This window comes from Methylobacterium sp. E-041, from assembly GCF_022829665.1.
GTDB lineage: Bacteria > Pseudomonadota > Alphaproteobacteria > Rhizobiales > Beijerinckiaceae > Methylobacterium.
Window position 1 is genome coordinate 1 of record NZ_JAKSYQ010000237.1, and the last position, 44333, is coordinate 44333.

The window sequence follows — 44333 nt, forward strand, 5'->3', positions numbered from 1 at the left end:
TCGAGAAGTCTGCGTTCGGATCACGGCCCTCGTGCCAACCCGACGCGTTGTAGTGGGTCGTCGGATCGACATGAGCCGCCCAGACGTCGGGGTTTGTCACGTCGTAGTAGAGATCATCGACGAGCGCTGAACCAGCGTGCTCGTGGACGACGCCGTCTGTGAACGTGATGGTGGTGGCCTTCGTTAGATCGTAGGTGGCGCCGTTTGGTGCGGTCATCAAATCGCGACCATTGCTAAAATCGTAACGCGCATCGCTCAGCGCAAACCCAAAATTGTCGGCGCCAAGTGCGTAGTTGGAACCCGAATACCCATTGACATTAAATCCGACAGCATCACCCGTCTTATATAGTTCTGCAGCATAGGCTGTAGTGGTGCCCGTATCGTACGCTGCAGCGGTTCCGCTCTGAGTTATGCCGTCGAAGGTGAATTTGGAGAAGAAAAGATTACGATCTGCCCCCGAAACACCTCCATTGTCATTGACAAACTGAAAGGCAATCTGATGGACGCCACTAAAGTCTCCATCAAATCCAAAGAATTGGACCTCTTGATTCGCGTGCGACGCTGTAACAGCGAGCGTCGGCCCGTACTGATTGCCGTCCAAATATACATTAAAGCGGGAATAATCCTGATAATAGTCTCCCGACACTTGAACTTCAAAATGATTTGCCATCCCACACTCCAGCTTAGCCTGAAAAACCGATTTTTTTGATATCAGACGACGTTGCCTTGGTATAGCGTCGTTAATCTCTTTTTACCATCAAGGATAATTGCTGACGCTGAGTGTGATGAGGCTGTGAGGCCTTGAGCGCCACCTCCTTAAATGTCAGCTTTACGCCGCGACAGCTCTTCGCATTGTCCGCTTCAGGCCCCATCGCTCTGACTCTTCGGTCTCACGCGTAGGCGATCGGCAGCTCGCCGACCTGCGTCGTGTAACGCAGCGTCCGCATCTCGAACTTCGTGCTCCACGTCAGCTTCTCCACAAGGCCAGCCCGGGCGGGGACAACGCTGCCGCGTCCGAAGCGTGCGTTGCAGGCGTCAATCGCCGCCATCGGCGGTCCGGAGCGCTTGCGGTCGATCTAGCCGACGCGAGGGCATGGGCTGTCTTCACGCAGCATGCTGTGGACTAAATGGATACCCAAGGGCTCAGAAATTGAGTCCGTAGTTAGCTCCACTTGATTATATTTTCAAAATTTGCATACTTATAGTCAACAAAAGATAAATATAATTTTTCCTTGATCTAGGTGATGGGAAACGCTGATGGCCGCCTCTCTTCTCGGTGAAACCGTATCTGTCGATGTGAGATACCAAGTATCGGCGGAGGACTCGTCTGGAAATTTCAAGAGTTATGATGATTCGCTATACTCAGGGTCTTTTACGGTTGTCAACGGCTTCGAAGTACAGAACGTGTCGATACGCGACACGATTTATTCGAGCGGATACCCTCAGAACTTAAGCGGAACTATAAGCATTGACGTCTCGTCAAGCGGCTTCATCGTAAATTTCAACGGCACAGCCCAACCCGGCGGCTTGATTTTTACTTTTACAAGCTTGGCAGACCAGTCAGCATCTGCTGTCACGGGAGCATCAGAAACGTCGTCGTCCGGCGTTGTGACTGGTGTAAACCAGACAAATGCACCGACACACACCAGCACCAGTGCAACAGGCGGGTTTTTTCTCTATGGATATCAGCCCGGGACCAATATCAGCCAGACAGTTGCATTGGACCTGAGTGATACACCGCCAGCAGATACTACACCACCTCGTGTGATCAGCTCAACACCGAGTTCCTCGGGCCCAACCAACGCGACAACCCTGACCGAGACGGTGACCTTCTCGGAGGCCGTCACCGGCGTGACCGCCGACGACTTCACCGTCACCACCAGCGGCACCGCCACAGCCAATATCGCCTCGGTGTCAGGTTCAGGAACAACCTACACAGTCACGCTTAATCAGGCGTCAGGCGACGGTGCAGTGCGGCTCGACTTGAAGTCCGCTGGTACCGGGATCACCGATACCGCCGGCAACGCGATCCAAGGTGGAGCAACTGGCTCGACCACGACCCTCGATCACACGGCGCCGACCGCCACAAGTGCTGCGGCGGCGACAGCTGCCAACGTGGCGAGCACAACCTACGCCGTCCACTTTGCAGAGGCCGTCTCAGGCGTCGGTCTGAACGACTTCGTTCTGGCCCCAACGGGCAATGCAGCCGGCGGCATCACCGCCGTCTCAGGATCGGGCCAGGACTACACCGTCACGGTGTCCGGCATCACCGGCACCGGCTCCCTCGCCTTGGCGCTTGCTGGCACGCCCACCGTTAACGATTCGGCTGGCAACGCGCTCACCGCCACGGGCCTGACCAGTTCCACCACTCACGCCGTCGACCGCGACGCTCCAAGCGCGACCATGATTATCCCATCCGCGGGCGGCCCAACCAACGCGACAACCCTAACTGAGACGGTGACCTTCTCGGAGGCCGTCACTGGTGTGACCGCCGACGACTTCACCGTCACCACCAGCGGCACCGCCACAGCTAATATCGCCTCGGTGTCAGGTTCAGGAACAACCTACACAGTCACGCTCAATCAGGCGTCAGGCGACGGTGCAGTGCGGCTCGACTTGAAGTCCGCTGGTACCGGGATCACCGATATCGCCGGCAACGCGATCCAAGGTGGAGCAACTGGCTCAGCCACGACCCTCGATCACACGGCTCCAAACCTCACCCTCGCATTATCGGCGGGTACCGGCTCCGACCCGACGCACGGCAATCGCCCGCTGATCACCGATGCGACCGCGAACGCGCAGGTGCTGAACGCGGCCGAGTTCGCTGACGCCTTCCGGCTCAATGGGACGGGGGTGGATGCGAACTTCACCGGGCAAAGTGGTGCGGTGGTCACCTTCACTGCAGCCGACGGTCATACCGTACCGACGCACAGCGTTCCTCTGACAAGCGATGGCAACGGAGGCTACCGTTATGCCTTCCGTGTCGATGCGCCAGGGTCGACGAATGGCTCCAACGCCGATCTGGCAGCGGCGCTTACGGATGGCACCTACACCGTTCAGGCGGCAACGCAGGACGCGGCCGGCAACGTCACCCTGACAGCCTCGCAGACGCTCATTGTCGACACCACAGCCGATGCCGGCGCGGTTGCCAGCTTGTCCGTCAACGATACGACCGATCACATCGTCAACGCCGGCGAGGCGCACAGCGTCTCTTTCACGGTGGCAGGCCTCGATAGCGACGCCACCGCCCTCGCGACCTTTATCAACGGCGCACAGAGTCGAACCGTGCAGGTTGCTGGCGACGGCAGCTACACCGTCGACCTCTCGGGTTTTCAAGGCACGGTGACGTCCGCACTCGCGATCACCGACGTTCATCAAAACATCGCCAGATCCGCTGGCAACTCCTTTGACGCCGACACGGCAGTTCCGCTTGTCCCGAGCGCACCAACAAATGCGGCGGTCGTGAACGGCTACGTCAACGCTGCCAATGATACCGCGACTCAGGCGCTCGCTGGCACCGCCGAGGCCGGTAGCACGGTGATCGTCTTCGACGGCACTGTGCAGATCGGTACAACGACCGCGGACGCTGGTACGGGAGCGTGGCGCTACACCATCGGTGTCCTCGCTGACAGCAGTACCCACAGCTACACCACGACGGCGACAGACGCGGCTGGCAATACTAGCTCAGCTGGGCCCGCACTTGCGTTCACCGTGGACACAACAGCGCCGACTGCACCGGGCCTGGCGCTCGCGCACGACACTGGGCTCTTGACGACCGATCACCTCACCAACGATGCAAGCCTTGCGATCACCCCGGCCGAAGCTGGGGGCAGCTTCAGCTACAGCGTGGATGGCGGGGCCGCGACCGCGATCTACGATCCGAGCCAGCTCACGCAAGGGGCGCACACCGTTGCGGTGACCCAAACCGATGCCGCCGGCAACGTATCGACGGCTGGAAGCCTGGTCTTCACCCTCGACAGCGTGGCGCCGACCGCGCAAGCAGATGCAGCCTCCGGTACCGGTGTGGCGGCGACCCTGACCGGCAACGTGCTCGCCAACGACACCGACGCGTCGGCTCTACACGTTGTTTCCGTCCAATTCGCCAACGCCCTGTCCCATACGTTGCCGACCTCCGGTACGTCGCAGATCGACAGCACCAACGGCACCCTGACGATCGCGGCGGACGGCAGCTACAGCTACCACCCGACGAGCACCGGTCACACCGTCTTCACCGAGACGGTGGCGGATGCGGCCGGCAACACCAGCCAGATCACGCTGACCTTCGACGTGGCCAAGGCTGCAATCCCGGCGGCGCTGAGCTTCGGCTTCGCGCTGACCGACGCGCACTTCGACTTCAGCCACGGGCACGACCTGATGACGGCGCCGGACGGCACCGTCACCGACCTGACGGGGGTCGCGACGATCGCCTTCACCGATGGCACGGTCCAAGAACGAGACGGGTCGCCGCTGGTCGACGACCTCTACTACGCGGCAACCAACCTCGACGTCTGGCGGGCGCACGTCGATCTGGACACGCACTACGACCAGTTCGGCTGGCACGAGGGACGTAACCCGAATGCCGAGTTCTCGACCTCGGGGTATCTCGCTGCCAACCCGGATGTCGCGGCCGCCGGGATCGACCCGCTGACCCACTACGATCAGTTCGGCTGGAAGGAAGGCCGCAGCGCCGGCCCAAATTTCTCGGGCATAGCCTATCTCGCCTTGAACCCGGACGTGAATGCCTCCGGCATCGACCCTCTTGTTCACTATCTTGAGTTTGGGCAAGCCGAGGGCCGCGCGGTTCTCCCCGGCATGAGCACCGCGCAAGGCAGCGGCGACCACCTCTTTGGGGCATTCGACGCAACCTACTACCTAGCCCACAACACCGACGTAGCCACCGCCGCAACGGTCGGCGGCATCAACCCAGATGCTTTCGCCTTCCGACATTACTTGAATTTCGGGGCACAGGACGGCCGCGATCCAAACGCGTACTTCTCCACCTCCGGCTATCTCACAGACAACTCCGATGTTGCGGCGAGCGGTCAAAACCCGCTTGTCCATTATGAGGAAACCGGCTGGCACGAGGGCCGCGATCCCAGCACCACCTTCCATACCAATGCGTATCTCTCCGAAAATCCGGATGTTGCCGCAGACCATATCGATCCGCTGCAGCACTACCTCCAGTACGGCATGGCCGAGGGACGCCATATCGGTTGAGGTCAAATTAGCCACCACAGCTGCGCCGGGCGTAGGGTCCGGCGTAGCCAATCGTAGCGGTACCCTACCCACTGCTGCTGATGTGCAGCCTCGCGGCAAGCGCTGGCCAGTGTCCAACCTGCATTCTGGCTGACCCACGAAGCCAGGGCTGTTGCCCACTTCTAATGCCGGCCTGACAGGCGGGCAGGACGTGCTGCGCCATCAAGCGATCGTCAGACTTTTCGAGATGAAGAACCCGCTCGAAGCGAGTGCCGAGTCGGACGATGCGACGGGCGGTTCAGGACAGCCGACCGCGCGCGACGTGCCAGCGGATCGAGAATCGCAGCACGCCCCAGAGGTCGACCTCGCCGTACTCGTCCACGGCAAACGGCGGCATGTCCGGGTTGTCAAATTCAAGGCGAGCCCGGTTCCCCTGCAGTCGGTAGCGCTTGCACGACAGCTGACCATCGACCACCGCGACGACAATGGACCCATCCTCAGGCTTCAGGCTGCGGTCGATGCAAGCGAGGTCGCGATCGTGGATGCCGGCACCGCGCATGCTCTCGCCACGGATCTGCATCAGGAAGGTGGCCGGCGGGTTCGGCACGAGCCAGCGCGGCAGCTCCAGCGCGCCCTCTAGGAAGTCGTCGGCCGGCGATGGAAACCCGGCGCAAAGCGCCTGCCCGAGGATCGGGATGTGGACAAGGTCAGCGGTCTCTGCGGCGAGAACCGCGATGCGATAGACGTCCATGCCACTCTCCGATACGAGAACATATGGAGAACAAACAGGACGGCGGGCAACCGGTCAATCGCCGGAAGAAGTTGGTTCGACGGCCTGTGCACGCCTGTGGACACCAGGGGAAAAGCTCGACGGCACAGCGGTTTCGCTTCCACTGTTCGGACGGTCACCATGCCGTGTTCGATCGGGTCGGGCGGTGGGTATGGGATCCGTTGCTGGTCTGGATCCACGCTGACCAGGTTGCCCGGTCGGTGATGTCGAGCTGCGGCGGCCGCCTCGATTGGACGGGCTGGATCGTCGACGTTCACGATCAGGCGGGACGCCATGTCTGCAGCTTGGACTTCACAGATGTCCGGATGGACCGACAGGCGGCATAGGACGAGAGGAGGGCGCGATGGGGATGAAGACGACGTTCGTAGTTCAGACCTTCGTCATCGAGCGAAAACGCCTTCTCCCCGGCGACCGCGAGGTGGCGCCGACCGACAGTGGGGCCTTGAAGAAGGCTGAGGCGATGGCCGGCCGGACGCCCGGCACCGCGGCTCTCAAGATTGTCGCCGACGACGAGACCGGCGAGTTGGAGAGTGCGACGATCCTCGGCCAGTTCGGCGAGGTACCGGAAGATTTCGCGGAGAGCCTGCAGGGCGGCTGAAACGCAAAAAGGCCCCGCCACCCTTTCGGGCAGCGGGGCGGGGGCGGGATCGTCCGAAGGGTCGCGCAGGCGTCAGCGGCGATCGCGAGGTCGGCTGTCGAGCTCGTCCAGTCGCCTGAGGATGCCCTGGATCGTGTCACGGGGCGTGTTGAGGTCGGTGACGTCCTTGCGGACCTGATCGATCTGGCGCTGGAGCGCCTCGTCCTTCACCCGCTGGCCAGCCCAGACCTCACCGTGCTCGCCGCGCGGCACGATCGACTTCTGCATGGCATCGACGTCGCGCTCGATGCGCTCGACCCGGGCGTCGCTGGCCTTTTGCAAGTCGTCGCGGCGCTGGGTGATGACGCCGAAGCGGGTGTCGAGGTCCTCACGCGGGACGTAGCGGTCGGCGCGGCTCTCCATCTTGACGATCGCCGACTTCAGATCGGCCATTCCGGTCGACAGCGGCGAGAACGCCAGCGCACCGATGCCGCTGATCAATGTGACGATCAGCGTGATGGCGCCGAGCGCCGATCCGATGAGGGCGCCCCACGGCACCTTGTCCCGGTTGTCGAGCTTGGTCGAAATGTTCTCCAGCCGCGATAGGATGCCGGCGACACCGTTCTCGAGGATTCCGATGCGCGACTCGTGATCGCGCGCGGGCATCTGCTGCTGCTGCATCTGCTGGACGTGCTGCTGGGTCATGATCCTGGCCCCCAAGGCCGGATGGGCGCGCCGGTATTCCGGTCACGCGCGTGTCGGCAGGAAGGGTGCGAAACTTTCGCACCCTTCGGCGAGGTCGATCAGGCCGCGGCGGGCTGGACCTTGTCGCTCGGGACAGCCGCCGCGGTGACGTGGTCGGTCACGATCGACAGGACGGCCGGTACGGCCGCTGCCGAGGCGACGAGCGCGGTGTTGCGGCGGGCGTAGAGGCCGTAGCCGACGGTGGCGGAGGCCACGCCGATGGCGACCAGGCCGGGCACGTCGTCGGGCTTGATCCAGCCGCGGCCGAGCGCGAACATGCACAGGGCCTGGATGAGCGTGCGCACGCCCGAGAAGATCTGGTCGTTGTTCATGGGGGTGTCCCTCGAGGATGAGCGATGCGCCGGGACCGCCGGCGCGGCGGATCTCAAGCGAAGACGCGCTTGGCGGCGGCTAGCCGCGCCTTGCGATCGGAAAGGCCGTTGGTGCCGCCGTTGATCTTCACGGAGATCCCGACGACGTCGTCGCGGTCGGCGAGCGCGTTGCAGCCGCGGCTGTTCCAGTAGTGGAGGGCCGGCGCCAGGAAGCCGTCCGGCGTCCGGAGGCGGTCCGGGTTCGCATCGGCACCGAGCTCGGCGAAATTCGCCCGGCCGGTGGTCTGAAGGCCGCCGGATCCACGGAAGTCCCACCCGTCAGTCGACGGCGAGGCCTTGTTACCCAGCCGGCCGCCGTAGACCTTGATCGCGAGCGCTTTCGGGTTGCGGGCATAGGGCGTGGCCGCGGCGACCGTCGGGAGCCGGTTCGGCCACACCTCGACGAGGCGCGAGGCGGAGTAGGACAGCCCCTCCTCGAGCTTGGCGAGACCACCGCTCTCGACGCTGACCTGAGCGAGGAAATGGGCTAGGCGCAGCGGCGTGGTGATGCCGGCCGCCTGGATCGCCGCGGCGCTGCCGGCGATGCCGGCGAGGATGTCGGCGCGGGCGAACGGTTCGAACCGGCGCAGGCGCGCGACGGTGAGCAGCGCGGCGATGCCGCCGGCCGGCACGACGACCACAGGCCTGGCCGGGATCGGCGCCCTGAGGGCGGCCTGCGTCATGGGGCCGGGATCTCCGTCCGACTTGAGGCCCGATGCGGTCTGAAATGCCTTCACCGCACCGACGAGGCCGGCCGGCGTGTCGAGGGCGTACCCGCGCGCGGAAAGAGCCTGCCTGATCTTAAGCGGGGTCATGGTCGATCTCGCGATGTCGGTGAGTGAAAGGCGGCGTCTGTGACCAGTTCCCGTGCGCCAAACGGCGACGACGGGTTGCACAGGCCCGCCAAGGGCGAGCACCAAAAACCCCGGCGCGGGCGGGCGCCGAGGTTGAGGGCACGACAGGCGCGCCGGACTTAGAGGTTAGGTTTCACAAGACCGCGGAAGCGCCTAGAAGTGCGCCACGTCGAACACATCGACGCCCGTACCGCCAGTGCCAGTGAACCCGGACTCGGTCGCCCCGGCGCCAGGGTTTAAGTGCAAGTATCCGTCCATATAGTTGACGCCGCTAGGCGCAACGAATGTTTCCGTGAACTTGCACCAGCCCGTATAGCCCGTGACCTGCGTAGCCGTGACAGTCACCGGAGTATTCGGGCTGGCCGCCTGCGCGCCGACAGCACAATTTAGCACATCGAGAGAAACAACCGGCCCTGTTCCCGCAATAAGTTTGTTGGCTAGCAGCCATTGATGGCCGCCGACCGACTTCGCGTAGAACTGGAACGTATAGGTCTGTCCCGGCACGAGCGCCGTGCTGTTGCCGGCGTTCCGCGTCAGGTGTAGGCGGTGGTAGTCGTTGGTTGCACTGGCAAGCAACCGCACTGCGTTGTTATAGCCGTCAGGAGACGCCTGCCCCGCCGTGAAGGTTAGGGCCTGCGTATTGCCAGAGGCGACCTGAGACGCAGCAAGATTGTTTGGCGACTGCGCGTTTATGTCGTTCGGCCCGCGGGCAACGATGTTGAGCGGGATCGTGGTCGTCCGCGGAATTCCGTTCGGGATCGGATTTCCGCCGGCAGGCTTCTGCGGCTGCTCTACGAGGGTAAGGGTGGGCGCTCCGGCGGCGCTGGGGAACGTGCCCGACACCGTAGAGCCCGAGACGGTCAGGACCGTGCCATCGCTCGACGTGGCCGTGATCCGCGTTCCAGCGGTCCGGTTGTTGATCGTCGCCGTCCAGACGGAACCGGGAGGCGGCGAGGCGTTGGAGAGCGTCAGCGCGCTATACTGCGCGATGGCGTTCGCCGGTTTCACGATCGACGAGTCGGCGATGACCTCGTTCTGGTTGGCCGGCGCGACCCAGGTCCGAATGGATTGGACCGTGATCGCCATGGCGCTCGGGTCGAAAGGCCCGACCGGGGCCGTGCCGTCCGTCGAGGCCGGCGCGATGAAGTCAGGCACCGCCTGACCGCCGATTTTCAGGTGATAGCCGATCTGCTTGACGACGCCATCGATCTGATCGGTGAAGGTGTCGGATAGGAACTGCTGGTGCTGTTGCAAGAACAGCTTGCCATCCCATATGTACTGAACGGTACCATCACGCTTTAAGTGAACGCCGAGCGTGTGAATACCATCAAAGATCGTCGCGCCGCCCGTAAGCGCGGCGTAGGGATAGCCGTTATTCGGGATAAACGTGAAGCCGTTGTCATTGGCGACAAACGACGTATAGGGGTCGAAAGTACGGGTCGAGGGGTTCGTTCCCGGCACGATACCGGACGTCAGAAGCGTGCCGCTCGGCGCCAGATCGGGGCGCTGGAAGAAGTCGCCGTTGTCGATCTCATAATACGGCTTTTCGACCGTACCATTGACCGTGAACTTCATGTCGGCAGTAAGAGCGTTAGCAGTGCCGTAATTATAGTACGGATTGCCATTCGCCGCCGCGACGCGCTTGGGCGACGCTTGATAAGCCTGCTCTAGCCAGATCGGCGGCCACGCCTGCGCAACCGTCGGCCCGCGGAACTTGACCTCGATATAGGAGCCGGGGAGGATGTTGAGCTGATCGCGGAAGACGGCGCTGTAGAGGTTGCCCTTGGTGTAGGGCACGGTGTTGTTCTTGATGCCGCGCGAGAGCAGCTTGACGCCCTCGGGCAGGAACTCGATCAGCCGTGCCGGGTGCGGCGTAACACCATCGGACTTGAACTCAGGGTAGAGGCGGTGCCGACCGTAGGAAGTCTGGACGCCATCGCTCGGGTTGTTCGGCCCGGTAGAAACGACGCTCGACTGATCGCCGAAGATCGAGTTGGAGAACGAGATTTCGTTATACTGCGTCTGGTTGCGAATGTTGGCGTTCGGAGCCGTGCCGAAGACGATGCTCTCCACGTTCGTCGTGCCCGAGAGCAGGGCGATGCCAGTACTCGGAACGGCCGAGGCGTCGACCGGGGGCGCCTTGGTCGGCCAGTTGGGGCTCTGTAGCCACTGCTGGGTGAAGTCGATCGGCGGGATCGGCAGCGGCGGAACGTAGGCGAAGGCCTGCGTCACGTCCTGGGTGGTGATGCGGTACTTCACCGAGAGGCGCGCCACCTCGGCGGCAACCTGTGCCGCGGAGGGCGCCGAGCGGGTTAGCTCAAGTAGCGCGATGTCGGCGCGAGAGTTGTTGAGGAACTCGAATTGCGTCGCCTTGCCGGCGCCCAGGTTGCCAACCGTTCCCGCGGGCGAGGCTGCGGTGACGAGGCCATTGCGCAGGATGTAGAAGCGCGAGCCGTCGCAGATGACCTGGAGGATGCCCCACGTGCCCTGCGCCGGCACAAGGTTGCCGACGAGCGCCAGGTTCTCGACCGCCGTCGCGGCGCCGTTGTTCTGGCCTGCCTGCAGCGCGCGTGTGGTGCCGCTCGACGACACCGGCCCAACGGTGATGTACGTCGAGCCGTCCGTGATCTTGAGGATTTCGTTTTGGTTGCCGAGCGTCGTTGACTGCCGAAGCACCGCCGTGAGCGACCAGGGCTGGCCGGCGACGGCGACGAACTGATCCGCTTCCGACGGCGGCAGAGTGAGGGTGTCGTAGTAGAGCGCGTCAGACTTGGCGCTGAGGTACGGCAGGCCCGCGGGGCCGCCGGAGGCCGTAAAGACGGCCTTCTGGTTGCCGGTCAGCTTGAGCCCGCTCACACGCTCGTTGAGCGCGACGACGTTGTTGAAGCCGTCGATCTTGACGCCCGGAGTGCCGGCGGGGAGGTCGGCGTAGCTCGTGGGGGCGCTCGGGTCGATCGAGTAGACCAGATCGGGCAGGAAACTGACCGCCGTGCTGGCGGTCGCCGCGCTCGACAGTGGGTACAGTTTGCCCGCACCGGCAGGGTCGAACAGCGTGCGCGCCTGAGCCGGAACGAGGCCGGCTGGGAACGCAAGGTTCAAGGTGAGCAGAAGCGCGAGAGCGCGGCGAACGAGACGCATGATCCGAGGCCCCTTAGGGTGATGGGATGGGCGGCGCTTGTTGCGCCGCCCCCGTGTGGTGAAGGGCGCTCAGAATTCCTCGGCGAAGACCGGAAGCGGCGTGACGCCCGCCGAGATCACCGAGATCGCCCCGGTGCCGACGTGCTGCGGAAGCGTCTCGTAGAGGCCGTCGGCCGGCAGCTTCATGCTGTTCTGGTCGACCGTCGTGCCGCGGTAGGCGATGCTTCCCTGCGGCTGGATGCGGTAGCCGCGACGGTTCACGTTGGCGGCCATGATCTGCGTCGGGATCGAGACGTAAGCCGGGGTGAGCGTGGCGCCGGTCCCGGTTCCGGTCGAGGTCGTGGCGACGGGCGCCGTCGGCAGGACGGTGCAGGAGCCGGGCGTGCTGAGCGTGACGGTCGCGGCCACGCCGGAAGCGACGGTCGCCACGGTGAACTTCGGCTGCACGGTGCAGGTGCCGCCGACCAGCGTCAGCACATCGCCGACCGCTTGACCGGTTCCACCGGCGGTCACAGCGGCCGAGGCACCGGCAACCGGGACGATGGCGGAACGCGAGGTCGAGGACGCCTTGACCACCGTATCGACGGAGAGCAGGCCGGACAGCTTCGACCACAGCGCCTTGAGCACCGAGGTATGCGAGGCGTTGGCGGCAGCGCCGTCCCACGCGGCATCGGCCGGCGTGCCAACCGCGGCGGCCGTCGCCGCAGCCGAGGCGTTGCCCGTCGCCTGCGCGGCGGCCGTGGCCGCACCGGTCAGCTTGCCGTCGATCGAGGAGAGCGAGGCGTTGCCCGTCGCCTGCGCGGCGGCCGTGGCCGCGCCGGTCAGCTTGCCGTCGATCGAGGAAAGCGAGGCATTGCCCGTCGCCTGCGCGGCTGCCGTGGCGCCGCCGGTCGTGTTGGTAGCGATCGAGGCGAGCGCCGCGTTGGCGGTCGCCTGCGCGGCCGCAGTCGAGGCGCCGGCCGGCAGCGGAACGACGCCGGACAGGGTGAAGACCCCCGGATTGGACGGGGTCAGGAGCGGCGCCCCGAGGGCGTCGACCAGGGCGTGCGCCGGCACGTAGATGCGGCGTCCCGAGGCGTCCGCGCCGATGTCATAGGCGCGGCTCGCGAATGGCGTGCTGCCCGTGTCATTCATCTTGCCGATGAGGTTGTCGGCGGCGAAGGCGGGGGTCAGGGCGAGCAGAGAGAGCGCAGCCGCAAGGGCCACGTTGCGAGAATGCTTCACGGGTGTCTCCGGGGCAGGTCAGGCGCGGCGCACAAGCCGGCGTCGACAGGGGGGTGGCGGTCGGCGGCGCTTCAAAGGGCGCCGAGCGAATTCGTCGTGAGAGGCTGGGACAGGTCCAGGAACCCGGCGTCGGCGTCGGGCGGCGTCACGGTGCCAGGGCCGAGGAGGGGGGATAGGATCGCCTGCAGGTCCAGGAGCGAGAATAGGCGCTCCACGCCGTTAATGCGCAGCAGGTACCCCGCACCGGAGATCTGCGAGGCGTCCGGCAGGATCGTCGAAGGATCGCCGCCGCGCGCGTCGGCGATGACGACGTCCCCACGCCCCGCCAAACCGATCCAGTAAGGCGTCAACTCTAGGTCCAGGCCCGTCGCCGGAAGGATCCTGCCGTGCGCGAGGTCAGGGATCGATGCTGCAGGATCGGCGGGCGTGATGTGCTTCAGCATCGACAGGCTCCGAACGGGAGAGAGCCGCCAAGACGCTTACGAAGGCTCGTTCGGCGTTGGCGAGGAAGGGCGCAGCGCACGCCTAGTGCAGGATCTGGTTGACGGTCGGCGCTGCGGTGTAGGTCATGGTCGCGAGCTGCCCGGCCGGGATCGTGAAGCTGCACGGGCTGCCGGGGCAGATCGACAAGTTGCCGCCGCCGTTGGCTGCGCCGACGGTGACGGTCACCGCCGAGCCGCCGAACACGACGTAGCTGGCGGTGGTCGGCAGCGGGCCGAGCTGCATCGGGCTTGCCGAGACCGTGACGGTGCCGCCGCCGATAGGGTTGTAGCCGAGGTTGTCGTGGAACCGGTTGTTGATGCCGGTCGAGGCATTCTGTAGCGCGGCGGTGGTATTGCCGGTCAGGTCGTTGTCGTGGGCGATGATCGCGTCGGTGCCGGCTTCGATCGCGATGCCGACCTTGTTCGTATCGTTGGGCGAAGGGGCAGCCGCGCCACCGAACGGCGAGAATTTGCCGATCTTGTTATCCGCGGCTGTGAGGTGGCTGCACCCGGCCTGCGCCTGGATGCCCTTCTCCCAGCCGGAGAAGCTGACGCCGGTAACGGTGACGTTGTAGACCGGCCCCTTGCAGCGCAGGCCCGAGCCGGTCTGCCCGGTGGTCGAGGTGATCTGTCCGCCGCCGGTGATCGAGACCATGTTGATCGGGTAGGGGAAGCTCGCCGTCGGCGTGGCCGCGCTGGCATCGAGATCGACGCCGATCGTGTTCACCGCGCTGTCGATCTGCTTCGAGTTGGTGAGCCACGGAGTCGGGATCGATAGGTCGAACACCCGGCCCGTTCCGACGGGGCGGACGACCACGTTCCCGGCCTGCGCGCTGTCGTTGGACCCGATCGCCAACGTGACCTTCTCGACGCGCTGCCCGTTGCCCGGGACGATCTTGTAGCTCGTCCGGTTGCTGACCCAGTCGTTGGCGAACGCGTAGAGTTCGCCGGTCTGGGTCACGGTCACGGCGGCGTCGGGGTAGCGGCGGTTGGCCGGGTTGTTGTCGAGGAAGTTCGACAGGCCGAGATTGCGCGCGATGATGTTGTGCGGGCCGACCGAGCTATTATCGACGAGGATGTAGCCCGAGCCGGGGCTTGTCACGCCGTCCGCCGCGTAGGCGAAGGTGTTGCCTTCGACCATCATCGTGCCGCCGGTAGCCCCCATCCGCACGCAGATGAAGCAATGCCGGAACAGGCTGTCGCGGACATACCCGTATCCGTTAGCGAGGTTGACCGTGTAGCCGCCGGTTCGCGCGACACCGCCCTCGAAGTCGAGATGCGCGAAGGTCAGTCCGTCGGAGCCGGAATAATCCCCCGTGAAAGTCAGACCGTTGAGCGAGGCGGCACTCGCTACGCTGGTCAGCTCGACGCAGCGCTGATTGAAGCTGCCGACCCGCAGGCGCGGGTTCGGGATCGTCACGGAGCTGTAGAGGATCTTGCCGCACGGCAGGAGCAGGGTGCCGCCGGCCGCGGGGACCTTCTGGATAGCATCGAGAATGTTGCTGGTCTGGTCGGTGCCGTCGTCGGCCACGACGCCACCGAGCAGGCCGGCGGAGTAGAACGGCCGCCCGGGGACCGCGTAGAACTGCCCGAGCAGGTTGCGGCCGAGCGTCGGCCCGCCGCGGAGCTTGACGTAGCCGTTCCCATCCATCTGGGCCTGCGGAAACACCATGTCGGCGCGAGCGCCGGACGCCCCAGCGACGAGCGCCATCACCGCGGGGATGACGCCGAAGGCGGACAAGCGAAGCGTGCGGATCATCGGACCGTCCAACCTGTGCCTGCCTTGGTGCGGCGGAAAATGAGGACGCCCCCGGGCGAACCGATCGAGGGCGCGGCGTTGCCGAGGATCGTGTCGGCGCCACGCGGGACCACGCTGATCGGCAGCGCGGCCGAACACAGCCCGGTCTCGTCGGCGACCACAAGGTCCTGGCCGAGGGGGTAGGCCGAGGCCGCCGGCAGGGTGACGACGCAGCCGGTGGTCAGGGCGGCAATCGCGATATGCAGATCGTTGGCGTTGGCGGTGTAGGCCGTCGTCTGCACCGGAGTGCAGCCGGCACCGGCCGCGCCGATCGCGCCGCGGGCGGTGGCAGAGTCGCCGGCCGCGAGGATGGCCTTTCCGGCGTCGCCCGCATCAGAGATCCCGGCGACCGTCGCCGAGGTCGCCGCCGCCGCCACGCCCGCCACCGCCACCGCGGTTCCGGCCTTGACGGCCTTGAGGTCGTCGGCGACCTGGCCGTTCATGGCGTTCTGCTTCGTCCAGGCGACCCGCGGCGTGTCGCCGGTGCCGTCGTTGGGAAGCGTGCCGGTTTTGATGACCTGCAGGTCCATCACGCGCTCCGGGCGCACCCGTCCACCCGCTCGAGGTGGACGGGCGTTGGGTGGAAGGAAGGGGGGGGAGCGCGTCAGGTCAGGGCGGCGAAGGCCGCATCGATCTCGGCTTGCGTCGTCACGGCCGGGGGCGTGGCCGAGATGGCGAGGTCGAGCCGGCTCTCGACCGCGTAGCAGGCCTGGACGTGGGCGCCGACCGCGAGCGCGATCAGCTTCATCTGCTCGGCCGACAGCGTCACCCAACCCGACTCCGCCTTGAACTCGACGGAGGCGGCACCGGAGGCCTGGACGTAGGCGTAGGCGTTGGCGATCATCGTCTGGCTGGCGCGATCGGTGGCGATCCCGACGCCGGAGACCGCGATGCCGCCGACCTCCCGCGCGTAACGGGCGGCGGCCGCGTAGGCGATCAGGCCGTCGGTCTTGCTCGGCAGCGGCGCGGCGGGCGGCGAGGAGAAGGCGCCACCGTCGCCGGCGATCCAGCCGGGGGCGACGCCTTCGACCGCCGACACGTCGCGGACGTCGAACAGGTCGGTCGGCCAGGCGTCGGGCTGATCGGAGAGTGCGCGGACGACGCCGTCATGGATGAGTGCGTATCTCGGCATCTTAGATCCTCACATGTACAGGTTGATGCGGCCGTCGGCGCCCTTGCCGCCGGCGGCGTTCGCCGAGGAGCCGTTGCCGCCGACGCCGGCCGCGTTCGACTGGTTGCCCTTGTCGGCGTAGTTCGGCCCCGGCGAGGAGCCCGACCCAGGCGAGGCGCCGCCGGAGCCGCCGGCGAAGGGGGCGGTGTTCGGGTAGCCGAAGCCACCGGCATCGCCGGGATCGTTGATGTCGCTGCCGCTCGCGATGCCGCCGTAGCCGTAATTGGTCGACTGCTTGCCGCCGATGGCGCCGTAGCCGCCCCCGCCGCCGGTGGCGGCGCACAGGGTCTGCCCGGCGGTGTAGGTGACGCCCTTGGTGTCGATCACCGATCCGCTCTGCACGACGATCGAGGAGGTGCCTCCGTTGACGCCCTGCGTAGCGCTCGCGCCGCCGGCGCCGCCCGGACCACCCGCACCGACCGTGAGAAGGAGAACCGTGGCGGTGATCGCCCGGAAGGTCTTCTTGACGTTGGCACCGCCGCCGCCGCCCGATGCGACCGAAGTTCCGGAGTCCGCGCCACCGCCACCGCCGCCACCGCCGCGGCACTCGGAGACCTCGACCACGGCGCCGGCGGCGACGTTGAGGGTCGAGGTGCCGGGGGCGTTGTAGGGGTAGGGCGTGCGGCCGGCGATCAGCAGGGTCGAGATCACCGCCTTGGACGAGGTCGTCGACAGGCCCCGGATCGCCTGCGAGAGCTGGGAGAGGTCGGCGTTGGTCGGCGACAGCCCGGCGGCGATGATCGCCGCGACGATCTCGCGCTGCGTGTATTCGACGGCGGCGGCCGGAACCTTCGAGCCCTGCGTGCCGGCGGCGGTGTTCTTGCCGACGAAGGGCGCGTTCGGGTCGGTCGAGCCGGTGGGGGGGTTGTAGAGCACGAAGATCTCCGTCGGGCGGCGTGAGGACGCGATCCCGCGAGCGCGCGGGGTGCGCGCTCGCGGGGCGGGTTGAGCGGGAGGGACGGGGTCGGCCGGACGCTTGGGGCGCCAGGCGAGGGCGTAGTTGAAGATCAGGCTCGTGCTCGGCGGGCAGTAGCGCCGCAGCAGGCATTCGAGGTCGGTGGCGACGTAGAAGCCTTCGAGCGGGTCGTAGGCGAGTTCGCCGTCGTCGATCCGGAACGCGGTCTCACCGGCCGAGATCACGTTCACGACCCAGAACTTCCACTCGTCGCCGCTGTATTGCGGGCCGTCGAGGGAGGCCGTCATCGCGAAGCCTTCGAGCGCGTCGTCGACGACGCCCCCGTCGGCCTCGAAAAAGCTCTCGACGATCGGATTGGTGCCGACGGCCTCGGCGGGCTCGGTGCTGGGCACGAGGGCGAAGCTCTCGAGCGGGGTGCCGTCGCCGTCCGGCAGCAGCGTCGAGCTTTCGAGCGGGTCGTCGTCGAGGGCCCCGTCGTCGGCCCGGAACCAGGCTTCGGTGACGGAGGCACCCGCCACCTCGCCCTCGTCGATGAGGAACCACGCCTCCGAGATCGAAGCCTCGGTCACCGCCGACACGTCGACGAGGAACTGCGTCGGCTCGTCGATGGTGATCGTGTAGCCGAGCGAGGCCGCCAGGCAGATGAAGTAGGCCGGTGACTGCCCGCCGAGCGCGGCGAACCGGGTCCGCACCGCCGCGATCCGGGCGGCCGTGCCGGAGCCGCCGGTAAAGCAGGCGTCCGGGAGCCCGAGTTCGCGCTCCCAATCGTCGAGGCTGTCGGTGATCGCCGAGGGGAACGCCTGCGTCGCAAGCATCCAATCCCGCGCGTTGACGTCGGCGACCCACCCAGCGATGGCGCGCCAGAAGCGCCGCATCCACGGCGAGGCGCCGCTCCCATCCCCGGCCTCGTCGGTGCCAAAAGCCGGTCCGCGCGGGGTCAGGGGCAGGATCTGCGGCAGGAGGTCGTCCGCGGTCGGACTGGACTGCCGGTCGGCGACCGACGGCGCCCCGCTCGGCAGCAGCGCGCACGGCCAGCCCGGCTGGATCGCGCCGGCATAGCCTGCATCGACCGTCGCCGTCGTGCTGTCGGCGTAGGGCTTGAAGCCGTCGGCCGTCGTTGGCGTGGCCATGGCGCCCCTCAGTCGGTGTAGGAGATGGCCCCGAGGACCGGGTACTGGCCGGCCGCGAAGACGATGTCGGCTGCGGGCATCGGCAGGTCGTGGCCGTCCTCGCCGACGGCCCGGCCGATCGCCTCCTCGAGCCAGGATCGGTAGAGCCGGAAGGGCTGGGACGGCTTGCCCGGCTCGGCGCGGTCGATGAACACCGCCGCGAGTTCCGCGGCGATCGAGGCGCGGATGTCGGGGGTGTCGGGCTCAAGGGCCTGGATCAGGATCGGCACCGCCTGCGGGACGGGGGCGCTGACGAAGACGCGGGCCGTGACGGGGCGGCGCAGCGGGTCGTCGAGGTAGGCTTGCACCAACGCGACCTGCGTCGATGTCGGAACGAAGTTCGGCTGGTCGGTGACGGTGAACATCACCCAGACCGAGCGGCTGTCGTTCTGGAAGCTGTCGACGAACACGTCCCGGACGGTGCCGAGCGCTTCGTGGACCCAGGCGCGATAGTCGTCGGCCGCGCCACCCTGCGGCGGGTTGCGGCGGCGGGCGAGCACGCGCGCCCGCAAGGCCTCGACCGCTTCCGCGTCGGTGCCGCCGGTCAGGCCGGAGCCGTCGGCGGCGGGGGCGACCGCACCTTGGGTGGCGAGCCCGACGGGGGTCGCGCTGTCGCTCGACAGCGCGAGCACGGTGCCGGCATCGGCATTGCCGAGCCCGCCGACCGCATCCGCCTCGACGTAGACCGTGACGCCGTCGACGGTCGCCGTCGCCCCGGTCAGGGTGGTGTAGGTGACGCCGTCGCCGCGCACGAAGCCGAGCCCGGCCGGGACGGAGAGGCCGATCGGCGCCGCGACCGTGATCTGGCCGATCGCCGCCGTTCCAGGGCTGGCGCTCAAGCCAAGCTCGAAGGCGTGGCGCGCGAGCCAGAGTTCGTCCGCGGTCGAGGCGAACATCTGCTTGAACAGCCACGCCCGGCGCTGGTCGTGCTCGAAGTCGAGCAGGGCGAGCACCTTGCCGATCACCGTGAAGGTGTTGGCCCAGACCGAGGCGACGGCGCCCTCGATCGCGCCGGTGAAGTAGCCGCGCGCCGTCTTCGACAGCTCGGCGAGCGAGCGGACGCTATAGCCCGCCATCGGCGCGACTCCACAACAGGTCGAATTGATCGGTGTAGGCTTTGGTCCCGTCCCGGCCGTAGAGGTCGACCATGAGCAGCACCCGGCCGCCGACCTTGTCGACGACGGCCTTGGTCGCGATCGTCACCACCGCGCCCTGGCGGACGAGCGGCTGCAGGGCGCGCTCGGCCTCGGCCGCCATTTCCATGCCCGTCAGGTCGGAGAGCACGGCGCGGCGGTAGAGCCAGAGCTTGGAGCCGAGCGGCGCTTCGCCAGCGGCCGCGTCGACATCGAAGCCGTCGCCGACCCAGCCGCGGCGGTCGCCCCGATGCTCGAAACGCAGGTCGGACACGTCGGCGCGGGCATCGGAGAACAGCAACAGCACCACCGCGGTCTTGAGCGGGTTGGCCGCCTTGAGACCGCCGGCCGGGCCGTCGTCGCCGCCCTTCGAGAGCGCGAAGTCTCCGAAGATGCCGTTCCAGACGATGTCGGGCGGCAGCACCGCCACGCCCTCGTCGGCGAGCGGCGTGAGCGTGATCTGCATGGGGCACCCGAAAGAGGGGGAGGGATCAGACCTTCGCGAACACGGTCGAGGACGGGCCGGCCGCGGTCATCACCGGCGAGTAGGTGCCGTCGGTGCCGTCGCCGCCGAGGTAGGTTTTCTTGCCGCCGATGCTGGCGTTCTCGGTCGCAATCACCGCCACCGTCTTGCCGGTCATCTTGTGCGGTCGGTCGGCGGCGTCGTGCCAGATCCCGTCGGCGCCGAGCATGCGCGTCGCGTTGCCGGCGGCGTCGTAGAGGGTGGTGTTGCCCTCCGCGAGCCCCTTGGGCCGCTTGTCCTGGTGCTCCATGCCGAGGAAGGCGACGAGGCTGCGTTCGCCGGATCCGGCGATGCCGATGCCGTGCGAGCCCTTCGGCGCGTGCGAAGCCAGCCCGTGCTGGCGCACGACGTGGACGCCGGCGACCTCCTCGCCCGCGTAGCCGTAGCCCTTGGCGGTCTGCAGCTCGCCCGAGTCGTCGGTCTCGATCAGCTCGCCGCGGAACAGGTTGGTCTGGCTCATTCTCCGCCCTCGTCCTCGTCGATGCCCGAGCCCGGATCGAACACCGCGTCGGACTTGTCGCTCCCGGCCTTGCCGCCCTGGGCCTTCGGGTCGACGAAGGTCAGCGTCGCCCGCGTGCCGTCCTCGAGGCCTTGCCGGAAGTTGACCGTCGACAGGCTGTAGTCGCCGTCGATGTCCTCAGGGTCGTTCACGATCGCCATGAGCCGGCCGGGCTCCCAGAGGAGGCCCGCCTCGTCGCGCCAGGTAGAGACCGTGACCGTGATCGTCGTGCCGAACCCGGCTCGGCGCAGGCGCTCCCAGCGCAGGCGCTTTTTCAGCTCCTTCTTCGACCAATCCCCTTCCGGGATGATCAGTAGCGGCCGGTTGCGGGTGACGCTCGCATCGGTCTCGGTCTCCTCCTGGCGGAGGTTGTCCTTGCCGGTGCCGGTGGCCTTCTGGCCGCGCGCGACGTAGGTCGAATACTTCTGGTCGCACTTGATCTTGACGTCCATCTCCTCGACCGGAGACTGCCCCAGCACCAGGGCGCCGGCGTGCCGCTTGGTCCCGGCTCGCGTGATGCTGATCGAGCCGTCGGGCTGGCCCGACAGCATCAGCCCGAGGCGGCGCGCCTCGCGCTCGACCGTCTGGTAGATCGTGTCGTGTGGCTGGCGCTGGACCTTTGGGATCTTGGTGAGCTGCTGGTCGGTGGTGAAGCCGCAGCGGACCTCGTCGAGGTCCTTGGCGACCTCGAGCAGGGTCTTGTTCTCGAAACGCCCAGTCTTGTGCTTGACCGGGTGGCAGTCGACCGCGTCGGCGGACTTCGACTTGCCGTCGAGCGTAATGGTCTTGACCTTGCCCCCGTACTTCGCGCCGTAGCCGCCGATGTAGCCCTTGCACAGAAGGTCACCGCCGCCGGTCGGCCCCATCGCCTCCGGCGCGGTCAGGATCTCGATCTCCCGGCCGTAGCGAAGGCGCTTGGCCTCCGGGCTCCACGAGGCGTTGGTGGCGCCGAGCGTGAACGAGATCTCGGCCGACTCCGCCGAGCGGTCGACCGATACGTCCTGCCAGCCGATCAGGGCGTAGCCGTCGACGATCAGCGTGACGATCTCGGCGACAGCGGACATGGATCAGGCCTTCGGCGCGACGGCCTCGATCGTGGCCGGCATGAACAGGGGCGTGCCGCAACGGTTGCGCGCCAGCAGCTCGGGCGCGCGGGTCGGGTCGCCGTAGAGCGACCAGGCCAAGGCCGTCGACGGGAACGAGCGGTTCGCGTCGACCCGCACCACCGGCTGCAGGGTGGTGGCGAGCCGCACCAGGTGGCCCGACGTCTCCCGTGCGACGGCGGCGAGCACCGTCAGGATGTCCTGGCCGAGCGTCGCCGCGATCCGGTCGGCGGACGCATCGTAGGCGGCCGAGATCCGCGCTCGGGCTTCGGTCGCCGCGCGGCGATCGGCAAAGCCCGTGCGCGCCTCCGCGAGGAAGGCCTCGCCGAGGCAGGCTGCCTCGACCGAGGCCGCCAGCGCGCCGGCGAAGCGGTAGGCGCGGGTCAGCACCGGCGAGGCGGAGACCGGGATGCAGGCCTGCGTCCGGGCCGCCGCCGCGTAGAGCCCGGCGCTGGCGTCGCCCGCCTGCGCCCCGCGCGCCGCCGCCTGGACGGCGCCGACCAGGTCGACGCCGATCGCGGCGACGTCGGCGGCCGACAGCACCCGCGGCGCCGACACCCGGACGATGCGGGTGCAGGTCCCGGACACGCCGAGCGCGACGCTGGCCGCGAGCGGCAGGCCGGCGGAGAGGTCGGCGATCACGCCCGCGAGCGCACCGGCCGACACCGCGGCGCCGGCCAGCGCCCCGCTTGGGATCGTGCTCATGCGGCGCCCTCGGGTCGGGTTACGGGGTGAAGGCGGAAAGCGCCGCGCCGACCAGCGCGCCGAGCCCGTCGAGGGCCGAGGCCGCGATGCGGTCGCCGAGCGCCAGCGCCGGGAACCCGCCGCCGTCCTGGCCCGCCTCGACGAACTCGAGGTCGAGGTCGACGAAGCCCATCTTGTCCTTCCGGTGCGTCGGTGCGCAGCCGGTACAGCGCACCTGCTGCGCGGCGAAGAACGGCAGGACGAGCGTCCCGACACCCGCCATTCCGCACGCGGCCATCAGCGCCTGGACATCGGCGTCGGCCCGGTCGCTGGCGATGTAGGCATTGATTTTGAACTCACGGGGCAACCGCCCCATGTCCTCGGTCGAGTGCTCCTCGGCCTTGGTGTATTCGTGGACGGCGACCCGCCGCCCGGTCTTGGGCAGCGATTCGTCGTCGACGTGGAAGGGCACGCCGCGGAAGGAAGCCCTCCGCAGCGTCTGGATCCAGTTGCGCATTACTTGGCCGCTCCGGGTGTCGTGGCGGCTCCCGGCATCGAGACGGCGGCAGGGCGGCCGCCGGAGCTGCCGATCGTGCCGCGCATGGCGCTGATGCTGCCTTCCATCTGGTCGAGCTTCGCGGTGAGCAGCGGCGACGGCAGGATCGTGAGCTGCCCCACCAACCTGCCTTCCGGCGCTTCCATCGTCCCCGTAAGGGGTGGCATGTCGGTTACCCGCGCCGTGATCTGGTCGGGCTTGACCGTCGCCTCGATCGGCTTGCCGCCGTTGGCCGCCGTCGCGGATGCGGTCGCCGCACCGTCGAGGGTGTTGCCCAGCGCCTTGACCTGGCCCGAGGCATCCGAGCTGGACGGCAGCGCCTTGACGTCGACCGGGATCGTGCCGCCCGGCGTGCCGCCGAGCCAGGACGGCATGGTGGATTTCCACCAATCCTGAAGGTAGGGCCGCGCCGGCCCCATGCCGGCCATCGGGTTCGCCTCCGTCGCGCCGCCGGTGGCGTAGTCGATGCCCTTCGCGCCCTGCTCGGCCGCGAGCTTCGGCATTTGCTGTGCCGTGGCGTAGGCCCCAAAGGCTGCGCCTGCCGCGACGCCCGCAGTGATACCGGTGAGCCCGAAGGCCGCGCCGCCGCCGGCCGCCGCAGCGGCGCCGCCGACCGTGGAGCCCGCAGCCGTCGCGCCAGCACCGCCGCCTGCCGCGGCCGCCGCCGGCGCGGCGAGCTTGCTACCGAACCCGAGCAGGGTCTTGAGCAGAACGAGCGAGCCCCAAGCGCTCGCCGCCATGGCGCCGGCGCCGGCCCCGAGCGACAAGCCTTGCTGCGCCCCGACGGGGAGGTTGGAGAACCCGTCGAGGGCGCTACCACTCTTATCAGCCAGCAACTTCACCAGCGGGGCGTTCGCGTTGCCGATCGTCAGGATCAGGTTTTCGAACGAGCCCTTGAGGTTTTCGACCGAGCCGCCGAGGCCGGCGAACACCTCGTCGGCCTTTTTCTTTGCCCAATTCGGATCGTCGCCGGCGTGGCCGATCGCCTCCTTCGAGGCCTTGAACTCGTCCCACTGGCGCTGCGTGATCGAGCCCTTGCCGCCATGCTTGTCCGTCAGCCAAGCGTTGAGCTGCGGCAGGGTCATGCTGGACTTCATGGCCGCATCGAGCAGCCCCTCGGCGTCGACCGACTGCGCCGACAGCTTGTGGAACTTACCGACCGCTTTGGCCGCCACCTTCGCGTCGGACGCGCGGACGGTGCCGTCCTTGGTCTTGCCGAGCATATCGGCCACCGCCAACACGATCGCCTGGGTGTACTTATCCCGGTCGCCGATCAGGCCCTTGTCGCCGTTGATCGCCTCGACCCGCTTGCGGATCTCAGGCGTGAAGCCCTTGCCCATTTTGTTCTGGAACTGGCCTTCGAGCGCGTCGGTGCTGAGCCGGTCCGGCATGTGGACGAAGTCGGAATGCTTGATCCCGGCGGCATTCAGGGCCGCGATCCCGTCGGCGGTCGGCGAGACGATCTTGCCGGCCATCGACCGCATCGCGACGCCGGCGACGTCGCCGCGCAGGCCGCCCCGGCGCGCCAGCGCGCCGAGTGACATGGTGGCGTCAGTGCTGAGACCCGACGCGGTCGCAGACGCGATAGCGTAGTTGGAGAAATTCTTGACGTCCTCGCCGTCCATGCCGCCGATTTTTGCCATCTTGACGAGCTGGTTGGTGGCCTTGTTGGCCTCCGCAAGCGCCTTTTCCTTGGTCGAGATGTCCTTGCCCGACTGCTGCAGGTAGCCGCGGATGATCTCCGTGCCGTCCTTGAGGTCGACCTCCATCAGCGTGGAGAAGTTGCGGACGTTGCCGACGATGCCCTCGGCGACCTGCGCTTTGAGGCTCGGGGCAAAGCTCGCCGGCAAGCCCTGCATCGCTGCTGTCTGCGCCTTCACGACGTCGATGTTGGAGAACTGCGTCTCCTGACCGATCTGCTTGGCCTGTTTCAGCAGGTTCGCCTGATCGTCGTCGCCGATGTCGGTGAACACCTTTTGCTTGCGGGTCGCGAGGTCGAACTCGGCCGCGGCCTCGATCGAGCCCTTGGCGATCGACTTGACTTTATGCCCTGCAGCGATAGCCGCGCCGGCGCCGAGCACCTTGGCCGCTTCGGCCCGGTCGGCGCGCCTCTGCGCGCGGGCGGCGGCGGCCTCCTCGGCCATCCGCTCGCGATCGGCGCGCGCAGCGCGGCCGGAGGCACCCATGCCGTCGGCAACACGACGCCCGGCGGCGATGCGATCCGCCTCACGCCGGCCGGACACTCCCATGCCGGCAGCAAGGCCGCGCTCCGACCGCTCGAGCGCGGACTGCCGCTTCATCGCCGCGGTGGTCTGATCGATCGCGGCAGCGATACGCCTCTGTTCCGAAATCAGCCCGCTAACAGCAACGCCGCCCTTCGAGAGTGCGGCCCGCGACGACAGCACGGCCGCCTTCTGGCGCTCGTAGGCGGCGGTGGCGGCGTCCGCCGCGGCCTGGGCCCGGCGCATGTTCTGTTCCAGCTCGCGGGTCGGCTTGGCCGCGTTGGCGAGCGCGCGCGCCGCCTGGTCGACGCCGGCGCGCGCCTCCTGCATCTTGCGCTTGGTGTCGTAGAACGCCGAGCGCTGGCCGCTGTAGCTGTCGATCGCCTTCAACGCTTCGCGGGAGGCGTTGAGGGACTTGTTGAAGCGGTCGATCTCGGCGGAGACCTTGGCGCCCTTGCCGACGTCCTTGAACTTCTTGGCGATCCTATCGAACACCGCGCCGGTGCGGTCCTCGGCCGAGATGACCGCCTTGGCTTCGATGATCCGCCCCATGATCAGCGCCGCCCTCTGCTCGCCTCCCGCTTGCGCTTCTCAGCGCGCGCCATGGCGCGTCCGTACCAATGAATGATGCCGGACGGCGTGAGCCGCCCGACGGCGTCGAGGGGTTGATTCAGCTCGAAGACGATGTCGTCGGCGAGGTCGGCGAGGGTTCGCCGGCCTCGGCGGGCGCCTGGAAAAAACCCAGGATCGCCTTGCGCACCTCGCGGGCCGCGCGCCAGTTGGCCGATCCGAGCTGGAGGGCGGGAGGCTCGACGATGCAGGCCTCCGCATAGGCCGCGATCACCTCCGGCTTCTCGATCGTGAACAGCACGCCGTCCTCGCTCTGCCCGATCGTGTAGGGCTCGCCGCCGCAGGTCATGTATTCGTCGTAGGTCGGCTCGCGCACGACGATGTGGGTGATCGGGCCACCGTGGCCCATGACGGGCTCGGCGAGCGGAATGCGGACGGGCTTCGACATGGACCACCAGACGATCGGAGAAGGGCGGGCGGGCCGGCGCGGTTGAGGCGCCGGCGGTTGTGGGTCAGTTGACCTGGTAAGTCGCGGTTTCGATCTTGAGGCCGGACACTTCGCCGTTCTCGGTGTCGAGCGACGGCTGACCGGACCAGTTCGCGTTCGTGAACAGGTGCGTGCGCTTGCCGGCGTCGGTCTCCACGAAGGTGACATTCAGCTCGGCGAGCATCATGTCGGCGTCCCACTTCAGGCCGACGCCGCGGTCGAAAGTCAGGTCGAGCGAGGCGAGCTGCGGCTTCACGCTCGACCAGCCGGTGCCGTCCTGGTTGGCGCCGTTCTCGCGCGTGGCCGTGGCCGGCATGATCGTGCCCTTGCCGCGGCCCGAGTAGCGGCGGCCGTTGATGTCGAGCGTGAACCGCCCGCCCGTGGTCTGCATGACGGTCGTCTCCGAGGTTCTGAGGGGTTGGGATCGGGAAGGGGGCGGCGGGGCGCGCGATCACGCCCCGCCCGTGCGCTACTGCAGCGACGCGTTCTGGTCGGTGAGTTCCTGGAACAGGGTGATGTTGGCCGCGAACACCCGGAACTGGTTGGCGACGTCGGTCGGCAGGTAGGCGTTGAGCCGGTTCGGATCGCCCGAGCGCTCGACGATCAGGTACTGCGTGAACAGTTCCGGCTTCTCGACGAGGCCCGCCAGCGAGAGCTGGGTGTAGGCGTGGATCATCGTCGAGCGCATCTGCGCGGGCGTGACCACGCCCTGGAGGCCGCCCGGGTTGTCGTCGCGCAGGACGTGCCGCGGATAGGTCGAGGTCACGATCAGCTTGATATACCGCTTCACGTAAGCGGCGATCGCGATCGTCTCGATGTCGAGGAAGGTGATGTCGGCCTGACCGTAGAGGTTGGTCTGGTAGGTCGTGACCACCCGCTCGAGCGCCATCGTGCCGTCGTTGTTGACGGTGAAGGCGGAGATGCCGTTGCGGTAGAGGCTGTCGCGGTCGGCCAGGCCCCAGCGGTCGGACAGGGCCTTCGGCGGCCGGATGCCGGTCACGACGAGGGTCTGCAGCGGTCGGGCGATCTCGATCGCCTCGGTGAGCGAGCGGCCGAGGTTCTTCGAGAAGGCGGTGATTGCGGCGGCGCCGGCAGCGATGCTCCACGGCGCCTGCGGGTAATTCAGGGTGCCGAGGATGGTGGCGTGGCGATCGTTGCGGGTCGAGCCGAGCGTGGTCTGCGCCGACAGGTTCCCGTTGTTGATCGTGATGTAGTGGCCGTCGAGGCCGACGGTGGGCGACCAGCGCCCGGTGCCGGAGTCGGAGAGGAAGTCGCGCGCGGCGTTGAGCTGGGCGACCGAGGCGTAGGGACCGACGAGCCAATCGAACTGCGTATTGCCCAGCGCGGCGAACACGACCGCCAGGTCGACGACGCCGGCGCCGTTCGCCATCGCGCCGATCGCCACCGTGATCCCGGCGGGATCGACCTCGTCGCCGTCGAGGCCCGTCTCGATGCGGATGGCGTTGCCCTCGACGCCGGTGTGCTGGGCGGTCAGCGTGACGACGCCGGCGGCAGCCGTCGCGACCACGGGCGCGCCGAGGCGGCGGCCGTACTTCGTGAAGCCCTTGCCGACCACAGCCGCGAAGGCCGCCGCGATGATGGCCGGGGTGTCGCCCAGCGCGACGCCGACCGAGTAGCGCTCGCCGGCGATGTAGCGCACCAGCGTGCCCGGCGCCGTGGCGGTGCCGGTGATCGTCAGCGTGCCCGTGGCGGCGGTGGCGCCGGCCGGATCGCCGACGTCCATGACCCAGGTCTCGCCGACCGGGTTGTGATAGCGCGAGATCGCGATCATGTCGGCGAGCATCGAGCCGCGACCGGCCAGATAGTTCGGATCGGTCGAGCCGATGTTCTGCGCGGCGAGCGCCGGCAGCGCCGAGCCGGCGAGCTTGCGGCCGAGCAGGAGCAGGCACGAGGTGCCCGAGTAGGGCGGAACGCCGGCGTTCACCTCGGCGTAGAACAGGGGCACCCGGATATCGCCGGGGGTGTTGTTGAAGGCGACGGTCAAGGCGGGCGCTCCAAATGAAAAAGGGCCGCCTCTCGGCAGCCCTTCGGGGGGTCAGGACGGGTTGGCGGGGTCAGACGGCCGGCGCGGACGCGTCGGCGGCGTCGGGCTCGGGTGCCTCGACCGGCTCGGCCAGTGCGGGCTCGGGCTCGTCGACGATCTCGGTCACGACGACATCGCCGCGGAGCTGCAGGCCGGCCCAATAGGCCGTCCAGGCAACCGCGATGCCCTCGCGCGGCAGATCGCGCCCGCGGGCCGGGTCGGGGATCGAGGCGCCCTCGTGGGCGGGGGCGACGTGCTTGCGCATCGGGTGTCTCACGGGTTGGCGGCCAGGCCGATCGTGCGGCCGGCGGCGAGATCGGCGGCTCGATCCGGCGGCGAAGCGGGGTCGAGAACCTGCGGCGCGAGGACCAGGTCGACACCGGCAAAGGGGGTCGGGCCGGGCGGCGGGAGCGGGGCGGGAAGCTTGCCGGCCAGGAGCTGGCAAGTCTCACGCGGGCCCAGGCCCGGCAGGAAGTGCGGGGCCAGCGTCCGCAGCGGTTCGGGCAAGGCCGCGAACTCGCCCGTCGGCGGGTCGAAGATGTCGTCAGCGGGCGGGTCGAACAGGTCGACCGTCAGCGTCAGCAGGTGGATGGCAAGCTTCTCGCCGGTCTGGTCGGTCGCAAACCGCTGCGAGGCGAGCTTGCCGAAGCGGCGCACGACGTGCTCGCGCAGGAGTGCGGCCGGGGCGGTGTCGCCAGCGGTCAGCGCCTGGATCGCGCGCTCCTCGATGAGGTCGAGGTAGGCCTCCAACTCGCTGTCGGTGGCGACGTAGCCCAGGACCTGCTGGTCGTCGGGCCCGGCGACCACGTTCATTGCGATCTCGATCACCAGGTCACAGGACGTGCGGAACGGGAGGCCGCCGTTCTGACGGTCCCAGGCCTCGCCCTTGGTTTCCTCGGTGGTGACGACGATCACCGGGACCGGCTCGCGGTGGTCGAAGACGCCGATGCGGCTGTCGTAGACCCGGCCTTGGACCAGGCCGTCGATGGTCGGATCGGCGTTCAGGACCTCGATCGTCTGAAATCTCGCGGCGGTGCGGATCAGGCTCATGGCTCGGGCACCGCCGCGGAACGCTTCTCGATGAGATGGATCCAGGCACGGCCGAGGTCGGCCGGCAGATACTTCGTGACCTCGAACACCTCGCCGGTGTCGCTTCGGCGCACGATCCAGCCCTGCAGCGGCGGGGTCGGCAGCGCACCGACCGCGATGTCGATCATCGGCGACTCCGCCGCGATCCCCCGCGTCGTGCCGTCGGCCATGCCGCGACCGTGCGCGTGCAGGACCGAGCCACGGGCGACGAAGGTCCCGACGAAGGCCAGGACCTGGCCCGATGCGCTCGGTTGCGGCCGGGCGTTCACGGCGCGGCGGCCGGTCGGGGTTTCCGGCGGGGCGTAGGGCTCGAGCACGAAGCCCTCGCTGAACACCGCATCGCAGGTGGCGCCGGCGGCGGCGGCGAGGCGGGAGAACAGCGAGGGCATGGGTGCGTATCCCGTTCAGCCGACCTTGGCGCAGAAGCTCGCGTTGACGCGCGAGGGCACGACCAGCGGGGCGGACTCCGAGTAGGCGTTGCGACGCGAGGGGTTCTCGGTGTCGTAGACCTTGCGGAAGATCTCCTGGGAGACGAGCGAGGTGACGTCCTGGATGGCGCCAAACGCGCGCACGCCCTCGATCGCCGGCGAGCCCATGATGACGTTAAGGTCGTCGATGAAGCGCTCGGCGGTGCCGTCGGCCTGCTCGAAGCTCTGCTGGTAGATCCAGAACTCGAAGTCGCCGATGGCGCCGACGTAGCGGGCGCGGGACACGTCGTCGGGCTTCACCGGCCCGAGCTCGACGTTGCCGGTCGCCTGGCGCCGGATGTCGAGGATCTTCATGAAGGCGTCGTCGGCGCGGGCGAGCTTCCAGGCGCCGCCACCCATCACGACCGTGCCGGGGGCGATGCCGCACTTGTCCTGCGTCGCCTGGGCCCAGGTCTCGATGTTGTCCATCGTCTTCACGCCGGCCTGCCCCCAGCGGTTGGCGCCGGTCAGAGCCACGGTGAGCGAAGCGTCGCGCTCGTAGTCGACGGTCTGGGTCGGGTAGTCCTCGCCCTCGACCTTGACCTTGCCGAAGCGCAGGGCCTGGGCCGCCATCCACTCCAGGCGGAACAGGAAGGCGCGCTCCTGGGCGGCGAGCACGTCGACCATCGTCGCGTCCATGCGCTCGGCCGGGGTCATGTCGCCGGCGTAGCGCTCGCCGGCCATGCGCTTCATCGCGCGGCCCGGCTTGATCACCTCGAGGAGCTTCACGTTCGCTGGCTTGAACGACTTCGTGATGTAGCCGCCCGACGTGGTCGGCTTGGCCGAGGCGTCGGGGTGGACGAACGGTGCGAGCTTGCGGCCGGTCTTGATCAGGTCGAAGTCGATGCTCTCGGTGTCGAAGTTCTGGACCATGCCGAAGAACAGGTCGAGCAGGAAGGTCGAGGGGGTGTCGACGCGCTCGTCCATGACGCGGGCGAGCGTGTGGGTGTCATAAACCAGGCTCATGACGGGCTCCGAATTGCGATGTGGCTGGGGATCTGCGGGGGCCCGTCAGGCGATCGGGCGCGGGGCGGCGAGGGCGGCCAGAGCCGCCCCGCGGTCGGGGTCAGTAGGTCGAGAGCGAGAGCGGCGTCCGGATGAAGAGCGGGGAGCCTTCGAAGGCGAGGCGGACGTCCTCGACCGAGAAGCTCGGATCGATCGTCAGCGTCGTCGGATCGAACACGCCGGCCTTGTAGGTCGGCCCGACGGCGTCCGCCGCCGAGGCGTCGACGTCGCGGACGGCGATGCCGATCGGCTTCTGCGAGCCGTCGGTGGCGGTCTTCACGGCGAGCTTCAGCTTGCCGCTCGCGGTGACGCGCCCGACGACGGAGCGCTTCGCGACGAGCGCGCCGGTCAGGTAGGTCTCCGGCTCGGAGTAGACCGGCATCGTGCCGACGATGTCGTGCTCGGGGACGTAGGTGTTGGTCTCGTTCAGGGCCATGGCGGCTCAGTCCTCAGAGGTCTGGCGCCACCTGGCGCCGGTGACGGATGGGAAAGGGTGGGTCGCGCCGATCAGCGCGCGGCGACGTCCTCGCGGGTGCGACCGCCGGCCTTGCGGTAGGAGGCAAGGATGCCGCCCGCCTTGTCGTCCTTGCCGCTGCCTGCACCGAGGTGGCCGGCCGCGGGCGCGGGCTTGTTCGGGCTCTGATGGCTGGCCATCGCGTCGATCAGGCCGTCCTTTGCCGCCTCGAGCGTGGGCGCCCTCGCGACGATCTCGTTCAGCGCCTTCAGCGCCAGCCCGGAGTTCTCGGCGGCGGTGAAGAACTGGTGGGTCCAGGCCTTCGCGGCGGGGGCGGGCGGGGCGGGTTCGACCTTGCCGGCCGCGGCCGCATCGGCGGCCACCTTCGCCGCCGCGATGGCGTCGGTCATCGCGGCGGTGGCCGCCTCCAGGGTGTCGACCTTGGCGACGATCTCGAGCAGGCTCTTCACCGACAGGCCGCTCTCCTCGGCGGCCGTGAAGAAGTCGGTGGTCCAGGCCTTCGGGGCCGGCGTGGTCGCGGTGGTCTGGGTGGTCACGGGCGTCTCCTTGGCCGTGTCGAGGGATGCCGCCGGGGCGGCCTTGGGCTTGGACCGGCGCGGCAGGCTCTTGGGGGCGTGCGCGTAGATCCGGTAATCGAAGCTGGCGGTCGCCTCGGCGAGGTCCTCGACCTTGCCGGTGCAGAAGCCTTGTGCGACCGCCTCGTCGGCGTCGAACCAGGTCTCGGCCTTCATCAGGTCGCGCGCGGCGGACTGATCGATGCCGGCACGCTTTGCGTAGATGCCGGCGTACTGGTCGGAGAGCTTGTCGAGGACCGTGGCGCTGCGCTGATGGTCGGCGGACGTGCCGAAGGTGACCCCGGCGGCGTCGTGGATCATCATCATCGCGCCGTCGCGGATCTCGCGGACGTCGCCGGCCATGACGATGAGCGAGGCGGCCGAGGCGGCGATGCCGTCGACGACGACGGTGACCTTGCCGGCATGCGCGAGCAGCAGCGAGTAGATCGCGATGCCGTCGAAGGCGATGCCGCCGCCCGAGTTCACCCGGACGGTGATGTCGCCCGGGCCGTGCTCGGCCAGGGCGCCGGCGACATCCGCCACGGTGAAGCCGTCGCCCCAGCACCAGGGGTCGCCGACGTCCCCGTAGAGCAGGATCGTCTCGTCAACGAGGAGGCTGGGCTTGTCCATCGGGCTGGGTTCCGTTCGGGGGCGGCGAAGCCGCGTTCATCGGGAAGCGGCCGTCGCTGTCGAACCGGGTCCGGTCGGCGTCGGCACGTCGATTGTCCTCGACGATCTCCGCCTCGAGGACCTCCGGGTCGTGCCCGAGCTTGCGCTGTTCCTCGGAGCGCGAGGACAGACCGGCCCGGATCGCATCGCGCGCGGCCAGGATCTCTTCCGAGGGCTTGATCATCTCCCGCCGCGGCGGGGTCCATTCGAGACTGGCCCCGGTCGGACCGTTCAACGGCACAGCTGCCGCCTCGAGGAACCAGCGGCCGATCCCGACGCAAGCGTGCGGGATCATCATGTGCCAGCGCCAGAGGTCGACCGAACGCTGGAATTCCAGCCATCCGCGGCGGCCGCCGGAGAAGTTCTCCTGGCTGAGGTCCCCGGAAATCAGGTCGTAGGGAACCCCGTACCCGACCGCGACCCGGCGCAGGCCGGACCGCAGGAAGTCCGGATAGCCGTTCGTCAGCGGCGGTTGTGCGAACTTGACGTCGCTCCCACCCGTGAGCCTCGTGACGAGCCCTGGCTCGAGCATGTCGACCGGGTTGCCCTGCTGGCTCGCAGCGACGGTTCCGTCGGGGTTGAACGTCGGGCCGCCTTCGTTCTTGTCCATCCAGAAGACCGCGAAGCACGCGGGGATCTTCTGGCGCATCAACTCGGCGTCCTCGTAGTCGCCGAGATCCCAGAGCGTCATCACCACCGGGGCTGCCCAGGGGATGCCGCGGGCTTGGTCCGGGCGATCGACGCGGTAGACGTGGATCACGTCCGCCGCCGGTACCCGCTTCGAAGCACCGTAGCGACGGTAGGATACCCCGTAGGGATGCTCGGGGTAGAGCCAGTAGGCGACGCGGCGGCCGGACCGATCGAACTCGATACCCTGGAAGCAGATGTTGCCGTCGCCGATCGGCCCGTGCTTGTTCGGATCGAGGTAGTCGGGTTCCAGGACGCGGACCTGAAGCGGGACCGGAAGCCGGAGGCTCGCCTCTGGGATGTAGCGGACGATCAGCGCCTCGCCGCTTTCCACGACCGTGCGCATGACCAGCGCCTGGAGGCCGTAGAGGTTACAGCGCCCGGCGAGGTCGATCGCCGTCGTGTCGAGGTGATCACGGATCAGCGCCTGGAGCGCCTTTTTCGCCCTCGGCTTGGCTCCCGTCACCGAGGGGATGATGCCCGAGCCTACGACGTTGGATGCGATGCCGCCTACGGCTCGGTTGGCGTAGGGGTTGTTCCGGCCGAAGTCGCGCGAGACGTCCCGCAAGCGACCGAGCGAGTAGAGGATCTCAGAATTCGCATCCGAGCTCGAGATCTGTCGCCCGGCGGTCCGATGGGTCCGCGCAGCTCCGTCGTACAGCGCGGTGGCCCGGGTCATGCCCTCGATGCGGGCGCGCGCAGCGAGGCGCGTGGCCGCGCGCTCCGGCGCGGCCCAGCCGATCGCGCGATCGAGCAGGTTGAGCTTTGCCACGGCGATCAGGACAAGTTTGAGCGATAGCCCGCGACGTAGCGGCTGCGTTGAACCGTGCCCGTGGCTTCCGCACGCATCTCGGCCAGGGTCGAGCGCATGTCGGCGAGCGAACGGTAGACCACCTCGCGATTGTCGGCGAAGCGGACCTTGGTCGCCCCGGTGGCGATCGCCGCCTTCAGGGCGTCGATGTCCTTCTGCGTCCAAGCCATCGGCGGGATCCTGCTGTGGCGGCGATCAGCGCCGGAGAAACCCTCGGCGCGGGCCGAGGAAGTTGCCCGAAGGGGCTGGCAGCGGCGGAGCCTGCCGCGGCTCGGGCTTGGGCGCCCGTGGCGTTGCGGCGACGGGCGCGATCGCCTCTGGTGCGGCGGTTGCGGTCGGTTGAAGCCTTGGGGTCGGCGAGGCGCCTTCGACCTGGGCACGTTCGAGGCCAAGCATCTTCGCCGCGGCGTAGGCGAGGGACTCGGCGTCGAGGTAGTGGTTGTGGCGCGAGCGTCGGATCCACACCCAGCCGCCGCCAGGCTTTTTCATCCGCGCCTCGGACACCACCTGGCGGCAGTAATCTTCGGTGGCGTCGATCGGCAGATGCCACCCACCCGGCTGATCGAGAGGCCAGCGGATGCGCGAGTGCAACCAGGACTTCAGGACGTCGGTGTCGAGGCGGACCAGGTCGAGGCCGTAGCTCGGCTTGCCGCCGATCGGCGTGACATCGATGCGGTTGACCGAGATCGGCACTGAGCGATGGTCGTAACCCTTGGTCGGCCAGACATGGCGAGCGTGCCGCCGGCAGAACTCGTAGACGGCGTTCTCGTCGCCGGCGTCCTTTTTGCCCGGTCGGAAGCCCGCGTCGATGAACACCCGACGGATCGGCATGCCACCAAGGCCGTTCTCGATCATCTCGGCCAGCTCGAGCCACACGTCGTCGAGACGGGTGTCGTGGTTGTCGCCGAAAATCTCCCCGTGCTCGATCAGCCAGGACTCCTGACGAAGCCCCCAACCGCGCACGACGTAGACGAGCCGATCCTTCTGGACGTCGACGCCGCAGGTGAGGAAAAGTACCCCATCCGGGATCTCCCGGAAGCGGTATGGCAAGCGCCTATTGGCGACGTCCTCCCATTCGGGCGCATCACCACCGGACGGCATCCACAGTTCGCCGAAGGCGGCGTTGGTGACCGTCTGGACCTTCTCCGGGTCGCCGGACTGGATCGCCTCGACGTAGCGCGCGGCGCGATCGCCGAAGCTTTGGAACGGTGAGCAAAGCCCCGACACCCACAACGACCAGGTGTCGCTCACCGGTGGCTCACCGACGACGTTGCCGTCGTCATTCAGGGCCTGCCCCGGGGCGACCTCCTGGCCCGTGAGGCTGATTGCCTTCTTGTCGCCGTCGGTGATGATGCACCCGTTGCGCGGGCACACGAGGTGCGCCGTCTCGCGGGCTCGCGCCGGCGTGGTCTTGGCCTCGTCGCCCTTGTGCTCGTACTCCAGACAGGAGAGGCGCGGGACGAACCGCTCCTCACAGTGCGGGCAACGCCACGTCCAATGATGGCGCGTGCCCGACTGCCAGAATTTCCAGATGGTCGACTCGATGTCGTCGGCCGGCTGGACCTTCCAGAACTCCAGCCCGGAGACCGGATCGGTCTCGACCTCCTTCGGCCCGCGCGAGGTCGTCGAGACCATGGCGTGGACGAAGTCGGCGTGGGTGTCGCCGCGGGCGTCGATCAGGCCGACTGGGTCACCCTGGCCCTTCAGGTTGGCCATCAGCTCGTCGGCCTCGTCTGTGAGGGCGAGCGAGGCCGGATCAGACTTCAACGCGGTCGAGGAGCCCGCGTGCGCCAGGCGCAGCGGCACGCCGGCGATCACCTTGCGGGTCTTGGTCATCCGCTTGCCGCGGGCGACCTTGGCGGCGAGGGTCGGAGCCTCGTCGAGCAGCGCCATGACGCGCGGCTCCCATTGCTCGGTGATGAACTGCTTGTTCGGCCCGACGTACAGGATCGGCGCGGGCTGCTGGTCGAGCCGCTGGCCGATGATGTCGAGGATCGTCTCCGATTTCCCGCTCTGGGCGGAGACGACGTACACGCACCGCCGGTACCGCCGCCGCGCGACGGCGCGACCGAAGGGCACGCTGTAAGGCGTCAGGTACGGGTTGCGCTTGCCCGGGAAACCCGAGCTCGGCGGGTACTCCCGGTTCTCGGCCCCCCACTCGTCAGGCGTCGTCCTCTCCGTCGGGCGGATCAGCGTCGAGATCCGCTCGTAGAGCCGCAGCGCATTTCTGGATGCGGCTGGCCACGCTCTTGAGGACATCGTCGATCTCGGCCTGCAGGCGCTCGCGCTCGTCGAGATCCCGCGTGAAGCGGGCGGGGACGTTGTTGATCTGCAGCACGACGACGCCGGCGACCTGGTCCATGGCGAAGATCGCATCGACCAGCGGGACGAGCTCGCGCTCCTCTCGCGCCAGCTTCAGCTCCTCGCGCCGAGCCTTGATCTCCTTGAGCCGGTCGGCGCCATTGGCCTCGCCCTTCGAGGTGCGCCGGATTTCGCTTTGGACCTTGTGCTCGACGAAGGCCTGGACGCACTCGGGCAGGAGCCACTCGCCGTGCCCGAGCTTCCGCAGGATGCCCGATCCGGCCAGCTGCTGGATGCGCCGGGCCGAGACGCCCAGGATCTCCGCCAGATCGGCTGTCGAGACCTCCACGGCACCCTCCGAAAGCGAAACCGAAATCGAGATTTTCGGAACCAAAATATGCGCAGAACCCGGGGTCTATTGCCCGCACAGGGGGGGACCCCGGGAAGGACCCAAAGCCCCCCGGGGCAGGGGGCACGTCTTGTTCGCCCCGTAGGCCCGCTGAGAGGCCAAGCGGCTTAGGTCAGAAACCTAGCACCCGTCTCGCGGGGCGGCTGCTTCCGAACCGTGCGGACCCCAAGAAGGTCCGCTTGCGGCAGGTTGGTGGAGGATGACATCGACCAGATTGGGTAGGAAGCAGACCTTCTCAAACTCAGAGTGAGTAGGTAGGCTCATCCATGCCATGGCCTCATTACCTACTCGTCTCGTGTCTAACTGCCCTTCTATTGGGGTCTGGACAAGCGCGGTCCGAAGGCATTGGGGAGTGGGCTACACAAGCAAGTCGTGAAATTGCCCAGCAAATCCGGGTGCCTTCCGTTTACAGGCGACCAATTGGTCCACCGACGACGATCGTTCAGTTCTTGGTGAACCGCACAGGTAATGTCAGCGACATCGTTGTAGTAAAAGGCAGTGGCTCGGCGGATCTGGACGATGCCGTCATTCGTGCTGTCAGATCCGCAAGACCGCTGCCGTTTCCTCCTATGCCGCCCAACACATCGACATTGAAAGCAACTCTGCCGATTACCTTCCGATGAAATTATGCTTTGAACGGCTCGCACTCCTGCGTGGCCGCACTGGGTCGGTAGCCGAATGTCCGCGTCCGGATCAAAGGCCGAGGTCCGTTTCCCACCCAGGCTGTGTGAAAACGTGCTGATCTGATAGGGTAAATCCCGATCTTGGAGGTCGGGATGAAGCGCTTCATCGCAGGTGAGGATCGTCAGCAGATCACGCTGCTTCCCGATTGCCTGGACGACTATATCACCGCCGACAATCCAGTTCGCCTCGTCGAGGTGTTCGTCGATGAGCTCGATCTGACAACGCTCGGCTTCGCGGGCGCTGTGCCGGAGGCAACGGGCCGTCCCGCCTACCATCCGGCGACGTTGCTCAAGATCTATCTCTACGGCTACCTCAATCGCGTCCCGTCGAGCCGGCGCCTCGAACGCGAGAGCCAGCGCAACATCGAGTTGATCTGGCTGACCGGTCGGCTGATGCCCGACTTCAAGACGCTGGCCGACTTCCGTAAGGACAATGGCCCGGCGATCCAGGCCGCCTGCGCGCAGTTCGTGGTGCTGTGCCGCCGGCTGGACCTGTTCAGCAAGGCCGTCGTCGCGATCGACGGCAGCAAGTTCAAGGCGGTCAACAACCGCGACAAGAACTTCACCGCCGCCAAGGTCGAAGCTCGGCTGGCGCAGGTCGAGACGAGCATCGGCCGTTACCTCGCTGCGCTGGACCGGGCCGACCGCGAGCCGAGCGACATCGCCGAGGCGCGCACGACGCGGCTCAGGGAGAAGATCGCGGACCTGCGCGAGCAGATGCAGGTTCTCCAGGCGAGAGGCCGGCAGGTCGAGGCTGCGCCCGATCGCCAGGTCTCACTGACCGATCCCGACGCGCGCTCCATGGCGACCAGCGGCAAGGGCACCGGCATGGTCGGCTACAACGTCCAGGCGGCCGTGGATGCCGAGCATCACCTGATCGTGGCGCACGACGTGACCAACATCGGGAACGACCGGGCGCAACTCGCGCCGATGGGGCTTCTGGCGCAGGCGGCGACGGGATGCGACACGATAACGGTGCTGGCCGACCGGGGCTACCTCAACGGCGAGCAGGCCCTGGCCTGCGAAGGCACCGGGGTGCTGCCCTGCGTGCCGAAGACCCTGACCTCGGGCCATGCCAAGCGTGGCCTCTTCACGGGCCAGGACTTCGTCTACGACGCCGAACAGGATCACTACACCTGTCCCGCCGGCCAGCATCTGACCAAGGGGCCGGCCCGGTCCGATCGCCGGGCCGAGGGCGACGAGATGGACCACTACCGCAACCTGACGGCCTGTCTCGATTGCGCGCTCAAGCCCCGCTGCACGCCGGCGGAGACGCGCCGTGTCAAACGCTGGGTGCACGAAGGCGTCCTCGACGCGATGCAGGCGCGGCTCGACCGGATGCCCGACGCGATGAAGATCCGTCGCCAGACCGTGGAGCACCCGTTCGGCACGCTGAAGGCCTGGATGGGAGCGACCCACTTCCTGACCCGGACCTTGGCGAAGGTCAGAACCGAGATGAGCCTGCAGGTTCTGGCCTACAACATGAAGCGGATGATCCAGATCTTCGGGGTCGCTCCGCTGATGGCGGCAATCCGGGCCTGAAGGCCACCGCTTCGCTCTGCGACACTCTCAGGACATTCGCCTTGAACCTGAGGGATCTGCGTTCCCACACGGCCTCCACCCTTAGCCGCCCAGCATGCGCCCAAGCTCGTGCTCGAGGCGGCCCGGCAGGTCGGCTGCGGCCGTGCTGTTGAAGGCCTCCGCGGTGGCGCCCTTCACCATCTCCTCAGGGATGAAGAGGCCGGACCGCGCCTTCTGGAAGCGATCCATATTCGCGGTCTTCGACCCGGTGCGCTCGAAGACCTGGCCGTTCCAGTTCGACTTCACGACCCTGTAGGGCCACCAGCCCGCCTTCATGAAGGTGTGCGGGTAGATCGAGCGGTTGTTCCAGGGCGCCGCGCTGACACCCGCACGGGTTTCACGAGCGCCGAAGTACTTCAGGCCGACGTTCCCGCCGGCACTCTTGATCGTGTACGTCAGCGCGCCTGGGCTGGCCTTGTTGACCCGCAGTGCCTTCACGATGACGCGGCGCTTCAGACCCGTCTGCGCCGTCAGCGCACGGGTCATCTGGGTCTTGGCCTTGTCGCCGGTGTGGTTGATCGCGCGAGCGAGCGCCTGCGGCGCGTTCTTGCCAGCGGCGCCGATCAGGTTGCCGAGGCGCTCAAGGGCGCTGGCGTCCAGGGTGACGAAGAGACCGCCGCTCATCGCGTCCTGCCCTATTCGTCAGCTTGCGGGCGAGATCCTGCGCGTCAGCGGCGAGGCTGCGGCCGAGGGCGCCGGCGGCGGGGCGCAGCGCGCCAAGATCCCCGCGAGCGGCGGCGCGGGCGGCACCTGCGAGGACGGCGCGGCGATCGCCGCAGTGGCAGGTCACTGGTCCTGCGAGACCATCGCCGGCACGAGGCGCTGTTCTAACTCGCCGCACCAGCCGCTCGGCACCAGGATGGGCCACGAGGCCCGCCGGCTGTCGTCGCTGAAATCCGGGGCGGACCGCCGGCACTCGCCGGCCCGCTGGTTGGCCGCCGCGTAGAAGCGGCAGTTGCCGCAGGTCGGCGTGTCGCCGGCAGGCACCATAATCTTCATCGGCGTCACCTCAAGACCACCGGCGCCGTCCGCAGCGCCTGATGCTGCATGCGGGTATCGACCGTGCCCGGCCGCTCGACGGTCAGGTCGGTGGCGTTGTCGAGGATGATCACCGAGACGTCGCGCACACCGTGCCGGCGGGCGAGCTGCGAGACTTGCGCGTCGATCGCGTCGGCCTGCGCCGCAGTCAGCTTCTTCGCCGTCCGGACGACGAGGATGTCGCCGCTCTCGACGTCGAGGCGCTTCACCTGCAGGTCGAGGTCGGCGAGGGCGACCGGCTCGTGGCTCAGCATCAGCGGTGGAAGCGAGGATACACCTGCCGCCGCGGCGCGCAGCGCCGCAGTGGCTCGATCGTCGACGACGACCGTGGCGTGCCGCATCTCGCAGAGCTTCGCGTAGCAGCCCTCGCGCCGGCAGAGATCCTGCCGGTCGCCGGGACATGTGGAACAGCGCATTTCGGATCTCGGTTGGCGTCGCGCGCCCGGGCCCGGGGCGACCGTTTTTGGTTCCGACAAGGACGATTGTCGGAAGCGAGCTCAGAGCGGGCCCGGCTCCGCGATACGCGATCGAGCCCAAGCTAGGACGGTGCGTCGGAGCCAGCCCCGAAACATCAGCGTCGCGCCGCCTGCGCCCACGCGTCCGCAATCGCGAACGGCAGCTGCAGGGCGGCCTCATGCAGGATCTCGCCGACGCAGCGATAGACGTCGAGCAGCTGCCAGACGTCGAGGCGGTGGCGCGGCTCAGACATCGTCGTCGACCAGGTCACGGACCATGGCGTCGCGCTCGGCCGCCGTGTCGGCAAGCCGGTGGACGTGGATCTCGGTCGCACCGTCGAGCCCGGCCTGCGCCGCGCAGTCGGCGACGCTGCCGATGTGGCCAGCGCCGAGCAGCACCGCGATGCCGTCCTCGCGCCGGCGGACGCCGAGGACCACGGCGCCGGGTGCCTCGACCGTGCCGGCGTCGGCGAGGTCGTGGACGATGACGACGTAGCGCCGGCCCGAGACGCCGCGCCATGCGCTGAGGGCCACCGGCGGCGTGCCGCGCAGCCCGGCCGCGGTCCTGATGCGAACCTCGCGCACGGCAGGCTGGTCCGGCTGCGAAGCGCTCCGGAGCGCGGAGCTCCAGGAGAGAGCGCGGCGGCTGGTGGTGAGGCCGGGACGGCGCATCAGGTCAGCCCCGCGGCGGCATGCGTCTCGGCCAGGACGAACGCGACCTGCTTGCGCAGGCTCTCGACGCGGGTCCGATGATGCGTGATCTCGGTGGCGATGCGGCGCGCCTCGTGGAGGAGGCGCTCCTCAACGTCCTTGGCCTCGGCAAGGTCTTTCAGCGCCGCGGCGACGCGGGCGGCGTGGGCGGCGAGCGGCGCGTCGGCCATCACGCGGGCTTCCGGCGTTCGCAGCCGACCTTCAGGTAGCGGTCCGGGCCCGGAGCGCCGAAGGCCTGCGCAGCCAGGATCTGGCCGGCGAGGCCGCAGACGGCGACCGAGGCGACCGGCTGGATCGCGACGTCGAGCGCATTGGTGCGGCTGCAGTCCGGCCCCGAGACCGAGGCCGAGCATACGAGGACCACGGCGAGGAAGGCGTTCATCGGCGCGGACCTTCCGAAGCTTCGAGGCCCGAGAGGGCGAGGGTGACGAGGACGACGACCGCGGCAACGAGCAGCCCAGCCGCCGTCGGCGAGGTGCACAGCGGCAGCGTGACGGGCTCGACCGGGCCGGCATCCCCGACCAGGAACAGGACCTCGTCCATGGCGATCACCGGGCGAGAGGGCAGGGCGTCAGAAGGGCCGGCGCAGCGCCGTCAGCTCGCCGACCGCGTCGGCGAGGAACGTCATCACCAGGCACAGGCCGAAGAGGTCGAGCGAGCCGCCGTGCAGCAAACACCCAAGCGCGCAGACGACCCAGAACAGGGCGATCGCGCGGCACATCAGGCAGTGGCCGGACCGGATCCGGCGAGGCGGTGGCCATAGAGGCGCTCGGCTTCGACGGTCAGGGCGCGCCGATGGGCGATATCCCGGCGGGCCCCGCGCAGGATGCCGATCGCCACGACCGGCGCGCGGAGCGCCTTGCGCACCGGCGCGAGGCGGCGGTCCGCGTCCACGATCCGGCGAAGCACGCCGGGGAGGCGGTCGTATTCGGGCTCGGTCAGCATCGGTGGTCCCGCAGGGTCACGACACGGGTCAGGACGGGCGCCGGCGGCTGGATCGCCCGGGCGTGGGCCCGGAACGTCGCCACGAAGGGCTCGCGGTGCACCGGCATCTCGGTGCCGGACACGATCGCCAGCTCGTCGAGTTCGCTGGGAGCTGCGACGACGCGCATCGCGGCCGCCACTGAGGCGCCGCGCTGGGCGGCGATCAGCGCCCGCATAGGTTGAATGGCCGTATGGGCGTGGACGACGACCAGCGCACCGCCCTTCGGCAGGCCGGCGATCATCTTGGCCGCGGCGGCGTGGCGCTTCTCAGCTGCGGTCACGAGCGGAAGGCCTCACGCATGGCGGCGCTGAACTCAGGCCGCGCCGCCTCGGCGGAGGCTTGGTCGGCGAACCCGAGGCTCACCTCGCAGCCACCGCACAAGCAGCGCAGTATGTACGGAAGGCGGCCGGCCGACGGCTCGTGCACCAGGGTGATCTGCATCACAGGAAGCCCTTGCCGGCGTGGTTCTTGAAGGCTTGGGCCCGGCGGTCGTACGCCTTCAGCGTGTCGATCTGGGTGTGCCGGGTGACGTCCATGACCTTGAGGAGGTCGGCCCCGGCCTCGAGGGCCGAGGTGACGAAGCCGGCTCGGAGCGAGTGCCCCGAGAACAGCGACGCATCGAAACCGGCCGCGCCCGCGCGATCCTTGACGATCTGCGCAACGGAACGGTCGGTCAGCGCAACGAAACCGACGCGGCCGCCCTTGGCGACCGGCCGGAAGACGGGGCCCGAGACGATCGCCGCGGCCGAGAGCCAGGCGTCGAGGGCCTGGACGGGTTTCAGCTTCGAGCCGGCCGGGATCGGCACCGTGTGACCGGCGCCTTCCTGGTCGGTCTTCGACTTGCCGATGTGGACCAGGACGCCCTCGGTCGAGCGTTCGAGGTCCGAGACCTGCAGGGCGACCAGCTCGGAGCGCCGGAGCGCCGCGGCGAAGCCGATCAGGATCAGCGCGCGATCGCGCTTGCCGACGAGCGTCTCCGGGATCTTCCGGAGGATCTTCTTCAGCGCGTCGGCCGTCGCCGGCGCCTTGCGGGTCACCTTCGTGCCGATCCGCCGCCGGATGCCGCGGACGACGGCCTTCACCGCCTCGGCGCTGGTCGGCGGCTCGTGGCCGGCGGCACGGTGCGCGAAGGCGATCGCGGCGGCGTGCAGATCGATCGTCGACGCCTTGGCACCGCGGTCGGCCATGGCCGCGAGGTAGGCGGCGGTCACCGCGACCGAGGCGGGCTCGTCGGGCAGGCCGACCGGATGGCCGGCGGACCTACACCAGTCGGCGAAGGCGCCGGCCGCGGCCCGGTAGACGGCGCGGGTGCGCGGCGACTTCGCCTCGGCGGCGTACGCCGCCGCGCTATCGATCGAAGCCGTGAAGACGGCGAGCTCGCCCGCGCTCGGCGGCGGCTCCGCCGGTGCGACCGGCACCGGCAGGATAGCGAGCATTTGATCCAGCTTTGATCGGGGATCCAATCCGGCCAAAACATCAAAGGCGGATCAGGGGCTTGGCGACTTGATCAGGTCTTGATCGAAGGGTCGGATTGCTTCCGACAAGGCGGGTTATCCGAAGTGGCTCAAGATCGAGACGAGCCAAGCCGGCCTCTCGCTCCGTGATGGCCTAATCGCTGATCGTGTAGATGCTCACGGCGACCTTCGCCGCTGAGATGACCTACGCGTCATTCACCGGCCTACGTGGAAGGGAGTGAACATGCGTCGGCGCGTGTGTCGAGCGGGACGCATCCATGCGGATAATACCAATCGACGCTGAGGGTGACTCACGGGGTTTCGTTGCGTGGGCGGATCTGATTCGATGAGGCGAACCGGGAGGGTTTGCCATGTCGGCTGCGGTGGCGTTGCGGCAGGATTTCACGGCCGCTGATCTGCGGAGGCTGGCCAGGGCCGGCCGGGATGCGGGGCAGGGCCGCCGTCTGCTGGCGTTGGCCGAGGTTTACGATGGCGGCAGCCGCACGGACGCCGCCCGGCTCGGGGCGGTGAGCCTGCAGACGGTGCGCGACTGGGTTTTGGCCTTCAACGCCGAAGGACCGGTCGGCCTGATCGACGGCAAGGCACCCGGCAACCGGCCCAAGCTGAACGAGACGCAGCGCCAGGCGCTGGCGCGGATCGTCGAGAGCGGGCCGGACCCGGATCGGCACGGGGTCGTACGCTTGCGGC

At 68.1% G+C, this 44333-nt stretch carries 51 protein-coding genes and 1 pseudogene; 6 read left to right on the forward strand and 46 right to left on the reverse strand.

What is annotated here, in order from left to right; translation table 11 throughout:
- Together MKK70_RS22040 and MKK70_RS22045 are read right to left on the reverse strand one after the other, a co-directional pair.
- Positions 1 to 670 (reverse strand): carbohydrate-binding domain-containing protein (locus tag MKK70_RS22040; protein ID WP_279603764.1); only part of this gene is annotated, 670 nt, incomplete at its 3' end.
- A gap of 220 nt (positions 671 to 890) precedes the next feature.
- Positions 891 to 1076 (reverse strand): annotated as a pseudogene (locus MKK70_RS22045) (DUF4113 domain-containing protein); the annotation flags it as partial.
- Positions 1077 to 1257: 181 nt separating this feature from the next.
- On the opposite strand from MKK70_RS22045, the gene MKK70_RS22050 reads away from it, so the two are divergent.
- The gene (locus MKK70_RS22050; RefSeq protein ID WP_243949900.1) at positions 1258 to 5217 is read left to right on the forward strand and encodes an Ig-like domain-containing protein; all 3960 of its coding nucleotides are present in this window, start codon (positions 1258 to 1260) and stop codon (positions 5215 to 5217) included.
- A 277-nt stretch (positions 5218 to 5494) separates the two neighbouring features.
- On the opposite strand, the gene MKK70_RS22055 is transcribed toward MKK70_RS22050, so the two are convergent.
- Positions 5495 to 5947, reverse strand: coding sequence for a LexA family protein (locus MKK70_RS22055; protein WP_243949902.1), 453 nt, complete (start codon positions 5945 to 5947; stop codon positions 5495 to 5497).
- Positions 5948 to 5970: 23 nt separating this feature from the next.
- On the opposite strand from MKK70_RS22055, the gene MKK70_RS22060 reads away from it, so the two are divergent.
- Both MKK70_RS22060 and MKK70_RS22065 read left to right on the forward strand, forming a co-directional pair.
- Positions 5971 to 6312 (forward strand): DUF6894 family protein, encoded by a 342-nt coding sequence (locus MKK70_RS22060; protein ID WP_243949903.1) that lies wholly within the window; start codon positions 5971 to 5973, stop codon positions 6310 to 6312.
- A gap of 17 nt (positions 6313 to 6329) precedes the next feature.
- Positions 6330 to 6584 (forward strand): hypothetical protein, encoded by a 255-nt coding sequence (locus tag MKK70_RS22065; RefSeq protein WP_243949904.1) that lies wholly within the window; start codon positions 6330 to 6332, stop codon positions 6582 to 6584.
- Between the two features lie 72 nt (positions 6585 to 6656).
- Here MKK70_RS22065 and MKK70_RS22070 read toward each other — a convergent pair whose 3' ends face one another.
- From MKK70_RS22070 to MKK70_RS22215, 30 genes are all read right to left on the reverse strand, one after another.
- Positions 6657 to 7268, reverse strand: a complete 612-nt coding sequence (locus MKK70_RS22070; protein ID WP_243949905.1) for a hypothetical protein — start codon at positions 7266 to 7268, stop codon at positions 6657 to 6659.
- Positions 7269 to 7366: 98 nt separating this feature from the next.
- Entirely contained in the window at positions 7367 to 7639 is a 273-nt protein-coding gene (locus tag MKK70_RS22075; RefSeq protein ID WP_243949906.1) for a hypothetical protein, read from the reverse strand.
- 53 nt (positions 7640 to 7692) lie between these two features.
- Complete coding sequence (locus MKK70_RS22080; protein WP_243949907.1) at positions 7693 to 8493, reverse strand: peptidoglycan-binding protein; 801 nt, start codon at positions 8491 to 8493, stop codon at positions 7693 to 7695.
- A gap of 192 nt (positions 8494 to 8685) precedes the next feature.
- A complete protein-coding gene (locus tag MKK70_RS22085) occupies positions 8686 to 11670 on the reverse strand; it encodes a hypothetical protein (protein WP_243949908.1) in 2985 nt (994 codons plus the stop codon).
- 69 nt (positions 11671 to 11739) lie between these two features.
- The gene (locus tag MKK70_RS30720) at positions 11740 to 12894 is read right to left on the reverse strand and encodes a hypothetical protein (protein ID WP_279603765.1); all 1155 of its coding nucleotides are present in this window, start codon (positions 12892 to 12894) and stop codon (positions 11740 to 11742) included.
- Between the two features lie 71 nt (positions 12895 to 12965).
- Entirely contained in the window at positions 12966 to 13337 is a 372-nt protein-coding gene (locus MKK70_RS22095) for a hypothetical protein (protein ID WP_243949910.1), read from the reverse strand.
- An 82-nt stretch (positions 13338 to 13419) separates the two neighbouring features.
- Positions 13420 to 15135 carry a hypothetical protein gene (locus MKK70_RS22100; RefSeq protein ID WP_243949912.1) on the reverse strand — a complete coding sequence of 572 codons (1716 nt, stop codon included), beginning with the start codon at positions 15133 to 15135 and terminating at the stop codon, positions 13420 to 13422.
- On the reverse strand, positions 15132 to 15704 hold the full coding sequence (locus tag MKK70_RS22105; RefSeq protein WP_243949913.1) for a hypothetical protein: 573 nt from the start codon (positions 15702 to 15704) through the stop codon (positions 15132 to 15134). Before MKK70_RS22105 ends, MKK70_RS22100 begins: the two co-directional genes overlap by 4 nt.
- Positions 15705 to 15778: 74 nt before the next feature.
- Positions 15779 to 16306 carry a DUF4376 domain-containing protein gene (locus MKK70_RS22110; RefSeq protein WP_243949915.1) on the reverse strand — a complete coding sequence of 176 codons (528 nt, stop codon included), beginning with the start codon at positions 16304 to 16306 and terminating at the stop codon, positions 15779 to 15781.
- A gap of 9 nt (positions 16307 to 16315) precedes the next feature.
- Positions 16316 to 18391: a putative phage tail protein gene (locus MKK70_RS22115; RefSeq protein WP_243949917.1), complete on the reverse strand. Its 2076-nt coding sequence runs from the start codon at positions 18389 to 18391 to the stop codon at positions 16316 to 16318.
- 8 nt (positions 18392 to 18399) lie between these two features.
- Positions 18400 to 19506, reverse strand: a complete 1107-nt coding sequence (locus MKK70_RS22120) for a baseplate J/gp47 family protein (RefSeq protein WP_243949919.1) — start codon at positions 19504 to 19506, stop codon at positions 18400 to 18402.
- Complete coding sequence (locus MKK70_RS22125) at positions 19493 to 20029, reverse strand: phage GP46 family protein (RefSeq protein ID WP_243949921.1); 537 nt, start codon at positions 20027 to 20029, stop codon at positions 19493 to 19495. The genes MKK70_RS22120 and MKK70_RS22125 overlap by 14 nt, the downstream gene beginning before the upstream one ends.
- Positions 20030 to 20054: 25 nt before the next feature.
- A complete protein-coding gene (locus MKK70_RS22130) occupies positions 20055 to 20546 on the reverse strand; it encodes a phage baseplate assembly protein (RefSeq protein ID WP_243949924.1) in 492 nt (163 codons plus the stop codon).
- The gene (locus MKK70_RS22135) at positions 20543 to 21649 is read right to left on the reverse strand and encodes a phage baseplate assembly protein (RefSeq protein ID WP_243949926.1); all 1107 of its coding nucleotides are present in this window, start codon (positions 21647 to 21649) and stop codon (positions 20543 to 20545) included. Before MKK70_RS22135 ends, MKK70_RS22130 begins: the two co-directional genes overlap by 4 nt.
- A 3-nt stretch (positions 21650 to 21652) precedes the next feature.
- Positions 21653 to 22393 (reverse strand): hypothetical protein, encoded by a 741-nt coding sequence (locus MKK70_RS22140; RefSeq protein ID WP_243949928.1) that lies wholly within the window; start codon positions 22391 to 22393, stop codon positions 21653 to 21655.
- Between the two features lie 19 nt (positions 22394 to 22412).
- On the reverse strand, positions 22413 to 22889 hold the full coding sequence (locus MKK70_RS22145; RefSeq protein WP_243949930.1) for a DNA circularization N-terminal domain-containing protein: 477 nt from the start codon (positions 22887 to 22889) through the stop codon (positions 22413 to 22415).
- Positions 22889 to 25702: a phage tail tape measure protein gene (locus MKK70_RS22150; RefSeq protein WP_243949931.1), complete on the reverse strand. Its 2814-nt coding sequence runs from the start codon at positions 25700 to 25702 to the stop codon at positions 22889 to 22891. The genes MKK70_RS22145 and MKK70_RS22150 overlap by 1 nt, the downstream gene beginning before the upstream one ends.
- A 118-nt stretch (positions 25703 to 25820) precedes the next feature.
- Positions 25821 to 26168, reverse strand: a complete 348-nt coding sequence (locus MKK70_RS22155; RefSeq protein ID WP_243949933.1) for a hypothetical protein — start codon at positions 26166 to 26168, stop codon at positions 25821 to 25823.
- 64 nt (positions 26169 to 26232) lie between these two features.
- Complete coding sequence (locus MKK70_RS22160; RefSeq protein ID WP_243949934.1) at positions 26233 to 26598, reverse strand: phage tail tube protein; 366 nt, start codon at positions 26596 to 26598, stop codon at positions 26233 to 26235.
- A gap of 78 nt (positions 26599 to 26676) precedes the next feature.
- On the reverse strand, positions 26677 to 28212 hold the full coding sequence (locus MKK70_RS22165) for a phage tail sheath subtilisin-like domain-containing protein (protein WP_243949936.1): 1536 nt from the start codon (positions 28210 to 28212) through the stop codon (positions 26677 to 26679).
- Positions 28213 to 28282: 70 nt separating this feature from the next.
- Entirely contained in the window at positions 28283 to 28516 is a 234-nt protein-coding gene (locus MKK70_RS22170) for a DUF2635 domain-containing protein (protein ID WP_243949938.1), read from the reverse strand.
- Between the two features lie 8 nt (positions 28517 to 28524).
- Positions 28525 to 29301, reverse strand: a complete 777-nt coding sequence (locus MKK70_RS22175; protein ID WP_243949940.1) for a hypothetical protein — start codon at positions 29299 to 29301, stop codon at positions 28525 to 28527.
- The gene (locus tag MKK70_RS22180; protein ID WP_243949942.1) at positions 29298 to 29729 is read right to left on the reverse strand and encodes a hypothetical protein; all 432 of its coding nucleotides are present in this window, start codon (positions 29727 to 29729) and stop codon (positions 29298 to 29300) included. Before MKK70_RS22180 ends, MKK70_RS22175 begins: the two co-directional genes overlap by 4 nt.
- 15 nt (positions 29730 to 29744) lie before the next feature.
- On the reverse strand, positions 29745 to 30773 hold the full coding sequence (locus tag MKK70_RS22185) for a major capsid protein (protein WP_243949943.1): 1029 nt from the start codon (positions 30771 to 30773) through the stop codon (positions 29745 to 29747).
- Between the two features lie 100 nt (positions 30774 to 30873).
- Positions 30874 to 31248 (reverse strand): head decoration protein, encoded by a 375-nt coding sequence (locus MKK70_RS22190; RefSeq protein WP_243949945.1) that lies wholly within the window; start codon positions 31246 to 31248, stop codon positions 30874 to 30876.
- A 71-nt stretch (positions 31249 to 31319) separates the two neighbouring features.
- A complete protein-coding gene (locus MKK70_RS22195; RefSeq protein WP_243949947.1) occupies positions 31320 to 32471 on the reverse strand; it encodes a head maturation protease, ClpP-related in 1152 nt (383 codons plus the stop codon).
- Positions 32446 to 33969 carry a phage portal protein gene (locus MKK70_RS22200; RefSeq protein ID WP_243949949.1) on the reverse strand — a complete coding sequence of 508 codons (1524 nt, stop codon included), beginning with the start codon at positions 33967 to 33969 and terminating at the stop codon, positions 32446 to 32448. The genes MKK70_RS22195 and MKK70_RS22200 overlap by 26 nt, the downstream gene beginning before the upstream one ends.
- Positions 33970 to 33974: 5 nt before the next feature.
- The gene (locus tag MKK70_RS22205) at positions 33975 to 34178 is read right to left on the reverse strand and encodes a phage head-tail joining protein (protein WP_243949950.1); all 204 of its coding nucleotides are present in this window, start codon (positions 34176 to 34178) and stop codon (positions 33975 to 33977) included.
- A gap of 25 nt (positions 34179 to 34203) precedes the next feature.
- Positions 34204 to 36267, reverse strand: a complete 2064-nt coding sequence (locus tag MKK70_RS22210; protein ID WP_279603767.1) for a terminase gpA endonuclease subunit — start codon at positions 36265 to 36267, stop codon at positions 34204 to 34206.
- Positions 36170 to 36658 (reverse strand): terminase small subunit, encoded by a 489-nt coding sequence (locus MKK70_RS22215; protein ID WP_243949952.1) that lies wholly within the window; start codon positions 36656 to 36658, stop codon positions 36170 to 36172. Before MKK70_RS22215 ends, MKK70_RS22210 begins: the two co-directional genes overlap by 98 nt.
- A gap of 326 nt (positions 36659 to 36984) precedes the next feature.
- Between MKK70_RS22215 and MKK70_RS31140 the strand changes: the two genes are divergently transcribed.
- Both MKK70_RS31140 and MKK70_RS22220 read left to right on the forward strand, forming a co-directional pair.
- Complete coding sequence (locus MKK70_RS31140; RefSeq protein ID WP_409568311.1) at positions 36985 to 37341, forward strand: energy transducer TonB; 357 nt, start codon at positions 36985 to 36987, stop codon at positions 37339 to 37341.
- Positions 37342 to 37494: 153 nt separating this feature from the next.
- A complete protein-coding gene (locus tag MKK70_RS22220; RefSeq protein WP_243949954.1) occupies positions 37495 to 38943 on the forward strand; it encodes an IS1182 family transposase in 1449 nt (482 codons plus the stop codon).
- An 81-nt stretch (positions 38944 to 39024) separates the two neighbouring features.
- Here MKK70_RS22220 and MKK70_RS22225 read toward each other — a convergent pair whose 3' ends face one another.
- The 13 genes from MKK70_RS22225 to MKK70_RS22285 form a co-directional block, all read right to left on the reverse strand.
- Entirely contained in the window at positions 39025 to 39606 is a 582-nt protein-coding gene (locus MKK70_RS22225) for a phage tail protein (protein ID WP_243949956.1), read from the reverse strand.
- Between the two features lie 162 nt (positions 39607 to 39768).
- Positions 39769 to 39981: a hypothetical protein gene (locus MKK70_RS22230; protein WP_243949958.1), complete on the reverse strand. Its 213-nt coding sequence runs from the start codon at positions 39979 to 39981 to the stop codon at positions 39769 to 39771.
- Between the two features lie 5 nt (positions 39982 to 39986).
- On the reverse strand, positions 39987 to 40436 hold the full coding sequence (locus MKK70_RS22235) for a hypothetical protein (protein ID WP_243949960.1): 450 nt from the start codon (positions 40434 to 40436) through the stop codon (positions 39987 to 39989).
- 155 nt (positions 40437 to 40591) lie between these two features.
- Positions 40592 to 40729: a hypothetical protein gene (locus MKK70_RS22240; RefSeq protein ID WP_243949962.1), complete on the reverse strand. Its 138-nt coding sequence runs from the start codon at positions 40727 to 40729 to the stop codon at positions 40592 to 40594.
- Positions 40722 to 41060 (reverse strand): hypothetical protein, encoded by a 339-nt coding sequence (locus MKK70_RS22245; RefSeq protein ID WP_243949964.1) that lies wholly within the window; start codon positions 41058 to 41060, stop codon positions 40722 to 40724. The genes MKK70_RS22240 and MKK70_RS22245 overlap by 8 nt, the downstream gene beginning before the upstream one ends.
- 86 nt (positions 41061 to 41146) lie before the next feature.
- Positions 41147 to 41356, reverse strand: a complete 210-nt coding sequence (locus MKK70_RS22250; RefSeq protein ID WP_243949966.1) for a hypothetical protein — start codon at positions 41354 to 41356, stop codon at positions 41147 to 41149.
- Entirely contained in the window at positions 41356 to 41568 is a 213-nt protein-coding gene (locus MKK70_RS22255; protein WP_243949967.1) for a hypothetical protein, read from the reverse strand. Before MKK70_RS22255 ends, MKK70_RS22250 begins: the two co-directional genes overlap by 1 nt.
- Positions 41565 to 41729, reverse strand: coding sequence for a hypothetical protein (locus MKK70_RS22260; RefSeq protein ID WP_243949970.1), 165 nt, complete (start codon positions 41727 to 41729; stop codon positions 41565 to 41567). The genes MKK70_RS22255 and MKK70_RS22260 overlap by 4 nt, the downstream gene beginning before the upstream one ends.
- Before the next feature lie 28 nt (positions 41730 to 41757).
- Positions 41758 to 41907, reverse strand: coding sequence for a hypothetical protein (locus tag MKK70_RS22265; RefSeq protein ID WP_243949971.1), 150 nt, complete (start codon positions 41905 to 41907; stop codon positions 41758 to 41760).
- Complete coding sequence (locus tag MKK70_RS22270; protein ID WP_243949973.1) at positions 41907 to 42131, reverse strand: hypothetical protein; 225 nt, start codon at positions 42129 to 42131, stop codon at positions 41907 to 41909. Before MKK70_RS22270 ends, MKK70_RS22265 begins: the two co-directional genes overlap by 1 nt.
- Positions 42125 to 42451, reverse strand: coding sequence for a hypothetical protein (locus MKK70_RS22275; protein ID WP_243949975.1), 327 nt, complete (start codon positions 42449 to 42451; stop codon positions 42125 to 42127). The genes MKK70_RS22270 and MKK70_RS22275 overlap by 7 nt, the downstream gene beginning before the upstream one ends.
- Positions 42448 to 42612: a hypothetical protein gene (locus MKK70_RS22280; protein ID WP_243949976.1), complete on the reverse strand. Its 165-nt coding sequence runs from the start codon at positions 42610 to 42612 to the stop codon at positions 42448 to 42450. Before MKK70_RS22280 ends, MKK70_RS22275 begins: the two co-directional genes overlap by 4 nt.
- Positions 42612 to 43607, reverse strand: coding sequence for a site-specific integrase (locus MKK70_RS22285; RefSeq protein WP_243949978.1), 996 nt, complete (start codon positions 43605 to 43607; stop codon positions 42612 to 42614). The genes MKK70_RS22280 and MKK70_RS22285 overlap by 1 nt, the downstream gene beginning before the upstream one ends.
- Positions 43608 to 43996: 389 nt before the next feature.
- On the opposite strand from MKK70_RS22285, the gene MKK70_RS22290 reads away from it, so the two are divergent.
- A partial coding sequence (locus tag MKK70_RS22290; protein WP_243949980.1) for a helix-turn-helix domain-containing protein occupies positions 43997 to 44333 on the forward strand: 337 nt, incomplete at its 3' end.

What these genes read in the sequence shown, in the direction of transcription:
- MKK70_RS22050 (WP_243949900.1), top strand. Translation starts at nt 1,258, where the DNA reads ATGGCCGCCTCTCTTCTCGGTGAAACCGTATCTGTCGATGTGAGATAC.
- MKK70_RS22055 (WP_243949902.1), bottom strand. Translation starts at nt 5,947, where the DNA reads ATGGACGTCTATCGCATCGCGGTTCTCGCCGCAGAGACCGCTGACCTT.
- MKK70_RS22060 (WP_243949903.1), top strand. Translation starts at nt 5,971, where the DNA reads ATGGAGAACAAACAGGACGGCGGGCAACCGGTCAATCGCCGGAAGAAG.
- MKK70_RS22065 (WP_243949904.1), top strand. Translation starts at nt 6,330, where the DNA reads ATGGGGATGAAGACGACGTTCGTAGTTCAGACCTTCGTCATCGAGCGA.
- MKK70_RS22070 (WP_243949905.1), bottom strand. Translation starts at nt 7,268, where the DNA reads ATGACCCAGCAGCACGTCCAGCAGATGCAGCAGCAGCAGATGCCCGCG.
- MKK70_RS22075 (WP_243949906.1), bottom strand. Translation starts at nt 7,639, where the DNA reads ATGAACAACGACCAGATCTTCTCGGGCGTGCGCACGCTCATCCAGGCC.
- MKK70_RS22080 (WP_243949907.1), bottom strand. Translation starts at nt 8,493, where the DNA reads ATGACCCCGCTTAAGATCAGGCAGGCTCTTTCCGCGCGCGGGTACGCC.
- MKK70_RS22085 (WP_243949908.1), bottom strand. Translation starts at nt 11,670, where the DNA reads ATGCGTCTCGTTCGCCGCGCTCTCGCGCTTCTGCTCACCTTGAACCTT.
- MKK70_RS22095 (WP_243949910.1), bottom strand. Translation starts at nt 13,337, where the DNA reads ATGCTGAAGCACATCACGCCCGCCGATCCTGCAGCATCGATCCCTGAC.
- MKK70_RS22100 (WP_243949912.1), bottom strand. Translation starts at nt 15,135, where the DNA reads ATGATCCGCACGCTTCGCTTGTCCGCCTTCGGCGTCATCCCCGCGGTG.
- MKK70_RS22105 (WP_243949913.1), bottom strand. Translation starts at nt 15,704, where the DNA reads ATGGACCTGCAGGTCATCAAAACCGGCACGCTTCCCAACGACGGCACC.
- MKK70_RS22110 (WP_243949915.1), bottom strand. Translation starts at nt 16,306, where the DNA reads ATGCCGAGATACGCACTCATCCATGACGGCGTCGTCCGCGCACTCTCC.
- MKK70_RS22115 (WP_243949917.1), bottom strand. Translation starts at nt 18,391, where the DNA reads ATGGCCACGCCAACGACGGCCGACGGCTTCAAGCCCTACGCCGACAGC.
- MKK70_RS22120 (WP_243949919.1), bottom strand. Translation starts at nt 19,506, where the DNA reads ATGGCGGGCTATAGCGTCCGCTCGCTCGCCGAGCTGTCGAAGACGGCG.
- MKK70_RS22125 (WP_243949921.1), bottom strand. Translation starts at nt 20,029, where the DNA reads ATGCAGATCACGCTCACGCCGCTCGCCGACGAGGGCGTGGCGGTGCTG.
- MKK70_RS22130 (WP_243949924.1), bottom strand. Translation starts at nt 20,546, where the DNA reads ATGAGCCAGACCAACCTGTTCCGCGGCGAGCTGATCGAGACCGACGAC.
- MKK70_RS22135 (WP_243949926.1), bottom strand. Translation starts at nt 21,649, where the DNA reads ATGTCCGCTGTCGCCGAGATCGTCACGCTGATCGTCGACGGCTACGCC.
- MKK70_RS22140 (WP_243949928.1), bottom strand. Translation starts at nt 22,393, where the DNA reads ATGAGCACGATCCCAAGCGGGGCGCTGGCCGGCGCCGCGGTGTCGGCC.
- MKK70_RS22145 (WP_243949930.1), bottom strand. Translation starts at nt 22,889, where the DNA reads ATGCGCAACTGGATCCAGACGCTGCGGAGGGCTTCCTTCCGCGGCGTG.
- MKK70_RS22150 (WP_243949931.1), bottom strand. Translation starts at nt 25,702, where the DNA reads ATGGGGCGGATCATCGAAGCCAAGGCGGTCATCTCGGCCGAGGACCGC.
- MKK70_RS22155 (WP_243949933.1), bottom strand. Translation starts at nt 26,168, where the DNA reads ATGTCGAAGCCCGTCCGCATTCCGCTCGCCGAGCCCGTCATGGGCCAC.
- MKK70_RS22160 (WP_243949934.1), bottom strand. Translation starts at nt 26,598, where the DNA reads ATGCAGACCACGGGCGGGCGGTTCACGCTCGACATCAACGGCCGCCGC.
- MKK70_RS22170 (WP_243949938.1), bottom strand. Translation starts at nt 28,516, where the DNA reads ATGCGCAAGCACGTCGCCCCCGCCCACGAGGGCGCCTCGATCCCCGAC.
- MKK70_RS22175 (WP_243949940.1), bottom strand. Translation starts at nt 29,301, where the DNA reads ATGAGCCTGATCCGCACCGCCGCGAGATTTCAGACGATCGAGGTCCTG.
- MKK70_RS22180 (WP_243949942.1), bottom strand. Translation starts at nt 29,729, where the DNA reads ATGCCCTCGCTGTTCTCCCGCCTCGCCGCCGCCGCCGGCGCCACCTGC.
- MKK70_RS22185 (WP_243949943.1), bottom strand. Translation starts at nt 30,773, where the DNA reads ATGAGCCTGGTTTATGACACCCACACGCTCGCCCGCGTCATGGACGAG.
- MKK70_RS22190 (WP_243949945.1), bottom strand. Translation starts at nt 31,248, where the DNA reads ATGGCCCTGAACGAGACCAACACCTACGTCCCCGAGCACGACATCGTC.
- MKK70_RS22195 (WP_243949947.1), bottom strand. Translation starts at nt 32,471, where the DNA reads ATGGACAAGCCCAGCCTCCTCGTTGACGAGACGATCCTGCTCTACGGG.
- MKK70_RS22205 (WP_243949950.1), bottom strand. Translation starts at nt 34,178, where the DNA reads ATGGCTTGGACGCAGAAGGACATCGACGCCCTGAAGGCGGCGATCGCC.
- MKK70_RS22210 (WP_279603767.1), bottom strand. Translation starts at nt 36,267, where the DNA reads ATGTCCTCAAGAGCGTGGCCAGCCGCATCCAGAAATGCGCTGCGGCTC.
- MKK70_RS31140 (WP_409568311.1), top strand. Translation starts at nt 36,985, where the DNA reads ATGCCATGGCCTCATTACCTACTCGTCTCGTGTCTAACTGCCCTTCTA.
- MKK70_RS22220 (WP_243949954.1), top strand. Translation starts at nt 37,495, where the DNA reads ATGAAGCGCTTCATCGCAGGTGAGGATCGTCAGCAGATCACGCTGCTT.
- MKK70_RS22225 (WP_243949956.1), bottom strand. Translation starts at nt 39,606, where the DNA reads ATGAGCGGCGGTCTCTTCGTCACCCTGGACGCCAGCGCCCTTGAGCGC.
- MKK70_RS22230 (WP_243949958.1), bottom strand. Translation starts at nt 39,981, where the DNA reads ATGAAGATTATGGTGCCTGCCGGCGACACGCCGACCTGCGGCAACTGC.
- MKK70_RS22235 (WP_243949960.1), bottom strand. Translation starts at nt 40,436, where the DNA reads ATGCGCTGTTCCACATGTCCCGGCGACCGGCAGGATCTCTGCCGGCGC.
- MKK70_RS22240 (WP_243949962.1), bottom strand. Translation starts at nt 40,729, where the DNA reads ATGTCTGAGCCGCGCCACCGCCTCGACGTCTGGCAGCTGCTCGACGTC.
- MKK70_RS22250 (WP_243949966.1), bottom strand. Translation starts at nt 41,356, where the DNA reads ATGGCCGACGCGCCGCTCGCCGCCCACGCCGCCCGCGTCGCCGCGGCG.
- MKK70_RS22255 (WP_243949967.1), bottom strand. Translation starts at nt 41,568, where the DNA reads ATGAACGCCTTCCTCGCCGTGGTCCTCGTATGCTCGGCCTCGGTCTCG.
- MKK70_RS22260 (WP_243949970.1), bottom strand. Translation starts at nt 41,729, where the DNA reads ATGGACGAGGTCCTGTTCCTGGTCGGGGATGCCGGCCCGGTCGAGCCC.
- MKK70_RS22265 (WP_243949971.1), bottom strand. Translation starts at nt 41,907, where the DNA reads ATGTGCCGCGCGATCGCCCTGTTCTGGGTCGTCTGCGCGCTTGGGTGT.
- MKK70_RS22270 (WP_243949973.1), bottom strand. Translation starts at nt 42,131, where the DNA reads ATGCTGACCGAGCCCGAATACGACCGCCTCCCCGGCGTGCTTCGCCGG.
- MKK70_RS22280 (WP_243949976.1), bottom strand. Translation starts at nt 42,612, where the DNA reads ATGCAGATCACCCTGGTGCACGAGCCGTCGGCCGGCCGCCTTCCGTAC.
- MKK70_RS22285 (WP_243949978.1), bottom strand. Translation starts at nt 43,607, where the DNA reads ATGCTCGCTATCCTGCCGGTGCCGGTCGCACCGGCGGAGCCGCCGCCG.